General features: G+C 62.9%; 56 protein-coding genes (2 of these 56 only partly in view). 34 read left to right on the plus strand and 22 right to left on the minus strand.

Annotated features, from left to right (window positions below; all coding sequences use genetic code 11):
* From AC1DDS_RS13635 to AC1DDS_RS13645, 3 genes are all read right to left on the minus strand, one after another.
* Positions 1 to 474 carry the 5' portion of a phosphodiester glycosidase family protein gene (locus AC1DDS_RS13635; RefSeq protein WP_477479394.1) on the minus strand. It extends 276 nt beyond the left edge of the window, so only the first 474 of its 750 coding nucleotides appear in the window; it begins with the start codon at positions 472 to 474; the stop codon falls past the left edge of the window.
* A 49-nt stretch (positions 475 to 523) separates the two neighbouring features.
* Positions 524 to 1216, minus strand: coding sequence for a ferredoxin (locus AC1DDS_RS13640; protein WP_477479395.1), 693 nt, complete (start codon positions 1214 to 1216; stop codon positions 524 to 526).
* 107 nt (positions 1217 to 1323) lie between these two features.
* Positions 1324 to 2898: a trimethylamine methyltransferase family protein gene (locus AC1DDS_RS13645; RefSeq protein WP_477479396.1), complete on the minus strand. Its 1575-nt coding sequence runs from the start codon at positions 2896 to 2898 to the stop codon at positions 1324 to 1326.
* A gap of 279 nt (positions 2899 to 3177) precedes the next feature.
* Here AC1DDS_RS13645 and AC1DDS_RS13650 point away from each other — a divergent pair, with 279 nt between their 5' ends.
* On the plus strand, positions 3178 to 3876 hold the full coding sequence (locus AC1DDS_RS13650) for a corrinoid protein (protein WP_310415849.1): 699 nt from the start codon (positions 3178 to 3180) through the stop codon (positions 3874 to 3876).
* 132 nt (positions 3877 to 4008) lie between these two features.
* Here AC1DDS_RS13650 and AC1DDS_RS13655 read toward each other — a convergent pair whose 3' ends face one another.
* On the minus strand, positions 4009 to 4167 hold the full coding sequence (locus AC1DDS_RS13655) for an entericidin domain-containing protein (protein WP_310415853.1): 159 nt from the start codon (positions 4165 to 4167) through the stop codon (positions 4009 to 4011).
* Positions 4168 to 4182: 15 nt separating this feature from the next.
* Between AC1DDS_RS13655 and AC1DDS_RS13660 the strand changes: the two genes are divergently transcribed.
* The 7 genes from AC1DDS_RS13660 to AC1DDS_RS13690 all read left to right on the plus strand — a co-directional run bounded on the left by AC1DDS_RS13660 (position 4183) and on the right by AC1DDS_RS13690 (position 10527).
* Complete coding sequence (locus AC1DDS_RS13660; RefSeq protein WP_477479397.1) at positions 4183 to 4821, plus strand: DUF1638 domain-containing protein; 639 nt, start codon at positions 4183 to 4185, stop codon at positions 4819 to 4821.
* 97 nt (positions 4822 to 4918) lie between these two features.
* Positions 4919 to 5779: a formyl transferase gene (locus tag AC1DDS_RS13665; protein ID WP_477479398.1), complete on the plus strand. Its 861-nt coding sequence runs from the start codon at positions 4919 to 4921 to the stop codon at positions 5777 to 5779.
* A 111-nt stretch (positions 5780 to 5890) separates the two neighbouring features.
* Positions 5891 to 6193, plus strand: coding sequence for a virulence factor (locus AC1DDS_RS13670; protein ID WP_374839660.1), 303 nt, complete (start codon positions 5891 to 5893; stop codon positions 6191 to 6193).
* Positions 6186 to 6767, plus strand: a complete 582-nt coding sequence (locus AC1DDS_RS13675) for a methylenetetrahydrofolate reductase C-terminal domain-containing protein (RefSeq protein WP_477479399.1) — start codon at positions 6186 to 6188, stop codon at positions 6765 to 6767. The genes AC1DDS_RS13670 and AC1DDS_RS13675 overlap by 8 nt, the downstream gene beginning before the upstream one ends.
* A 3-nt stretch (positions 6768 to 6770) precedes the next feature.
* Positions 6771 to 7865, plus strand: coding sequence for a methylenetetrahydrofolate reductase (locus AC1DDS_RS13680; RefSeq protein WP_477479400.1), 1095 nt, complete (start codon positions 6771 to 6773; stop codon positions 7863 to 7865).
* A gap of 78 nt (positions 7866 to 7943) precedes the next feature.
* Positions 7944 to 8900, plus strand: coding sequence for a methyltetrahydrofolate cobalamin methyltransferase (locus tag AC1DDS_RS13685; RefSeq protein ID WP_477479401.1), 957 nt, complete (start codon positions 7944 to 7946; stop codon positions 8898 to 8900).
* Between the two features lie 343 nt (positions 8901 to 9243).
* On the plus strand, positions 9244 to 10527 hold the full coding sequence (locus tag AC1DDS_RS13690; RefSeq protein ID WP_477479402.1) for a cystathionine gamma-synthase family protein: 1284 nt from the start codon (positions 9244 to 9246) through the stop codon (positions 10525 to 10527).
* A 112-nt stretch (positions 10528 to 10639) separates the two neighbouring features.
* Here AC1DDS_RS13690 and phnE read toward each other — a convergent pair whose 3' ends face one another.
* From phnE to AC1DDS_RS13705, 3 genes are all read right to left on the minus strand, one after another.
* Positions 10640 to 11434 (minus strand): phosphonate ABC transporter, permease protein PhnE, encoded by a 795-nt coding sequence (phnE, locus tag AC1DDS_RS13695; RefSeq protein ID WP_477479403.1) that lies wholly within the window; start codon positions 11432 to 11434, stop codon positions 10640 to 10642.
* Positions 11427 to 12176 carry a phosphonate ABC transporter ATP-binding protein gene (locus AC1DDS_RS13700; protein ID WP_477479404.1) on the minus strand — a complete coding sequence of 250 codons (750 nt, stop codon included), beginning with the start codon at positions 12174 to 12176 and terminating at the stop codon, positions 11427 to 11429. The genes phnE and AC1DDS_RS13700 overlap by 8 nt, the downstream gene beginning before the upstream one ends.
* A 92-nt stretch (positions 12177 to 12268) precedes the next feature.
* Positions 12269 to 13126: a PhnD/SsuA/transferrin family substrate-binding protein gene (locus tag AC1DDS_RS13705; RefSeq protein WP_477479405.1), complete on the minus strand. Its 858-nt coding sequence runs from the start codon at positions 13124 to 13126 to the stop codon at positions 12269 to 12271.
* Positions 13127 to 13238: 112 nt separating this feature from the next.
* Here AC1DDS_RS13705 and AC1DDS_RS13710 point away from each other — a divergent pair, with 112 nt between their 5' ends.
* The 3 genes from AC1DDS_RS13710 to AC1DDS_RS13720 all read left to right on the plus strand — a co-directional run bounded on the left by AC1DDS_RS13710 (position 13239) and on the right by AC1DDS_RS13720 (position 17523).
* Positions 13239 to 14420 (plus strand): alpha-D-ribose 1-methylphosphonate 5-triphosphate diphosphatase, encoded by a 1182-nt coding sequence (locus tag AC1DDS_RS13710; RefSeq protein WP_477479406.1) that lies wholly within the window; start codon positions 13239 to 13241, stop codon positions 14418 to 14420.
* Positions 14417 to 15202, plus strand: a complete 786-nt coding sequence (phnF, locus tag AC1DDS_RS13715) for a phosphonate metabolism transcriptional regulator PhnF (RefSeq protein ID WP_477479407.1) — start codon at positions 14417 to 14419, stop codon at positions 15200 to 15202. The genes AC1DDS_RS13710 and phnF overlap by 4 nt, the downstream gene beginning before the upstream one ends.
* 242 nt (positions 15203 to 15444) lie before the next feature.
* A complete protein-coding gene (locus tag AC1DDS_RS13720) occupies positions 15445 to 17523 on the plus strand; it encodes an ASKHA domain-containing protein (RefSeq protein ID WP_477479408.1) in 2079 nt (692 codons plus the stop codon).
* 169 nt (positions 17524 to 17692) lie between these two features.
* Here AC1DDS_RS13720 and AC1DDS_RS13725 read toward each other — a convergent pair whose 3' ends face one another.
* Positions 17693 to 18610: a LysR family transcriptional regulator gene (locus AC1DDS_RS13725; protein ID WP_310415892.1), complete on the minus strand. Its 918-nt coding sequence runs from the start codon at positions 18608 to 18610 to the stop codon at positions 17693 to 17695.
* 116 nt (positions 18611 to 18726) lie between these two features.
* Between AC1DDS_RS13725 and AC1DDS_RS13730 the strand changes: the two genes are divergently transcribed.
* The 3 genes from AC1DDS_RS13730 (at position 18727) to AC1DDS_RS13740 (ending at position 20923) form a co-directional block, all read left to right on the plus strand.
* Positions 18727 to 18936 (plus strand): hypothetical protein, encoded by a 210-nt coding sequence (locus AC1DDS_RS13730; RefSeq protein ID WP_477479409.1) that lies wholly within the window; start codon positions 18727 to 18729, stop codon positions 18934 to 18936.
* Positions 18937 to 18986: 50 nt separating this feature from the next.
* The gene (locus AC1DDS_RS13735) at positions 18987 to 19271 is read left to right on the plus strand and encodes a hypothetical protein (RefSeq protein ID WP_477479410.1); all 285 of its coding nucleotides are present in this window, start codon (positions 18987 to 18989) and stop codon (positions 19269 to 19271) included.
* Positions 19272 to 19909: 638 nt separating this feature from the next.
* Entirely contained in the window at positions 19910 to 20923 is a 1014-nt protein-coding gene (locus AC1DDS_RS13740; protein WP_310415901.1) for a GlxA family transcriptional regulator, read from the plus strand.
* 79 nt (positions 20924 to 21002) lie between these two features.
* Here the strand turns inward: AC1DDS_RS13740 and AC1DDS_RS13745 are convergent, their stop codons facing one another.
* The 4 genes from AC1DDS_RS13745 to AC1DDS_RS13760 all read right to left on the minus strand — a co-directional run bounded on the left by AC1DDS_RS13745 (position 21003) and on the right by AC1DDS_RS13760 (position 25742).
* Positions 21003 to 21842, minus strand: a complete 840-nt coding sequence (locus AC1DDS_RS13745) for a response regulator (protein ID WP_477479411.1) — start codon at positions 21840 to 21842, stop codon at positions 21003 to 21005.
* A gap of 294 nt (positions 21843 to 22136) precedes the next feature.
* Positions 22137 to 22397, minus strand: a complete 261-nt coding sequence (locus AC1DDS_RS13750; protein WP_477479412.1) for a hypothetical protein — start codon at positions 22395 to 22397, stop codon at positions 22137 to 22139.
* Positions 22398 to 22522: 125 nt separating this feature from the next.
* A complete protein-coding gene (locus AC1DDS_RS13755) occupies positions 22523 to 25027 on the minus strand; it encodes a mechanosensitive ion channel domain-containing protein (protein ID WP_477479413.1) in 2505 nt (834 codons plus the stop codon).
* 154 nt (positions 25028 to 25181) lie between these two features.
* Positions 25182 to 25742, minus strand: coding sequence for a DUF924 family protein (locus tag AC1DDS_RS13760; RefSeq protein ID WP_477479414.1), 561 nt, complete (start codon positions 25740 to 25742; stop codon positions 25182 to 25184).
* A gap of 162 nt (positions 25743 to 25904) precedes the next feature.
* On the opposite strand from AC1DDS_RS13760, the gene AC1DDS_RS13765 reads away from it, so the two are divergent.
* Positions 25905 to 26399, plus strand: coding sequence for a hypothetical protein (locus AC1DDS_RS13765; RefSeq protein WP_477479415.1), 495 nt, complete (start codon positions 25905 to 25907; stop codon positions 26397 to 26399).
* Between the two features lie 205 nt (positions 26400 to 26604).
* The gene (locus AC1DDS_RS13770) at positions 26605 to 27033 is read left to right on the plus strand and encodes an OsmC family protein (protein ID WP_477479416.1); all 429 of its coding nucleotides are present in this window, start codon (positions 26605 to 26607) and stop codon (positions 27031 to 27033) included.
* 69 nt (positions 27034 to 27102) lie between these two features.
* On the opposite strand, the gene AC1DDS_RS13775 is transcribed toward AC1DDS_RS13770, so the two are convergent.
* The gene (locus AC1DDS_RS13775) at positions 27103 to 27630 is read right to left on the minus strand and encodes a carboxymuconolactone decarboxylase family protein (protein WP_477479417.1); all 528 of its coding nucleotides are present in this window, start codon (positions 27628 to 27630) and stop codon (positions 27103 to 27105) included.
* Between the two features lie 310 nt (positions 27631 to 27940).
* Here AC1DDS_RS13775 and ccoN point away from each other — a divergent pair, with 310 nt between their 5' ends.
* From ccoN to ccoS, 7 genes are all read left to right on the plus strand, one after another.
* Entirely contained in the window at positions 27941 to 29599 is a 1659-nt protein-coding gene (ccoN, locus tag AC1DDS_RS13780) for a cytochrome-c oxidase, cbb3-type subunit I (protein WP_310415928.1), read from the plus strand.
* Between the two features lie 3 nt (positions 29600 to 29602).
* Positions 29603 to 30334 carry a cytochrome-c oxidase, cbb3-type subunit II gene (gene ccoO, locus AC1DDS_RS13785; RefSeq protein ID WP_477479418.1) on the plus strand — a complete coding sequence of 244 codons (732 nt, stop codon included), beginning with the start codon at positions 29603 to 29605 and terminating at the stop codon, positions 30332 to 30334.
* Between the two features lie 6 nt (positions 30335 to 30340).
* Positions 30341 to 30514, plus strand: a complete 174-nt coding sequence (locus AC1DDS_RS13790; protein WP_477479419.1) for a cbb3-type cytochrome oxidase subunit 3 — start codon at positions 30341 to 30343, stop codon at positions 30512 to 30514.
* Positions 30505 to 31407 (plus strand): cytochrome-c oxidase, cbb3-type subunit III, encoded by a 903-nt coding sequence (ccoP, locus tag AC1DDS_RS13795; RefSeq protein ID WP_477479420.1) that lies wholly within the window; start codon positions 30505 to 30507, stop codon positions 31405 to 31407. The genes AC1DDS_RS13790 and ccoP overlap by 10 nt, the downstream gene beginning before the upstream one ends.
* On the plus strand, positions 31404 to 31592 hold the full coding sequence (locus AC1DDS_RS13800; protein ID WP_477479421.1) for a hypothetical protein: 189 nt from the start codon (positions 31404 to 31406) through the stop codon (positions 31590 to 31592). Before ccoP ends, AC1DDS_RS13800 begins: the two co-directional genes overlap by 4 nt.
* 40 nt (positions 31593 to 31632) lie before the next feature.
* Positions 31633 to 32421 (plus strand): DUF2189 domain-containing protein, encoded by a 789-nt coding sequence (locus AC1DDS_RS13805; RefSeq protein WP_477479422.1) that lies wholly within the window; start codon positions 31633 to 31635, stop codon positions 32419 to 32421.
* A gap of 78 nt (positions 32422 to 32499) precedes the next feature.
* The gene (ccoS, locus tag AC1DDS_RS13810) at positions 32500 to 32754 is read left to right on the plus strand and encodes a cbb3-type cytochrome oxidase assembly protein CcoS (RefSeq protein WP_477479423.1); all 255 of its coding nucleotides are present in this window, start codon (positions 32500 to 32502) and stop codon (positions 32752 to 32754) included.
* 28 nt (positions 32755 to 32782) lie between these two features.
* Here ccoS and AC1DDS_RS13815 read toward each other — a convergent pair whose 3' ends face one another.
* The 4 genes from AC1DDS_RS13815 to AC1DDS_RS13830 all read right to left on the minus strand — a co-directional run bounded on the left by AC1DDS_RS13815 (position 32783) and on the right by AC1DDS_RS13830 (position 37144).
* Complete coding sequence (locus AC1DDS_RS13815; RefSeq protein ID WP_310415948.1) at positions 32783 to 33439, minus strand: methionine ABC transporter permease; 657 nt, start codon at positions 33437 to 33439, stop codon at positions 32783 to 32785.
* Positions 33420 to 34499, minus strand: a complete 1080-nt coding sequence (locus tag AC1DDS_RS13820) for a methionine ABC transporter ATP-binding protein (protein ID WP_477479424.1) — start codon at positions 34497 to 34499, stop codon at positions 33420 to 33422. Before AC1DDS_RS13820 ends, AC1DDS_RS13815 begins: the two co-directional genes overlap by 20 nt.
* Before the next feature lie 94 nt (positions 34500 to 34593).
* Positions 34594 to 35442 (minus strand): MetQ/NlpA family lipoprotein, encoded by an 849-nt coding sequence (locus AC1DDS_RS13825; RefSeq protein ID WP_477479425.1) that lies wholly within the window; start codon positions 35440 to 35442, stop codon positions 34594 to 34596.
* Positions 35443 to 35704: 262 nt separating this feature from the next.
* Positions 35705 to 37144: an NAD-dependent succinate-semialdehyde dehydrogenase gene (locus tag AC1DDS_RS13830; protein WP_477479426.1), complete on the minus strand. Its 1440-nt coding sequence runs from the start codon at positions 37142 to 37144 to the stop codon at positions 35705 to 35707.
* Between the two features lie 327 nt (positions 37145 to 37471).
* Between AC1DDS_RS13830 and AC1DDS_RS13835 the strand changes: the two genes are divergently transcribed.
* The gene (locus tag AC1DDS_RS13835) at positions 37472 to 39268 is read left to right on the plus strand and encodes an ABC transporter ATP-binding protein/permease (protein WP_477479427.1); all 1797 of its coding nucleotides are present in this window, start codon (positions 37472 to 37474) and stop codon (positions 39266 to 39268) included.
* Between the two features lie 40 nt (positions 39269 to 39308).
* Here AC1DDS_RS13835 and AC1DDS_RS13840 read toward each other — a convergent pair whose 3' ends face one another.
* Positions 39309 to 39770, minus strand: a complete 462-nt coding sequence (locus tag AC1DDS_RS13840; protein WP_477479428.1) for an Lrp/AsnC family transcriptional regulator — start codon at positions 39768 to 39770, stop codon at positions 39309 to 39311.
* A gap of 124 nt (positions 39771 to 39894) precedes the next feature.
* Between AC1DDS_RS13840 and alr the strand changes: the two genes are divergently transcribed.
* Positions 39895 to 41013, plus strand: coding sequence for an alanine racemase (gene alr, locus AC1DDS_RS13845; RefSeq protein WP_477479429.1), 1119 nt, complete (start codon positions 39895 to 39897; stop codon positions 41011 to 41013).
* A 37-nt stretch (positions 41014 to 41050) separates the two neighbouring features.
* Positions 41051 to 42301 carry a D-amino acid dehydrogenase gene (locus AC1DDS_RS13850; protein WP_477479430.1) on the plus strand — a complete coding sequence of 417 codons (1251 nt, stop codon included), beginning with the start codon at positions 41051 to 41053 and terminating at the stop codon, positions 42299 to 42301.
* A 79-nt stretch (positions 42302 to 42380) separates the two neighbouring features.
* Here the strand turns inward: AC1DDS_RS13850 and AC1DDS_RS13855 are convergent, their stop codons facing one another.
* Positions 42381 to 45572 (minus strand): efflux RND transporter permease subunit, encoded by a 3192-nt coding sequence (locus tag AC1DDS_RS13855; protein WP_477479431.1) that lies wholly within the window; start codon positions 45570 to 45572, stop codon positions 42381 to 42383.
* 3 nt (positions 45573 to 45575) lie between these two features.
* On the minus strand, positions 45576 to 46676 hold the full coding sequence (locus AC1DDS_RS13860; RefSeq protein ID WP_477479432.1) for an efflux RND transporter periplasmic adaptor subunit: 1101 nt from the start codon (positions 46674 to 46676) through the stop codon (positions 45576 to 45578).
* Between the two features lie 214 nt (positions 46677 to 46890).
* On the opposite strand from AC1DDS_RS13860, the gene AC1DDS_RS13865 reads away from it, so the two are divergent.
* From AC1DDS_RS13865 to AC1DDS_RS13880, 4 genes are all read left to right on the plus strand, one after another.
* Positions 46891 to 47247 (plus strand): YbaN family protein, encoded by a 357-nt coding sequence (locus tag AC1DDS_RS13865; RefSeq protein ID WP_477479660.1) that lies wholly within the window; start codon positions 46891 to 46893, stop codon positions 47245 to 47247.
* 126 nt (positions 47248 to 47373) lie between these two features.
* Positions 47374 to 48561, plus strand: coding sequence for an L-2-hydroxyglutarate oxidase (lhgO, locus tag AC1DDS_RS13870; RefSeq protein WP_477479433.1), 1188 nt, complete (start codon positions 47374 to 47376; stop codon positions 48559 to 48561).
* 43 nt (positions 48562 to 48604) lie between these two features.
* A complete protein-coding gene (locus AC1DDS_RS13875; RefSeq protein WP_477479434.1) occupies positions 48605 to 49735 on the plus strand; it encodes a calcium:cation antiporter in 1131 nt (376 codons plus the stop codon).
* Positions 49736 to 49778: 43 nt separating this feature from the next.
* Positions 49779 to 50354, plus strand: coding sequence for a DedA family protein (locus AC1DDS_RS13880; protein WP_477479435.1), 576 nt, complete (start codon positions 49779 to 49781; stop codon positions 50352 to 50354).
* A 17-nt stretch (positions 50355 to 50371) separates the two neighbouring features.
* On the opposite strand, the gene AC1DDS_RS13885 is transcribed toward AC1DDS_RS13880, so the two are convergent.
* Positions 50372 to 51370 carry an ABC transporter permease gene (locus AC1DDS_RS13885; RefSeq protein ID WP_477479436.1) on the minus strand — a complete coding sequence of 333 codons (999 nt, stop codon included), beginning with the start codon at positions 51368 to 51370 and terminating at the stop codon, positions 50372 to 50374.
* A 40-nt stretch (positions 51371 to 51410) separates the two neighbouring features.
* Positions 51411 to 52151 carry an ATP-binding cassette domain-containing protein gene (locus tag AC1DDS_RS13890; RefSeq protein WP_310415988.1) on the minus strand — a complete coding sequence of 247 codons (741 nt, stop codon included), beginning with the start codon at positions 52149 to 52151 and terminating at the stop codon, positions 51411 to 51413.
* A gap of 236 nt (positions 52152 to 52387) precedes the next feature.
* On the opposite strand from AC1DDS_RS13890, the gene AC1DDS_RS13895 reads away from it, so the two are divergent.
* The 4 genes from AC1DDS_RS13895 to AC1DDS_RS13910 all read left to right on the plus strand — a co-directional run.
* Positions 52388 to 53368 carry an NAD-dependent epimerase/dehydratase family protein gene (locus tag AC1DDS_RS13895; RefSeq protein ID WP_477479437.1) on the plus strand — a complete coding sequence of 327 codons (981 nt, stop codon included), beginning with the start codon at positions 52388 to 52390 and terminating at the stop codon, positions 53366 to 53368.
* A 47-nt stretch (positions 53369 to 53415) separates the two neighbouring features.
* Positions 53416 to 54408 (plus strand): substrate-binding domain-containing protein, encoded by a 993-nt coding sequence (locus tag AC1DDS_RS13900; RefSeq protein ID WP_477479438.1) that lies wholly within the window; start codon positions 53416 to 53418, stop codon positions 54406 to 54408.
* 129 nt (positions 54409 to 54537) lie between these two features.
* Positions 54538 to 55434: an NAD-dependent epimerase/dehydratase family protein gene (locus tag AC1DDS_RS13905; protein ID WP_477479439.1), complete on the plus strand. Its 897-nt coding sequence runs from the start codon at positions 54538 to 54540 to the stop codon at positions 55432 to 55434.
* A gap of 211 nt (positions 55435 to 55645) precedes the next feature.
* Positions 55646 to 55663: the 5' portion of an HPP family protein gene (locus tag AC1DDS_RS13910; RefSeq protein ID WP_477479440.1), read on the plus strand. It continues 1185 nt past the right edge of the window; 18 of the gene's 1203 nt are visible here — the first part of the coding sequence; its start codon is at positions 55646 to 55648; its stop codon lies off the right edge, out of view.

The following is a 55663-nucleotide window of genomic DNA, read 5'->3' on the forward strand; positions in this document are numbered from 1 at the left end:
GTCGATGACCAGCATCGGACCGGACTGGGTGGCATAGAGCGGCTCCGGCTTCGCCGCGCCATAAGCTTCACTCTCCATCACCCCGGCCGTCCCGCGGCCGACGTAGAACACCCCGTTCGGCTTCAGGAAGAAGTTGCCGGTTCCATCGTCGTGATTGAGCGGTGTGCGCAAACGCCCGTTCTCGACCAGCAATCCGACGGGCGAATAGTCGGGGTGATACATACCGCCGTTCATGCCGAAGACCATGGCCTCGCGGTTGTCGCGGAGGAGGTCGCGGAGCGCGCCGTAAGTGGCAGGCTGCGTCGATCCATCCGGAACGCCGTAGATGCGGATCGTCTCCAAGGCCGGGTCGAAGGTGCAGACGGTGTACGCCTCGGACAGATGGACGACCTCCCGGCAATGATCGCCGGCGCGCGCGGCGCCGACACCAAAAAGCAGCAGCAGAAGCAGGACGGCACACACAGTGCGGATCATCGTCTCCTCGACGCGTTCGGCACGAGAACTTGCGCGGGTACGCGCCATCTCAAAGGGAAAGCGCGTCCATGTGGAAGCGCAACTGATCATCGACATAGCGGTACTCGGCCCCCACCGGACAGGCGGCGCGGGCCAGACAGCCGACCGTCATGCACGTCTGATCGCCTGCGGTCGTTCGCAAATGGGTGCGGCAGGACGCAACGTCAAATCCGGAGACCGCAACCGCCGTTACGGGACAGGTGCTCAAGCACGGTCGGTCCTGACAGTCATCGCATGGGTGAGCGCCCTTTGGCTGATCAATCTGACCCAGCGCGTGTGCAAACCCGAGGGCGCCGCGATAGCCGTGCCAGAGGCCGAATTGCGGATGGATCAGGATGCCGAGTGGCGACGGACGGAGCCCCTCCGCCCGCATCGCCCATTGCTGGAAGGGCTGCCAGGGCGGGTCCGAGGGATACCATGCGGTGGCTCCGAGCGCTGCAGCCACGGGACCGATGACCGCCTTTGACCATGCATCCAGCGGGTCGCTGCCGCCGCGATCCGATTGCCCCGCCTGCCATTCACGGAAGGCCGGCCAGAGCGAGCTGCCCATATGGCTGATCAGAACCACGCTCCCGGCGCGCGCTCCATTCTCCAGCGCCGGCGGGGCTTCGTCGCCGGAGAGGTCGACGATACCACGCAAAAAAAGACCGTGCGGCTCGAAAGCCGCACGGATCATCTCGGTTGTCGGAAGCGATGCCGTCATTTCGGCTTCGGTCCCTGCAATTCGTAGTGCGGCCGCCAGACTTCCTTCTGGATCATGTCTGCCACGTTTGCCGCTCCGCCTTGCTCCCTGGCGCGTTCGGGAGCCTTTCAAGTGAAGGCGTCGGGCATCGAGTCCTTGCGCTTGGCCATGTATTCGAGCAGCGCTTCGTCGATCGCCGGATCGAGGTAGGGCGCCTCGTAGTGCTCCAGCCATGAGCGGCAAAGTGCGTTGGCGCGCTCCTCGATCCGCTTCTGGCCCTCGATTTCCCACTGCTCGAACGAATTGTTGTCGGCGAGCGGCGAGCGGTAGAAGGCGGTCTGGAAGTTGGCCTGCGTATGCGCGCAGCCCAGGTAGTGGCTGCCGGGACCGACTTCGCGGATAGCGTCCAGCGCCTGCGCGTTTTCCGAAAGATCGACGCCCTCGGCCATCTTCTGCATCATGCCGAGCTGGTCCTGGTCGATCATGAACTTCTCGTAGGACGAGATCAGGCCGCCTTCGAGCCAGCCGGCCGCGTGCAGCACGAAGTTCGTGCCGGCGAGCAGCGTCATGTTCAGCGTGTTGGCCGATTCATGGGCGGCCTGGGCGTCCGGAACCTTGGAGCCGCAAAGCGAGCCGCCGGTACGGAACGGCAGGCCGAGACGGCGCGCGAGCTGGGCGGCACCGTAGGAAACCAGCGACGGCTCCGGCGTGCCGAAGGTGGGCGCCCCCGACTGCATCGAGATCGAAGCGGCAAACGTGCCGAACAGCACCGGCGAACCGGGCCGGATCAGCTGGGTGAAGGCGGCACCGGCCAGCACTTCCGCAAGGATCTGCGTCAGCGTGCCGGCCACGGTTACGGGGCTCATCGCGCCGGACAGGATGAACGGCGAAACGACGGAGGCCTGGTTGTGGCGGGCATAGACCTTCAGCGCTCCGACCATGGTTTCGTCGAACACCATCGGCGAGTTGGCGTTGATCAGGTTCAGCGTCACACAATTCTTCTCGACGAACTCGTCGCCGAAGACGATCTTCGCCATGGCGATCGTGTCCTCGGCGCGCTCGGGCGCGGTGACCGAGCCCATGAACGGCTTGTCGGAATACTTGATGTGGCTGTAGACCATGTCCAGGTGACGCTTGTTCACCGGGATGTCGACCGGCTCGCAGACCGTGCCGCCCGACGAATGCATCGACGGCGCCATGTAGGCGAGTTTCACGAAGTTGCGGAAGTCCTCGATCGTCGCATAGCGGCGGTTGCCGTCGAGGTCGCGCACGAAGGGCGGGCCGTAGACCGGTGCGAACACCGTGGCCTTGCCGCCGATCTCGCAATTGCGGGCGGGATTGCGGGCATGCCATGTGAAGGTCTTCGGCGCGGTCTTGAGCAACTCGCGGCAGAGGCCCTTTGGAAAGTGCACCCGCTCGCCCTTGATCTCGCAACCGGCTTCCTTCCACAATGCCAACGCCTCGGCGTCGTCGCGGAACTCGATGCCGACCTCTTCGAGCACGGTGTCGGCATTGCGCTCGATGAGCTGCAGCGCCTCCTCGTCAAGCACCTCGTATTCGCGGATCTTGCGCGTGATATAGGGCAGTGACGGGCCGGGACCGCCGCCGGAACGTGAAGCACGGCGTGCGGCTGCACCCCGTCCCTCGCCGCGTGCGCGGCGACCGCCACCTTCGCCTTCCGGCTGCTCTGTCGTCAAACTCATGTCCGTCTATCCTCAGTTATGCCGCGCACTCCGGCGCCTGTCACCCATATGCTACCAAGCACCCGACTCGGGACGGGTCTCAATGCGCCAACGAGTGGCGCACGCGGGACACCGGACGCATGCCCGGCTCCCGCTGAGAAAGCGGCGTCACGCAATGATGCCTTGGTCGCTTTTCGCTCTATGCGACGTCGCTTTCAAAATCGGATCGCGCCGGCAACGCAGATAACACTGGAGGACGACCGGCCCAAGTCCGCCGCGCGAATGGAGAGGAAACACGACATGGCAGACGACGAAATCATTCTCTCGGAGCTCTCCGACGAAGAACTCGTGCAGCAGATGCATGACGATCTTTACGACGGCCTCAAGGAGGAGATCGAGGAAGGGACCAACATCCTCCTCGAGCGTGGCTGGATACCTTACGACGTCCTGACGCAGGCGCTCGTCGAAGGCATGCGCATCGTCGGCGTCGATTTCCGCGACGGTATCCTGTTCGTCCCGGAAGTGCTGCTGTCGGCGAACGCAATGAAGGCCGGCATGGCGATCCTGCGCCCGCTGCTCGCCGCCACCGGTGCGCCGAAGCAGGGCAAGATGGTCATCGGCACCGTCAAGGGCGACATCCACGACATCGGCAAGAACCTCGTCGGCATGATGATGGAAGGTGCCGGCTTCGACGTCATCGATCTCGGCATCAACAACCCGGTCGAGAACTACCTTGAGGCCATCGAGCGCGAGCAGCCGGACATCCTCGGCATGTCCGCCCTTCTGACCACGACGATGCCCTACATGAAGGTCGTCATCGACACCATGAAGGAAAAGGGCATGCGCGACGACTACGTCGTGCTGGTCGGCGGCGCGCCGCTGAACGAGGAGTTCGGCAAGGCCGTCGGTGCCGACGCCTACTGCCGCGACGCGGCGGTCGCCGTCGAGACCGCCAAGGAGTTCATGAAGCGCAAGCACAACATGCTGGCTGGCGCCTGACGAATGTAGATTGCGCGCCGCACCCAGAAGGAGCGGCGCGCAATTCGATTTCATCCGTTAGCCCGCAACCGGGACCAACGGATGCCGGATCCATCGCCCTTGCGGGCGCGCCGTCAGGCCCCTATCCTGGGCCTATTGAGCCGCATGGGCGACCCGTTTGCCGGCATTTTCGGTCGCGTTGACGGTGTTGGCGGTGTCCTGGCCCATGCCGCGAATGGTGTTGGCACAGGCGCTCAGCGTAAGAAGCGTGGCGAGGACGACGCAGATCTTCGTCATGGTTTTCGCAGTCATGGTCGGAGCCCTTCTATGGATGCTGTTGAAACCGAAGTGTGCAGCGAGAATTCTACGCATCAACGCGCGAAAAAGGAAAAGGTTCGCGTCATCGCATGCGGAGCCATCGCGCGCGAGATCATCGCCATCAATAAAGCCAACGGGCTCGACCACATTGAACTCCAGTGTCTTCCGGCGATCTGGCATGCCTATCCCGAGAAGATCGCGCCCGGCGTCAAAAACGCGATCGCCGAGGCCCGCGCCGAGGGAATCGAGCGGATCTTCGTCGGCTATGCGGATTGCGGCACCGGGGGCCAGCTCGACGCGTTGTGCGAGCGCGAGGGTGTCGAGCGCATAGAAGGCCCGCACTGCTATTCGTTCTTTGCCGGCAACGCCGCGTTTGCGGAAAACGACGACGACGTGACGTCGTTCTTCCTCACCGACTTCCTTGCCCGCCAGTTCGAGGCTTTCGTGATCGAGCCGCTCGGCCTCGACCGGCATCCGCAACTGAAGCCCATGTACTTCGGCAACTACCGAAAGCTCGTCTATCTCTCCCAACTGGAAGACGAGAACCTGCAGCGGAAAGCGAAAGAGGCCGCCGACTATCTTGGCCTCGAATACGAGTATCGCTTCACCGGCTATGGCGACCTTACTTCCGCCCTGACCCGACTCTAGAGCGCCATCAGAAAATCGTAACCATTTTGCGCCTTTCTTCGCAGGAAACCTGTCAAGGAGCACTTCTTGCCGGGAGACAGGCGCAGCACCGGGGCACATGGCGGAAATGACGGTCGACACGCAACAATTTGTGGCCAGCACCAATCTTGCACTCGGCGATCCCTCCCCTTTGCCCGAGACTCCAGCCAACTCGGGAGCGCGCGTCGTCGTCCTGACCCAGGGCGGGCCCAATCCGGAAATCCTCATCAATACCCTCAAGCGCCACTTCCCGAATCTCGTAGTGATCGAGGAAGAGCCGGAATCGAAAAAACAGATGCTGCGCCAGAAGGCGCGCCGGTTCGGCTGGCCGCAGGCGATCGGCCAGATGGCCACGATGGCGGCGTCGAAATTCGGCAAGCCCTTCACGCGGAAGAGAGCAGAGGAAATCATCCGCCAGTTTCATGTCGACCCGCAGCCGGATCCGTCGCTGAAGAGATTGAAGGTCGGCTGCGTGAACGGGCCGGATTTCCAGCGGCTGATCGATGAACTGAAACCGGCCGTCCTCTTCCTCGTCAGCTGCCGGCTGCTGAAGCAGTCGACCCTCGAGGCGATCCCCTGCCCCGTGCTGAATTTCCACGCCGGCATCAACCCCGCCTATCGCGGCCAGCAGGGCGGCTACTGGTCGCGGGTGATGCGGGACGAGGCGAACTTCGGCGCCACCGTCCATCTGGTGGATGCAGGCGTCGATACCGGCGGGGTCCTCTATCAGGCGCGCGTGACCCCCTCCACGAAGGACACGATGCACACCTATCCGCTGTTGTTGACGGCGGCCGGAACCAGCATCGCCGTGCGCGCTGTGGGCGCGGCGCTGTCGGGCGACCTGCGCCCGCAGGAATCGACGGCCATGACGTCCCGGCAGTGGTATCATCCCACCATTTGGACATGGGTGTGGAACGGGATCAGACGAGGCATCTGGTAGATTTCTCCACCGGTCAATTTCGACGTCGCTTTTGAGCGAGACCCGGTCGTGGCGAGTGCAGCCCGTGTACCCGGTCTGGAAGCATTGTCGGGACCGAGGAGAACATTCCAAATGGCAGATCGCATCATCGTCTACTGGCGCGACATTCCCGCCCAGGTCATCATCAAGAAGGGTCGCACGACCGCCAAGCGCGAACTTTCGCTGCGCTTCACCGAGGCGATCGACATGTGCGCCATGCGCACCGGCGCCGCCGAAACCGACGACTACCTCGCCGAATGGCGCAAGGCCGATCCGGTGCCCGTTTCCGACGATCTCGAGGCGGAGGCCGACAGCGCGGCTGCCGAGCTCGAGGCCGCCTACGACCGCGAGCGCCTCGTCGCTCTCGTGAAGGCGGGGGGACGCGAAAATGGCTGAGCAACGGCAGATGCCGGGAAATGCCGCCGCGGCGACCAAGGCCAAGACCGGCGCCTTCACGCCCGCCGGTGTTTCGCCAAGCCGGCGTTCCCGCAGCAAATACACGGTTCGACTGTGGTCGGTCCGCCATTCGCGTTTTTTCGAGTGGTTCTACAGCCGCTTCGCCGAGGCCTTCCTTCTCCTGCACCCGGTGTGGAAGTTCTTCGGCTACGAGCGTGTCGAGCGGCCGATCACCTTCGTGGAACGTCACGTCAAGGGCTTCCTGTTCGACTGTCGCATGTGCGGCCAGTGCGCGCTGTCGTCCACCGGCATGTCGTGTCCGATGAACTGCCCCAAGCAACTGCGCAACGGCCCCTGCGGCGGCGTGCGGGCGAACGGCAATTGCGAAGTCGAGCCGGACATGCCCTGCGTCTGGGTACAGGCGTGGAAGGGCTCGCAGAACATGGTCAAAGGAAATGCCATCATGGACGTCCAGAAGCCGGTGAACCAGTCGTTGCGCGAAACTTCATCCTGGCTGCGCGTGACGGCGGAAGCCGCCGCGGCCGGTGAAGCCGCAGCCGGAAAGGACGCCTGAACCATGGCCCAGAGAGACGAGAACCCGCTCGGCGCGCACCTGCCGCTCGATCCCCTGCACGGCCACTCTTCGCTCGGCCGACTGGAACGCGTGCTGCGGCGCGGCGAATTCGCCGTTACCGCCGAGTTGAACCCGCCAGACAGCGCCAACCCGGAAGACGTCTACGAACGCGCGGCGATCTTCGACGGCTGGGTCGACGGCATCAATGCGGTCGATGCCTCCGGCGCCAACTGCCACATGTCGTCGGTCGGCATCTGCGCGCTTCTGACCCGCATGGGCTACGCGCCGATCATGCAGATCGCCTGCCGCGACAAGAACCGCATCGCCATCCAGGGTGACGTGCTGGGCGCCGCCGCGATGGGCGTGGCCAACATCATGTGCCTGACCGGCGACGGTGTGCAGGCCGGCGACCAGCCCGGCGCCAAGCCGGTCTTCGACCTCGACTGCATGTCGCTGCTCGAAACGGTGCGCATCATGCGCGACAACTCGAAATTCCTGTCCGGGCGCAAGCTCACCTCGCCTCCCAAGGTCTTTCTCGGCGCTGCGATCAATCCCTTCGCCCCGCCCTACGACTTCCGCCCCTATCGCCTCGCCAAGAAGATCGAGGCGGGCGCCCAGTTCGTCCAGAGCCAGTACTGCTTCGACGTGCCGATGTTCAAGGAATACATGAAGAAGGTGCGCGACCTCGGCCTGCATGAAAAATGCTTCATTCTCGTCGGTGTCGGCCCGATGGCGTCTGCGAAGACCGCCAAGTGGATTCGCTCCAACGTGCCGGGCATCCACATTCCCGACTCCGTAATTGCCCGCCTTGAAGGCGCGCAGGACCAGAAGAAGGAAGGCAAGCAGCTCTGCATCGACATCATCAACGAGGTGAAGGAAATCGAAGGCGTCTCCGGCGTCCACGTCATGGCCTATCGCCAGGAGGAGTATGTCGCCGAGATCGTCCATGAATCCGGTGTTCTCAAGGGGCGCAAGCCCTGGAAGCGCGAGCCGAACCCCGTCGACCAGATGGTTGCCGAGCGCATCGAGGCGGTGCGCGAGGGCAAGGAACAGAACCAGCAGGAAATGGCGGAAATCGCCGCCACGCACACCCATTGACGCGCTCGCAATCGAAACGCGCCGTCCCATAAACCATTTTCCGCGCGATAGCTTGCGCGCCCGAGCAGAGGACAATTCATGACCCGCACCATCGTCGCTTCCGCCACCCGCGAGATCGTCATCGGCTTCGACCAGCCTTTCTGCGTGATCGGCGAGCGCATCAACCCGACCGGCCGCAAGAAGCTCGCAGCCGAGATGATCGAAGGCAATTTTGATACGGTGATCAAGGACGCGCTCGAGCAGGTCGCCGCCGGCGCCACCATGCTCGACATCAACGCCGGGGTCACCTCGGTCAACCCGAACGAGACCGAACCGGGCCTGCTCGTCAAGACGCTGGAGATCGTCCAGGGCCTCGTCGATATCCCCCTGGCGATCGACAGCTCCGTGACGGCCGCCATCGAGGCCGGCCTGAAGGTCGCCAAGGGCCGCCCGCTCGTCAACTCCGTCACCGGCGAGGAAGAGAAGCTCGAGGCGATCCTGCCGCTGGTCAAGAAGTACGACGTGCCGGTCGTCGCCATCTCCAACGACGAGACCGGCATCTCGATGGATCCGGACGTCCGCTTCGCCGTCGCCAAGAAGATCGTCGAGCGCGCAATGGACCACGGCATCAAGCCTCACGACGTTGTCGTCGATCCGCTCGTCATGCCGATCGGCGCGCTCGGCGACGCCGGCCGCCAGGTTTTTGCGCTGCTGCGCCGGCTGCGTGAGGAGCTGAAGGTCAACACGACCTGCGGCCTTTCCAACATCTCCTTCGGCCTGCCGCACCGCCACGGCATCAATGCCGGCTTCATCCCGATGGTCATCGGCGCCGGCATGACGAGCGCGATCATGAACCCCTGCCGTCCGCAGGAAATGGAAGCCGTGCGCGCCGCCAACGTCCTCAACGGCACCGATGCGAACTGCACCAACTGGATCATGACCTACCGCGACCACAAGCCGGCCGCCGAGGGTGGCGCAGCAGCGTCTGCCGCACCAGCCCCCGCGGCAGGCCGACGTGGTGGTCGCGCAGCCCGCGCCGGCGCAAGGGCAGAGTAGCCCCAAGGTCCTCGCCGCGATGAAGCAACTGGCCGCTCCCCTCGCCGCATGATTCTGCGGTCATAACAAGTGAAAGCGGCAGTATCGGCCCTTGCCGGTTTGATGCCCCGCCACCAATCCGGTCGCCCGTGCCGCCCTCGGCATTGGCGGCCGTTTGCGTCTCTTGGCGGTCAACAAGGAAGGGCGACGCGTGAGCCCGCTTACCTCCTGAGGCAACGATCGCGTGGCGCAGCCGAAAGTTGCATGGCCCATGTTTGCGGTGCATGATTTCGCTCGCAATTTTCTGTGTCCCCTGAGAAGCTGAGGCCATGCGCTGTCGCGTCGACGCCGAAAGGAGACTCCCATGACTGCTCCTCGCCCGCCCAAGACCCGTATCGGAAACCACGAACTCCATCCAGAAACGCAAATGCTCAACTACGGTTACGATCCGGAGTTGTCGGAGGGCGCGGTCAAGCCGCCGGTATTTCTGACCTCAACCTTCGTGTTCCGTTCTGCCGAAGAAGGGCGTGACTTTTTCGACTACACCGCCGGACGCCGCGAGCCGCCGGCTGGAACCGCGAGCGGTCTTGTTTATTCCCGCTTCAATCACCCCAACAGCGAGATCGTCGAGGATCGTCTTGCCCTGTACGAGCGGACGGAAAGTTGCGCCCTCTTCTCCTCCGGCATGTCGGCCATAGCCACGACGCTGCTGGCCTTCGTCCGCCCCGGCGATGTGGTGCTGCACTCCCAACCGCTTTACGGCGGCACCGAGACCCTGCTGGCCCGGACCATGCTCAATCTGGGCGTCAACGCCGTCGGTTTCGCCGACGGCACGGACGAGTCGGCGCTGCGAACAGCCGCCGATGACGCGATAAGCAAAGGCCGCGTGTCCGTTATCCTGATCGAGACGCCCGCCAATCCCACCAACAGCCTGGTGGATGTCGCGATGGTCAGCCGTCTCGCGGACGCCATCGGCAAGAGCCAGGGGCATCGACCAATCGTCGCCTGCGACAACACACTGCTCGGGCCCGTGTTTCAGCGCCCGATCGAACATGGTGCAGATATCTCCCTCTATTCGCTGACCAAGTATGTCGGCGGTCATTCCGACCTTATCGCCGGCGCAGCACTCGGCGCGAGGACAGTGATGAAACCGGTCAAGGCGCTACGCGGTGCGATCGGCACCCAACTCGATCCGCATTCCTGCTGGATGCTTGGCCGTTCGCTCGAAACCCTGTCGATCCGCATGGAGAAGGCGGACGCCAATGCCCGGTTGGTCGCCGACTATCTGCGCGATCACCCCAAGGTCGAAACGATCCACTATCTTCCGTATCAAGATCCTGACGGCCCGGTCGGCAGGCTTTTCCAACGCCAATGCACCGGAGCAGGCTCGACCTTCTCCTTCGACATCCGGGGCGGGCAGCCGGCGTCCTACCGCTTCCTGAATGCCCTGCAGATTTTCAAGCTTGCCGTCAGCCTGGGTGGGACGGAATCGCTTGCCAGCCACCCGGCGACCATGACGCATTCAGGCGTACCGGTGGAGGTGCGCCAACGCATCGGCGTGCTGGTTTCAACGATCCGCCTGTCGATCGGCATCGAGCATCCGGACGACCTGATCGCTGATCTTGCCCAGGCACTTGACCTGGCTTGAAGTCGCCTGGTCTTGGCCGGCGATGACGCCGCCGTTGACAACTCGCTCACCGAGACCTGGAACTCGTTGCGGTTGACCGGTTGGGCCTATATTGCGCCGCTGTACTATTCGGCTAACGCACCCGAGCCCGGAGGCGATCGGTAACGAATTCCATGACCAGCACGATGGCGAAGATCACCAGAATGATGGTGGAAGCGTTCTTGTACTGGAAAAGATCGAAGGCGACCTTCAACTCCTGACCGATGCCGCCGGCGCCGACCAGTCCGAGCACCACCGAAGCACGGACCGCCTTCTCCAGCGCGAACAACGTCGTATTGATGAGCGAGGGCATCGCATCCGGCAGCACCGCCCCGCACAGCACCGAGAGCCGACTTGCGCCGATCGCGAACAGCGCCTCCTGCGGCTTCTCGTCGGCATCCTCCATGGCTTCGGCGAAGAAGCGGCCGCAGAAGCCGATCGTGTCCACCATGATCGTCATCGTCCCTGCCACCGCCCCCAGCCCGACGGAGGCAACGAAGATCAGCGCCCACACCAGGTCCGGCACGGTGCGGAACAGCGAGACGAGCATCTTGAAGAAATGCCGGAAGACGCCCACCGGCGAGATCGCCTTGGACGAAAGCCAGGCGATCGGAAGGCTGATCGCGACCCCGATGACCGTCCCGACCAGCGCAATCTGGAAGGTCTCGATCATCCGCCAGAACACGCGCTGCAGGAAGGCGCTCTCGAGATTGGGCGGCAACATGCGCCCGACCAGTTCCGCCATCCGGGGGCCGCCCTGGGCCAGTTGCGCCGGCGACGGCGCCACCTGCTGCAGGGACGCAACAAGCAGTGCGCCGGCTGCGACCAGAAGTGCAAAGGACAGCGGCGATAGGCGCGTCAAGCGCGCCGGCAGTGCGCTCTCAGCCATGGAAGACCTCCTGGAGAGCTGCGCGCGTCACGTTCGCGGTCGGCTGGTCGAAGAGGATGGAGCCGGATTTCAGGGCGATGATGCGGTCGGAAAATTCGAGCGCATGGTCCATGTCGTGCGTCGTGTAGATCAATGTGGTGCCACTCTCTTGCGACAGCTGTGAAAAGAGCGCCATGACATCGCGGCCGGAGGCCGGATCGAGACTTGCCGCCGGCTCGTCGGCGATCAGGAGCTTCGGTTTTCGGACCAGCGCCCGAGCAATTGCGACACGTTGTGCCTGGCCGCCGGACAATTCATCCGCCCGTGCCGCAGCCTTGTGGCAGAGGCCGACCTGGCTCAGGGCTTCGTGCGCGTCACTGCGCCATTGCTGCCGGGCAATCGATTGGTGCCAGGCGTGCCAGGCACCCGCCAGGCCGAGCTTGCCCTGCACGACGTTGGTCAGGACCGACTGCCGGGCGACCAGGCCATGATGCTGGAACACCACGCCGATGCGCTGCCGCAACCTTCGCAACTGGCGCGGCGAGGATGTGACTCCGATGCTCTCGCCGAGAGTGCGGACCTCGCCGCCATTGAGCGGCAGGAGCCCGATCAGGCATTTGAGAAGCGTCGATTTTCCAGCGCCGTTGGAGCCGATCAGCGCAACCCGCTGGGTGGCGGACACCATCAGTTCGATTCCGGAAAAGACCGTCTTCCCGTCCGCATATTTCTTCGTAACGCCGCGGGCGCAAATGATCTCGCTCATTGTAGGTATCCTGGTCGCTGGAAGATTGCTTGTTGCGACGAAGGCAGCCGGCTGATCCGGCTGCCTCCAAGGTCGGAGATGGAGCGATATGCTCAGTTGACGAAGTCGGTGAAGGTTTCGACGCCGATGGTGCGGTACATCGAGCGGACATAGTCGTAGTCGCTGTCCTTGACGTCGGTCAGGAAGAAGCCGCCCTTGAACTTCTTGTTGTCCTCACCGGTCAGAACGGCCTGCATCAGTTCGTTGCCCTTGGCTGCGAAGGCATCGCGCACGGCATTGAAGACCTCATCCGAGATGTCCTTGCGCGCGACCAGGATGTCGTTCGGCAGGTCGCGGCCACGGGCAATCACGGCAAAGGCCTTGTCGGGAAATGCTTCGCGCACGGAAGCGAGATGGCCGAAGTTGAGGCCGATGGCGGCAATGTCGCCGCGGGTCAGGGCCTCGGCGGCGACGTTGCGGGAGATGATGACCGGCTCGTAATCCGTTCCATATTTCAGGCCGAAGTCTGCGAGCGCCTGGGCCGGGCCGAGATGCTGCGAGGTGGAGCCGACGGAGCCGAAGGCGACCTTCTTGCCCTTCAGGTCCTCGATCGAGCGGATCGGACCATCGGCCAGAACCGCGATCTGGGCGAAGTAGTCCGGGCGCTGCCAGGCCACGACGATCTTGGACTGGCTGAGTTCCTTCATGACGACGTACTCGGCAGGACCGGTCAGAACCAGATCGACCTGGCCCGAATTCAACGCCTCGACGGCCGTGGTGCGGGATGCGACGGGATAAAGCTCGATCTCGAGACCGGTGGCTTCTTCCAGCGCAACCTCGAAGGCGCCGAACTCCTGCTGCAACGCTTCAAGACCCTCGATGTCGGTGACTGCGAATTTAACGGGATCGGCAAGGACCGGCATTGCGGTTGCAAGCGTAAGCGCAAGGGCGGCTGCGAATTTGCGGATCATGATTTTTCCTCTGCTGTGTAGACAGGATGCGTTCGACGCGATACCTGTATAGACAGCAGATGACGCCTGCATGACACCTTGCCGTGAGATGAATTACCCATAAGGATCGCAGATGCACTGGACCATCAGGGGCGGCCGCGCGCTCGCCGGAGACCGCTTGTCGTCCGCCGACATTCACGTCGCAGAGGGGCAGATCGTCTCGACCCCCGATAGCGCCACACAGGTCATCGAAGCGGAGGGCTTTCTGGTGCTTCCCGGTATTGTCGACATCCATGGCGACGGCTTTGAACGCCAGATCATGCCGAGGCCCGGCGTGCGCTTCGATACGGCGCTTGCGCTTCGCGACACCGACCGGCAGCTCGTGGCGAACGGCATCACCACCGCCTTTCACGGCGTCACCATCTCGTGGGAACCGGGTCTGCGTTCGGTGGAGGCGGCAGCGGACCTGATCGCGGAACTGATGCGAATGCGCCCTTCGCTGCGATGCGACACCCGCCTGCATCTGCGCTGGGAAACCTTTGCACTGGACCAGTTGCCGCTGGTCATGCAGTGGCTGTCGCTCGACCCCAGGCCGATCATCGCGCTCAACGACCACACGACCGGCACGGTCATGAAGGGCACGATCGCCCGCAAGATCGGCCAGATGGCATCGCGCTCGGGGCTGAGCCAGGAGGCCTACACGGCGCTGCTCGACAGCGTCTGGTCACGGCGCGCCGAGGTGCCGGCCGCCATCGACCAACTCGCGGGGGCGGCCAGGTCTTCGGGCAACATTCTGCTCGCGCACGACGAGGCCTCGCCGGAGGAACGGTTGAAATTCCGGCAGCTGGGCGTCATGACCTCCGAGTTTCCGCTCAATCGCGAGACCGCTGAAGCGGCGCGCGCGGCGGGGGAACACATCGTCCTTGGCGCCCCAAACGTCGTGCGCGGCGGCAGCCATAACGGCGCACTCGACGCAACGGATGCCGTCCGCGCCGGGTTCTGCAGCGTGCTTGCCAGCGACTATCACTATCCGTCGCCCCTCCACGCCGCCTTCAAACTGGCCCGGCCCGACTTCGGCGATCTGGCTGAAACCTGGGCCCTGGTGTCGACCAATGCCGCCAAGGCAGCCGGCCTGGAAGACCGGGGTACCTTGCGACCGGGCATGCGGGCGGACATGATCCTGGTCGATGCCAGCGACCCAACGCATCCGCACGTGGTCGCGACAATGGTTGGCGGCGACCTGGTCTATTCCGCCGGCGGCCACGGACTGTCCGCCCCCTCCATGACACGAATGGCGGAAGGCGCCCGGGCATGAAGACAAGCACCGGCTCGGCTCCCGGACTCGACAAGGGCACCGATCTCCTGACCGGCTTCGAGGACGTCGTCGTCCGGCCGCGCAACGACATGCCGATCTGGCAGCAGATCTACGACCACATCCTCGGGCTGATCGAAAACAATTTCCTGACGCCGGGCAGCCAGTTGCCCGGCGAAAATCATATGGCCGAGAAACTCGGCGTGACCCGCATCACGCTCCGGCGCGCGTTGCAGCAATTGCAGCGCGAAGGCCATCTGACCGCCCGCAAGGGCGTCGGCATTTTCGTGCGCAGCCTTCCCTCCGTCTTCACGGTTCGGGACGACCGCCCGTTCCTGGAGAACTTCAATGCAGGCGGCAAGAAGGTCGTAACTCAAACGCTGGTCCTGTGCCGCGAGACCGTAGCCACCGCTGCGGCAAGGAAGCTGGCGCTCGGCGATGACGAGGAAGTCATTCGGCTGTGTCGGATACGGAGCGCCGATGGCCACCCCCTCTACGTCAACACCAAGATCTTTCCGGCCAGCCGCTTTCCGGACTTCGAAGCCGTCTATCTGCGGCAGCAATCGGTCACCGATGTCTTCCGAGCCTACGGCATCACCAAGTATCACCGGCACGAAACCCGTGTCAGCGGCGGCTTTGCCTCGCCGGATGAAGCCGACATGCTGAAGCTGACGCCGGGAACGCCGGTTTTCCGGGTCAACGCCATCAATCACGACGAACAGTCCCGACCGATCGAGTGGACGCTCGGATGCTGGCCGCTGACCTCCGTGGAATTCGTGTTCTGACCGTGTCAGCGCCGGGCCAGAAAGGTAATCTCCTCGGCCGCCGCAAGCGCATGCGCGGCAACGCCCGGCCTCCTTCGCAGATCCTTTCGCCTTTAATCGCTTTCGCCGGCGGAAATGATGCTGGCAGATCTTTCCATGTCGGGATTTGACAACTATCAGGCAGCGTTCCGGTGCAGTCTGGTAGCGTTTATTCAGGCTTCGGTCCCCGGACGGAAGCGGCCCTGGCGAAAGACGGAAGCAGCATGCGCATCGATGGCACATCCGAAAACGAGACCAATATGACCGAAGCCGCGCAGAAGGACCCTCTCGTGCTGTTCATGCCGTCGGGCAAGCGCGGCCGCTTCCCCGTGGGCACCCCAATCCTCGACGCCGCGCGCAAGCTGGGCGTCTACGTCGAAAGCGTCTGCGGCGGGCGGGCCACGTGCGGCCGTTGCCAGATCGAGGTACAGGAAGGCAATTTCGCCAAGCACAAGATCGTCTCCTCGCTGGACCACATCTCGGAGAAGGGACCGAAGGAGGAGCGCTACGAGAAGGTCCGCGGCCTTCCGGACGGCCGACGGCTCTCGTGCTCGGCCCTGATCCTCGGCGATCTCGTCGTCGACGTTCCGCAGGATACCGTCATCAATGCGCAGGTCGTCCGCAAGGCCGCAACCGACCGCGTCATCGAGCGTAACGCCGCCGTCCAGCTTTGCTATGTCGAGGTGGAAGAGCCCGACATGCACAAACCTCTTGGTGATCTCGACCGCCTCAAGCAGATCCTGGAAAAGGACTGGGGCTGGAAAGACCCGCTGATCGCCCCGCATCTCATCCCGCAACTCCAGTCGATCCTGCGCAAGGGCAACTGGGGCGTCACCGCCGCGATCCACCGCGACATGGACTCGTCCCGCCCCTTCATCGTCGGCCTCTGGCCGGGCCTGAAGAACGAGGCCTACGGCATTGCCTGCGACATCGGCTCGACCACGATCGCCATGCATCTCGTCTCGCTGCTGTCCGGCCGCATCGCCGCCTCGTCGGGCACCTCGAACCCGCAGATCCGCTTCGGCGAGGACCTGATGAGCCGCGTCTCCTACGTCATGATGAACCCGGACGGCCGGGAAGCGATGACCAAGGCGGTGCGCGAGGCCGTCAACAACCTGATCGGCAAGGTCTGCGACGAAGGTCAGGTCGACCGCCACGACATCCTCGATGCGGTTTTCGTTGCCAACCCGATCATGCACCACCTGTTCCTCGGCATCGACCCGACGGAACTTGGCCAGGCACCGTTCGCGCTTGCCGTCTCTGGGGCACTGCAATACTGGGCGCATGACATCGACATCGACGTCAACCGCGGCGGACGCGTCTACATGCTGCCCTGCATCGCAGGCCATGTCGGCGCCGATGCGGCGGGCGCCACGCTCGCCGAAGCCCCCTACAAGCAGGACAAGATGATGCTGCTCGTCGATGTCGGCACCAACGCGGAGATCGTGCTCGGCAACAAGGACCGCGTCGTCGCCGCCTCCTCGCCCACCGGCCCGGCCTTCGAGGGCGCGGAGATTTCCTCCGGCCAGCGCGCCGCACCCGGTGCGATCGAACGCGTGCGGATCGATCCCGTCACCCTCGAACCGCGCTTCCGCGTCATCGGCGTCGACAAGTGGTCGGACGAGGACGACTTTGCCGAGGCCGCAGCTTCTGTCGGCGTTACCGGCATCTGTGGATCGGCCATCATCGAAGTGGTGGCGGAAATGTACCTTTCCGGCATTATCTCGGAAGACGGCGTCGTCGACGGTTCGATGGCGGCGCGGAGTCCGCGCATCATTCAGAACGGCCGCACCTTCTCCTATCTCCTGCACGATGGCGAGCCGCGCATCACCGTCACCCAGGGCGACATTCGCGCCATCCAGCTTGCCAAGGCCGCGCTCTATGCCGGCATCAAGCTCTTGATGGAGAAGCAGGGCATCGACCACGTCGACATGATCCGCTTTGCCGGCGCCTTCGGCACATTCATCGATCCGAAGTACGCCATGGTGCTCGGCCTGATCCCGGATTGCGACCTCGCAGAGGTGAAGGCGGTCGGCAACGCCGCCGGTACCGGTGCGTTGATGGCGCTGCTCAACCGCGACCACCGCCGCGAGATCGAACAGACGGTCAACCGGATCGAGAAGATCGAGACGGCGCTCGAGAGCAATTTCCAGCAGCTCTTCGTCAACGCGATGGCAATGCCGAACAAGGTCGATGCCTTCCCCAACCTCTCCACTGTGGTCACGCTGCCGGAACGCAAGGTTATGGCGGACGGCGACGGTGGGGAAGGCGGCGGCCGGCGGCGGCGGCGTAGCCGCGAGTAGCGGCGCATCGGTGCCGCACGGCTCCATCCGCGATGGACGCGTCGTCATTGAGGACGACCGCTGCGAGGAACTCGACGGCTGAAGCATGACAAACGACGGTCGTGCCGCGACGGCGGCGCGACCTTTCAGCCCGCGCCGCGGCACCACGAAGGCATGACGTGGGGTCGCTTCAGCACGCCAGCGGCAGAATTTCCTTGGGACTGCGCTCGAAGCGCGCGAAGGCCGCGCGGATATAGTCGGCCACGGCAAGCGCCGGCGCTGCCGCGTCGTCCCCCACCACCATACCGATGTGGTAGTAGCCGAGTTCCGGCAGTCCATCCTTCACACCGAGCGCCACCATGTCGTCCTGCACGAGGAAGCGCGCCAGCGGGGCGACCGCAAGGTCGGCTCGGATAGCCGCGCGCTGCCCCATGTGATGGGCGCAGAAGTAGGCCACACGGAAATCCCGTCCCGATTTACTGAGCTCCTCGAGCGCGCGCGCACGCCAGATGCATCCCTCCTCCCAGACGGAAACAGGAAGCGGATTCTTGAGATGAGCGTTGCCGCATTTCTTGCCGGCCCAGACAAGTTGTTCTTTCATCAGGATCTCGCCGGGAACTGGCGCAACAGTTTCGGATGCATTGAAGATCGCCAGATCCAGCCGACGGTCCGCCACCGCGCGGCGCAGGTTCCCGCTTGATTCGATCGAGACGTTGACGGCGATCGACGGGAAGGTTTCCGCAAAGCGGCGAAGAACCTCCGGCAGGATCAATTCGCCGACGTCATCAGGAGCGCCAAGGCGCACCACGCCATTCATCTCCGGCATCATGAACCGCGAAACCGCTTCGTTGCTGAGCGCTATCAACCGCCGCGCATAGGAGAGCAGAACCTCGCCGTGATGGGTGAGCACCACCGAGCGGGCGTCGCGCCGAAACAGCATGCAGCCCAGCATCTCCTCCAGCTTCTTGATCTGCATCGACACCGCGGACGGCGTACGGTGCACGGTTTCAGCCGCCGTCGTGAAGTTTCCGGTCTCGGCGATCGCGACGAAGGTCCTGAGAATGTCGAGCTCCAGGAGCGGGAGCGTCTGGCGCAGCATCAGGTTCATGGCTTCCTCCGCTATCAGATTATCTGATCCAATGCCTCATTTCATTTCGTTTGATTGAATACTCATATGGCGCGATAGTCAATCCATCGGAACCTGATCGGTAAAGGATATGAGCCATGACCGCAGGCAAATCACATGCAAACGTTGTTCCGTTCGCCCTTCGCGCCGTCGGCAAGGGTTTTGCCCTCACGATCCGGCAATATCTCGACGCACGCGCCACCCGGCGTCGTCGGCGCCAAGGGGAAAACGAAATCGCGAATCTCTCACCGGAGCTGAAACGCGATATCGGCTGGTCGGAAGGCCGGTATTTGCATGACAGAAACTGATGCATGAGATCAATTATATGCGATGGATTGATGAGTAAGGTCGCGGCAATATGATCGACAAGGGTCGCGACCTCTCGAATCCTCCCAAGATCGAAAGGAACCTGAACATGACCAGCCTTTCATACACTCATAGTGCAAGCGGCGGACGCCATTTTCGCAGCAGCAGCGCGAGCTCCACGTGGCGAGGCCTTGCTAGCCGGCTGGCCAATGCATGGCGCCACCACCGCGATGAACTCGAACTCGAAAGCCTGCCCTTCGACATTCGCAAGGACATCGGTTTTCCGTCTGCCGACGAAGAAACGGAGATGACGTCACACGCCGGCAAGTCCCAATGACGGCACGCCGCCCGCAAACTCCCAAGACGACGGCGTCCAATCGCCAGGCCTGAGTCCCCATCGGACCGGCCTGGCGATTTGTCTTTCCCGCGCAAAACTCCAGACCCTTAAGTCCCCTTCCCGCCCCAGTCTCGTCATCCAATCAGGATCGACACCTGATTCGCGGCGATCCAAAAGGGCCGATAACCCGGGTCGCCGCAACACCTGCGGCGGATCGAAATGATCCAGCCCACAATCGCCCCTCCTCCGCATTTCCAGTCCAGCAGCCCTTCGAACCCGCATTCGCTGGGACGGCAAAGGACGCACGCGCCTTCGCCGCGTCAGGCGGGACAGGACCCGGCACCTCAAGACAGGGGCAGACAATCGGCGGCTCGCCCATGCCCTTTGCAAACGTCAATTGTCGCGGATCGGGTGATTTTTTGCTTTTATACAAGCGAGCAACAAGCACAAGCTGTGTCGCATTTGCCATACAGCCGTAAGCATAGGCGCACAGGGCACCATTTTCACGAACGGCTTGAGCATTAAAGTGAATACGCGACCTTCACAGTCGCATCGTTCCATGCAAATGTCGCAAACAGACCGCCAGGCGCGACACCTTCAAGAGACGCTTGGTCAACGATATAAGAGTGGAACTTCCGATGACCAAAACAGCTGCCAAGAAGCGTTCGCTGGTGTTCTTCCTCGTGCCCAATTTCACGTTGCTGCCCCTTTCGGCAGCGATCGAGACATTACGCATCGCCAACCGGATGCTGGGCTATGAGGCCTACACGTGGCGGCTCTCTTCGGTCGACGGCACGCAGGTTCTGTCTTCGAGCGGCATCGGCATCGAGGTCAATTCATCGCTCGCGGACGAACGCAAATTTCTCGGTGGCGAAAGCCGCCCGTCGATGGTCCTGGTCTGTTCGGGCATCGACATCGAGGAATTCCATAACAAGTCCGTCAACGCCTGGCTGCGGGAGGCCTACAATCGCGGCGTCTCCGTCGGCTCGCTCTGCACCGGCGCCCATGTCCTGGCGCAGGCCGGTCTCCTGTCCGGCAAGCGTTGCGCCATCCATTGGGAAAACCTGCCGGGGTTTGCCGAGGCTTATCCCCAGGCCGAGGTCTATGCCGACCTCTATGAAATCGACAGCAACATCTATACCTGCGCCGGCGGCACCGCCTCACTGGACATGATGCTGAACCTGATCGACCAGGATTTTGGCGAAAACCTGGTGAACCGTGTTTGCGAGCAGGCCCTCACCGACCGGGTGCGCGGCCCCCACGACCGCCAGCGCCTGCCGCTGCGCGCCCGTCTCGGCGTCCAGAATTCCAAGGTCCTGTCGATTATCGAACTGATGGAGAACAACCTCTCGGAGCCGCTATCTCTCTTGGAGATCGCCGATAGCGCCGACCTGTCCCGTCGCCAGATCGAGCGGCTGTTCCGCCAGGAGATGGGCCGATCCCCGGCCCGCTACTATCTCGAGATCAGGCTCGACCGGGCGCGCCACCTGCTGGTGCAGTCCTCCATGCCGGTCGTTGAAGTGGCCGTGGCTTGCGGCTTCGTTTCAGCCTCGCACTTCTCCAAGTGTTATCGCGAACTCTACAATCGTTCGCCGCAGCAGGAACGCGCCGACCGCAAATTGACGCTTGCGACCGCCGCGGCGGGGCGCTGAGCCTGGTTCGCCGCTCCGCGTGCCGTGGCCCACAACCACTGCGCACGAGCGGCGAAATGCACGCAGTGCTGAACCCCGGTTACGGCTTCGCCTCGCCTGCCCGGTGCGCATGCGCCAGCTTGATCTGCATCAGCGTGTCCAGGTTCTGGTTGACCCGGCAATAGAACTCCTCGTCGATGAAGGGACGCAGCATGAAGTCGTTGCCGCCGGCCTTCAGGAAGCGGGCGGACAGCAATCGATCGGTGGACGAGGAAACGCCGATGATGCGCAACTGGTGTGAGCCGATCGACGTCCGGATGCGCCGCGTCAGTTCGAAGCCGTCGATGTCGGGCATGTTGTAGTCCGTGACCATCAAGCCGATATCCGGATTGGCCTTCAGGATCGAAAGCGCGGCCGCCCCGCTGTCGGCGGTGCTGACGCGGAAATTATAGCGCTTCAGCCGCGTGGTCAGGAGCGCACGCGCCGTAGGGCTGTCGTCGACGATCAGGACATGATGCCGATGGTTCGTCAGGAACCGGCAGACGGATTCCGCAAGCATGTCGACCGCGAACACGCTGTCCTTGATGATGTAGTCGACGATTTCCTTGGAGAGCAATTCGTCGCGCATCTGCTGATGGAACGTTCCGGTGAAGACGATCGTCGGGACGCTGAAATCGACCAGATAGTTCAGCGCTTCGCCGTTTTCGGCGCCCGGTAGATTGATGTTCGATATGGCAAGGGTGACCGGATCGGACGACTGATCATAGGCCTCCTCAAGTTCCTGGAAACTCCGGCAGACTTCGACCTTGATCCCGAACAACTCCTTCAGACGCGTGCTGATCATCGAGGTGAAGACATTGGAATCTTCGGCCAGCAAGATGCGGTGATGAGCCAGCGACGCGCCGGAATATTGCATGCCGGAGATACCGATGAATGACATGTCTTGCCTTTTGACGTGAGGGGTTTCGCGTGCTGCGGGTCGGACGACGAAATGACAGCACCGGACCTGCGCATGGTCCCGTCCGAAGGGGTCTTCCACGCTTCGGATAATAGTCAAAGAGGTAAGACTAACCCTTTGCGAAAGCGTTAAAATATGGCTCCGCAATCAATGGAAAGGCAATCCAAGGGGAGCGCGATGAACCGTCGGAAGGCGTTTCGGTCCATGCGCGTGACCTTGAGACGGCGAAAGCGGCGCAAGGCCGCTGGATGCACCGCTCTCGAAGGTGGGAAGTGATTACTTGATGACAGCCGAACCACGGCTGATTTCGACGTTCTCATCGCCGTTGAGACCCACGCGATCGCCGTTGGGAAGGGTGACGAAGCAGCCGGAAGGGCAGACGATTTCGGTTTCGCCCGAGGCAAGGGCCAGTTCCGAGCGGCTGCCGTTTTCAACGATCGTCAGAACTACCGCGTCGCCATCCTTGTTGGTGATCGATGCCGCAAAAGCCGGCGCAGAGATCGCGCCCGAGACAAGCAGCACTGCAAGCATTCGCATCATTTCCGCCCGGCGCTAAACGCCGCCCCTGTTTCAAACCCCGTGAGACCCTAGCCTCACTTTGAAGGATTTGCATGTGTTTTATGACGCGATCGCTGAATGTGGCGTGAATGCGGCATTCATCTTCAGCCGGTTTCGTCGGCGCCCTCCTCGACAACCTTCGGCTTGACCTTCTTTTGCGGCTGCGCCGCGACGGGCACGCCTGCCTTCGCGCTGTCGATCATGGCGGCGACGAGTTCTGCGCTCTGCGCATCGATGGTGACCGGCACGGTTGCGGCCGCCGGAGCCGAGAGCGCGATTTCCTCCTCACGAAGGCGCTCGAGCAATGCGGTCCGCAGTTCCGTCTTCACGGAGCCGGCATTCGACACGTCGGCGACGAACGCGCGCAACTCGAAATCGAGCGTGGAACTGCTGAAATTGACGAACACCACCGATGGCTCGGGATTACGCAACACCGGCTGTGTCGCGGCGACCTCGAGCAGGAGGTCGGTAATCCGGCGCGGATCGTTACCGGAAAAGACACTGACCGGAATTTCGATGCGTCCGAGCTTGTTGCGGTGCGTCCAGTTGCCAACCGTGCCGTTGATCAGCACCGAGTTCGGCACGATGATCGTCTGCCGCTGGAAGGTCTCGATTTCGGTGGCGCGAACGGAAATGCGCTTGACGTAGCCTTCCGTCGTCCCGGCGACCACCCAGTCGCCAACCTTGAACGGACGCTCGGCCAGCAGAATGAGCCCGGAAACGAAGTTCGACACGATATTCTGGAGGCCGAAACCGATACCGAGCGAGAGCGCACCGGCAACGAGCGCAAGGCTGGAGAGGTCGATACCGGCGGCCGAGATGCCGATCAGGCCCGCAAGCCCGACACCGGCATACCCGATCGCGGTCCTGACTGAGTTGCGCACGCCGGGGTCGACGTGGCTGCGCACCATCACCGTTCCGTCGAGCCAGCGCTGGAACCAGCGCGTCACCACCAGGCCAAGTGCGAACAGCACCAGTCCCGCCAGGATGCCGACGATCGAGATGGAGATGCTGCCGATATTGATCTCGGTGAAAATCCGGTAGGCCCAGCTTTCGATGTCGCCTATCTGGAAACCCCACTGCAGCAGGATGCCCGGCACGCCGAGGAAAAGGACGATCATGTAGATGCCGAGGCTGGCAGCCAGTCCCGTCTGGTCCATCGCAACATCGTTTAGCTGGTAGCGTTCCGCCAGTCTCTGGCCGAGGTAGGTCCTGGCGAACGCGCCCTGCACGCCGATCGCCCGACCGGAGAGAATGCCGATGTACATCGTCACCAGGATTGCACCGGTCACGACTATCTGGGCCGCCACGAACCGGGCGAGCCCCACATAACCCAAGAGCGCCATGCCGATCAGGCCGAACCCGGTGGTCAGCAGCAGCGTCGACAGCGCCCGTGGCCAGGGACGTCCCTCGCCGCTGGGATCCTCGCCCTCCCTCAGCATCGGGCGGATGAACGAGATCCAGATAAGGATGAACCCGATGACGATGGAGGCGATCATGCTCTTGGCCACCGTCAACACGACGGCCGACCCGAGCGCGACACTGACAGCGCCCAGGAAATAGTCGAGCGCATTGGCGAACGCCATCGCGAAGATCGACCGCTCGAGTTTTCTGGCGCCCTCGTCAGACACGCTGACAAGCCGCCACTGCGGGCGCTTGGGGGCAAGCACCGCCCGGCTGAGCGCCGATACGAAATAGAGACCGACGCAGACGGCAAACAGCGACGACACCATCGGCGCAATGTCCGGTCGCAGAACATTGAAGCTGTAGAGTAGCGAATAGCAGGCGAAGGCGAAGGCGCCAACCGCGAGCGTCGGGATGGTGATCGACCAGAAGGCGATCATCAGCCGGGTGATGTAGTGCGGTTTCTCGATGGTCTTGTTGCGCTGGATCAGCGGGCCGGCAAGACGGTGTCCGCCGGAGTAGAGCACTAGGCCGATGACCAGCGACAGCGACACGGCGGCAAGCAGCGATTCCCGTTTGAACGACCAGACGAAACGCAGCCAGCCACCAACGGTCCTCTGCAGATCCGCCCCTTCCTGGCCGCCGGCGGCGAGCGCATCCTCCAACACGGCCGGGCTGATGTTCGTGCGCTCAAGTAGCGTCTCGGTGAACAGCGTCCGGCGCATTTCCGTGACCTGGTTGGCAAGCTGTGTCGCCTCGATCGACAAGGCCTCGGCATTGCCCGTGACGGAATTGATCGCTGCTCTTTCCTCGGTAAGCTTGGCGCGCTCCTCCTTGATCGGATCCGCTTCAGCCGGCTGCCCCTCAGCGGGCACCGGGCCCAGTTCGTCCAGCCTTGCCTTGATTTCGTTGAAGCGCTGGCGCGTGGAAACGGAGGCATCGAGGGCGGAGCGGCCAAGCTGTTCCACCTTGAGCTTCAGTTCGGCGAGCTTCGGCTCGTCCTCACGGGCGGCATCGATCTGCTTGCGCAGGTCGTTGAGTTGCCGGCGGGCCTTGTCCAGTTTGTCGTTCGCATCGGCAATCGGGCTTGCCGGCGCGGCAACGGTCTGTCCGTCCGGCGCCGGCTCCTGGGCGATAGCCAAAGCAGGCTGGAGCAGCGGCAGAACGGCCAGAAGCGCAAGAACGGCGCGTTTGAGAGTCGTCACGGACAATCCTATTATGTTTCAACGCACACCGATGATTGGCAGAATCGCGTGCAAAATCAACGTCTGGCCGGCATGGCAGCCGGCAGAATCGCGGCAAACCCGGATTTGGTGCGCAAACTATTGCGCCACCCGGGCGAAGTGAAGGCAACTTGCGTCAGAAGCCTGAACCGGGAAGGGCGAGATAATCCAGCTCCGCCGGCGTCGATTGCCGCCCGAGCACGGCGTTACGATGAGGAAACCGGCCGAAATCGCGGATAACGGCGTGGTGGCGGAGCGCATAGTCGAGATAGGTCTTGTCGCCGAGCGCCCTGAACAGCGCAACCGACCGGTCCTGCTCGGCGATCTCCTCGGAGTGTTCGAACGGCAGGTAGAAAAAATGCCGGCGATCATAGGAGACCTTGACGTCGGCGCCCTGCTCCAGCGCCAACTTCGCCTCGCGCAGGGCGATCCAGTCGCTCGCGAAGGCCATCGGTGTGCTGCGATACATATTGCGGGGGAACTGGTCGAGGACAATCACCGTAGCAAGCCGCGCCTCCGGCGTCTCCCGCCAAGCATCCGGGACGTGTCGAGCAAGTGCGAGGTGAGTGGCTGCATAACGGGTGCGGATATGGGCATCGAGCTGGGGCGGCGGAGTGAACCAGTGTTCCGGGGCGAGAAGCTCGCACCAGAACTCGACAACCTCCAAGGGCTCCGCCACCTTGTCATCCGCGCGCATCGATCTTCTCCATTGACCATCAGGGTAAGGCACCGCGCCAGCGGTCTTGGTCCATTCCTACCGCAGCCCGCAACCAAGCATTGCCATCACCCGCAAATTTACAAATGTCAAATTTGCCCCTCTAATGCACCGATCAGGACATCGACCACCGGGGAAATGAACATGATATTCGGCATGGCACCCTTTACCCTGTTCCACGTTGTTCTCAGCCTCATCGGAATCGTGGCAGGGCTTGTTGCATTGCGCGGCTGGCTCTCGTCCGAGCTCCGTCCCGCGTGGACTGCGTCCTTCCTGGCCGCGACGCTGGCCACAACCATGACCGGCTTCCTGTTTCCGATCACCGCCTTCACCCCGGCGATCGGGGTCGGCATCATCACCACCGCCTTCTTGCTCGCGGCCATCGCCGCGCTCTATCTCTTCCGCCTGTCAGGAAAATGGCGGGCAATCTTCCTGATCTGTTCCACGGTGTCGCTCTACTTCAACGTCTTTGTTCTGGTCGTCCAGGCCTTCCAGAAGGTAGAACTGCTCAACGCGCTTGCGCCGAACGGGACCGAGCCGCCGTTTGCCGTCACCCAGGGCATCGTCGTTCTGGCGTTTGCGATTGCCGGCTATCGCTCCGTCCGGAGGTTTCGTCCGGTCGCCGTGAAATCAGCGTGAGGCACCTGCCCGCTGATCCAGCCGTCCGGCAGTTCGAGCGATTTTTCGTTGGCGATAATACGACAGATCGGCAGTCGGCGGGATGTATTTGTGTCTCGGGCTTTGACATCGACTTCGACGATCAAGCGGCAAGAGTGGCTTGCCTCTTGCCAGCGGCTGCGCATCTTCCTATCAGGAATGGAAGCAGCGACGGACAGGCAAGACCATGAGTGAAGCGAAGATCAAAACCAGGCCGACGGGAGCCACCGCAACGCTCGGTCGCACCGGATTCCCGCATGTCATCTCCGCCACCGGCGGGACGCTCGACATCGTCACGGGCGCCTCGCAGCCAGGCTTCAACCCGTTGGACCTGCTCTATGCCTCGCTGTCCGCCTGCCTGACCATGAGCGCACGCATCGCGGCAAGCCAGTTGGGCGTCCTGGAGAGATTGACGGAGGTCTCGGCCGTCGTCACCGGTGAGAAAGCCGCCGAGGGCCTGTCGCGCGTGCAGACGTTCAACATCGCCTTCACGATCCGCGGCGACATAGACGCGCAAACCCGCGCGGCGATCGCCCGAGCCGCCGAGGACGAGATCTGCACGGTCAGCAACACCATACGCGGCAACCCGGATTTCGCAACGACCATTTCCGGCTAGGTGCGAGCCAAGAGGCGGTTTACGGAGCCACTGTTCGGTTGCGCGGCCGGTCATGCCCGATCGCCGTGCTCAGTCTTTTTCGGCAAACGGCTCAAGTTCCGGATCGAACTCGACTTCGACGACATTGTTGAAGATGGCGGTTGCAAGCATGATGCCGGCGAAGGCAACGAGGTCGACGAGCGTCTTCGTGTCGTGGCGTTGCTTCAGAGCAACCCAGATTTCAGGTGGTATCGCATTGGAATCGGCAACGATTGCCTTACCGAAGCGGTCGAGCAAAGCTTCCCCGTCCGAAAGCTCCAGGGCATCGGGATCGAAGCCTGCGTTGATCAAGGCGCGGCGGAAAAATGTAACGGCGATCTTCGACTTCGCCGCCTTCGATATCGCATGCGAGAAAATCCAGATCTCGCGGTCGCTGATTGCGGGATCGAGTTCGGCCCGGAGCGTAAACCACTCGGCATAGATGCGGTGCGCGGTCGGCGAATGCAGCAGCGTCCGCTTCATGTTGGTCATCCGGCCACGCAGGGCAAACTCCCGGTCATGCTCGGCGCGAACGGCATCGCTGGCAACGGTATAGTCGATCTGCGGTAACTGACTCATCTTGCGCCTTTGCTCCCGGGGCGGTCCGCCGCGATGCGGCGAATCCGGCTATTGCGACACCTTGATACCACGCATTTGCCGACGTCCCGAATATCGAATGCGACGGTGCCACGCGGCATTCGCCGCATTCACGGAACGCAAAACCTGATTGCCGCTCGGCAGAAAAAGTGTAACCTTCGGCGCGTTAGCACGCTGTCGGTTCCGGCGTGCCTGGCAACACGGATGAGTACTGACGCGATTGTTCGATAGGACTGATTGCATTCGGTGATCCCGTCGCATGCGGATCGCCCTTTATGGGGGGATATCAGGCATGGTTGCACAACTGACCGCCCTGGAGCGTACTTACGCTGCGATCCTGCTTGTCCTGATTATTTGCGTCGGCGTGGCAATGGCCGTCGTGGGGCGAGGCGATCTGCTCGCTGTTCACGGCTGGATCGTTTCGATCTTTGCGATGACCGTGATGGCCTTCCTCCTTCGCAACATCGACGCGGCCGATCCCTGGGAAGAGCGTTTTCGCGAGTACTATGACGATCCGACGAAGGTCGGCATCGTTCTGTCGCTGATCTGGGGCGTCATCGCCATGGCCGTCGGCGTCTGGGTCTCGGCCCTGCTGGCCTGGCCGGACCTGACTTTCGATGCCGCTTGGGCAAGCTTCGGGCGGCTGCGTCCGGTGCACACCAGCGGCGTCATCTTCGGCTTCGGCGGCAATGCGCTCATCGCTACCTCCTTCCATGTCCTGCAACGGACGACGCGGGCCCGCCTGCCCGACCAGTTGAGCCCCTGGTTCGTGCTGCTCGGCTACAACCTGTTCTGCGTGCTGGCCGCGACCGGCTACCTGATGGGGCTGACCCAGTCGAAGGAATACGCCGAACCGGAGTGGTATGCCGATCTGTGGCTGGTGATCGTCTGGGTGGTCTATTTCTCGATCTACCTGCGCACGCTGGCGCGTCGGCGGGAGCCGCATATCTACGTCGCCAACTGGTACTACATGGCCTTCATCCTTCTGGTTGCCGTGCTGCACATCGTCAACAATCTGGCGGTTCCGGTCTCGATGAGCCACGCCAAGAGCTACTCGCTCTTCTCCGGCGTGCAGGACGCGATGACGCAGTGGTGGTACGGCCACAACGCCGTCGCCTTCTTCCTCACCGCCGGCTTCCTCGGCATGCTCTACTATTACCTGCCCAAGCGCGCCGGCCGGCCGATCTATTCGTACCGGATGTCGATCATCAGCTTCTGGGGCATCACCTTCATCTACATGTGGGCCGGTGCGCACCACCTGCACTATACCGCCCTGCCCCACTGGGTGCAGACGCTCGGCATGGTCTTCTCGCTGGTGCTGCTCGTGCCGTCCTGGGCATCGGCGGGCAACGCGCTCCTCACCCTGAACGGCGCCTGGCACAAGGTGCGCGACGACGCGGTGCTGCGCTTCATGATGCTGGCGGCGATCTTCTACGGCATCTCCACCTTCGAAGGCTCGTTCATGGCGATCCGCGCCGTCAATTCGCTTTCGCACTATACGGACTGGACCGTCGGTCACGTCCATGCCGGTGCACTCGGCTGGGTGGCCATGATCACCTTCGGTTCGCTGTACGCGCTCGTTCCCTGGATGTGGAAGCGCCCCGCCCTCTATTCGGCGAGGCTCGTGGAGGTCCACTTCTGGCTCGCGCTCGCCGGCACCGTCGTCTACGTCTTTTCGATGTGGAACTCCGGCATCACGCAAGGGCTGATGTGGCGCACCTATGACGAGAACGGCACGCTGGCCTACTCCTTCGTCGATTCGCTGGTGGCGATGCATCCCTACTACATCGCTCGCACCTTCGGCGGACTGCTGTTCCTGACCGGCACGGTCGTGGCCTGCTACAACATCTGGATGACGATCAGATGGCCATGGCCGGTCGAAGCGGGAGCGGCGGTTGACCTGCCGATCGAACCGCCAGCGCCAAAGGCCTGGGCGCAGGCCGGGGAGTAGCCGATGTTCAACTTCCACTACCGGCTCGAACGCAATGCCATCGGCCTCACGATCGCGATCATCATCGCCGGCGGCATCGGTGGCCTGGTGGAGATCGCGCCCCTTTTCACCATCGACGAAACGGTGGAGAATGCGCCCGACATGCGTGTCTACACCCCGCTGGAGATCGCAGGCCGGAACATCTACATCCGCGAGGGTTGCTACGCCTGCCATTCGCAGATGATCCGCACGCTGCGCGACGAAGTGGACCGCTACGGACCCTATTCGCTCGCGGTCGAATCCAAGTACGATCATCCGATGCTGTGGGGTTCGAAGCGCACCGGACCGGACATCGCCCGCATTGGCGGGAAATACTCGAACGAATGGCAGGTAGCCCACCTCTACAATCCGCGCGACCTGGTGCCGGAATCGAAGATGCCCGCCTATCGCTGGCTGATGCGCAACTCGCTCAAGATCGACGATCTCGGCGAGCATCTGGCCGCACTTCGTACGGTCGGCGTGCCCTACACCGACGAGATGATCGCCAACGCTACCGCGGACGCCTATGGCCAGGCCAATCCGGACAGCGGCCAGGCCGCCGGCGTGACCGAGCGCTATGGTGACAAGACCAATGTCAGCCTGTTCGACGGCAAGGCCGATACGCTGACCGAAATGGACGCGATCGTCGCCTACCTGCAGATCCTCGGGCGGCTCACGGATGCGGCCAAGCACTCAGAGCAGGCCAATGTGGAGTAGCGCGCCATGAGCTTCGACCACGACACCGTCACCGCTTTTGCCAAGTCGTTCGGGCTGTTCTACCTGATCGCCATGTTCATCGGCGTGGTCATCTATGCCTACTGGCCGAAGAACCGGAAGCGGTTCGATCATGCGGCCAACTCCATCGTTACGGATGACGAGGACCGGCCATGGCGGTAGGGGAACGCGACCCGATCACCGGCCACATGACGACCGGTCACGAGTGGAACGGCATCAAGGAACTGCACACGCCGGTGCCGAAGCCGGTCTGGTTCTTCCTGATCGTCTTCACCCTCTTCGGCGTGGTCTGGACCCTGTTCATGCCGAGCTGGCCCTACGGCACCGGCTACTTCAAGGGATGGCTCGGAATCGACCAGAAGCAGACCGTGGCCAAGCAACTGGAGGAAGGCAGGGCCGACCGTGCCGCCTGGACCGCACGTATCGAAAAGGAAGACTTCGCCGCGATCAAGGCCGATACCGACCTGATGGGCGTCGTGCGCGAAACCGGACACGCATTGTTCGGCGACAATTGCGCCGCCTGTCACGGCACGGGTGGAGAAGGCAACATGGGCTATCCCAACATTGTGGCAGCCCCGATGCTGTGGGGTGACGCGCCGGAGACCATTGCCGAGACGATCACCGTTGGCATCAACGGCGCCGATCCGAATACGCGGGTATCGGAAATGCTGGCTTTCGGCCGCAACCAGATGCTCGACCGCCCGGCCATCCAGCAGGTGATCACCTACGTCCGCTCGCTCTCCGGATTGGAGGAGCGGTCGGAGGCGAACGCCGCCGCGATCGATGCCGGCCAGGAGATCTTCGCCGCCAACTGTGTCAGCTGTCACGGCGACGACGCCAAGGGTAAGATGGACATGGGCGCTCCGAACCTGACCGATCATTTCTGGATCTATGGCTCGAGCCGCGACGCGATCTATCAGACGGTCTTCCATGGCCGGCAAGGCCACATGCCGAGCTGGGGCCTCAGGCTGTCGCCGCTCGATATCAAGATACTCGCCCTCTACCTGACCGACCTCAGGGAGCAACAGCATGCGGCTGTCGGGAACGGAACATGAGCGGGCTTGGGATCCGGCCGCGGACGCTGGTGCTTCTGGCCGCCGGCGCCGGTGTGATCCTTCTGGCGCTTGCCAACACCCATCTGGTCTATGTGGCGATCGAGTCCCAGCCCGACTGCGTTGCGCACCTGAAGACCGAATCGGCGACCCCGGGTGTCTACCGCGCGGCCGGGTCAGCCTGCTGAGAAGCACGAACGTTCCAATGGGTTACGGGAGAAACTTCAGATGAAGATGCCTGAAACCGTCCCCCCGCTGCCGAAGGCGGTCGATCGCAACCGGAACCTCCCCGCAGGACGGGCCTTGACGTGGCTGGCACAAGGTTGGCGCGATCTCTGGACCGTGCCGCTGCCGAGCCTGTTTTATGGCTTTGGCGTCGCCGTCGTCTCGATCCTCATCGTCGGCGGCCTCTATTCAATCGGCTACGACTATGCGCTTTTCCCGGCGCTGGCCGGCTTTCTCGTGGTCGGCCCAGCGCTGGCGGCGGGCCTCTATGAAAAGAGCCGCCGACTGGAAGAAGGTCTGCCTGTTTCGCTCGCCGCCATGATTCGCCCGAAGCCAGGGACGGGCCAGCACGTGCTCTTTGTCGGCGCAGTTCTCTGCGGGCTGATGCTGCTGTGGATGCGCGCAGCCGTCATCCTCTACGCGCTATTCGCCGGCTGGCAGCCGTTCGAGGGCCTCAACCATATCATCCCCATACTGTTCAGCACGCCGGCGGGCTGGGCACTGCTTTGCGTCGGCACGGTCGTGGGCGCCCTCTTCGCCGCCTTCGCCTTCGCCATCAGCGTGTTCGGCGTGCCTATGGTCGTGGACAAGGATGTCGATGCCTTCACCGCTATGGGAACCAGCATTTCGCTTGCCTGGAACAACATGCCGGTCATGCTTGCGTGGGGCTTCATCGTCCTGGTCCTGACCGTCGCAAGCCTTCTGACCGGCATGCTTGGCTTCATCATCACCTTTCCGCTTCTCGGCCACGCCACCTGGCATGCCTATCAGGCGATCAAGGATAAGGATTGAGACGACGCCTAGGCCGAAGATGGAACCCTCGAGCCGCATGGCGGTTATTCCATCGATCGGAACCCGCGAGGCAACGACATGAATGTTCTCACCTATCTAATCCCGATTTCGCTTGTTCTCGGCACGGGCGCGCTCGTGCTGTTCTTGTGGTCCTTGTGGAGCGGGCAGTACGAGGACATGGATGGCGCGGCCGAGCGCATTCTCTACGACGAGGACGTTCCGCTGCCGCCGGCCAAACCCTCAACCAACGGCGGCGAGGAAACGGCGGCAGGCGCAGAACGACCGCCGGCTGAGCCGATCAGGGCCACCGCTCGCTACGCCCGGAGCCCCTGATCCGACAACCACGATCATCCCTTCACGATCATCCCTTGTGATCCAGTCGCGCGACCAGCCGATCGCCTGCCCACTGGATGGCGCAGACAAGCAGGATCAGGACGGCAACCACGGCAACCATCACGGTCGTCTCGAAGCGTTGGTAGCCATAGCGGATGGCGAGGTCGCCGAGACCGCCGGCGCCGATCGCGCCCGCCATCGCCGACGCGCCGATCAACGTGATCAGCGTTACGGTGAACCCCGCGACAAGGCTCGGCATCGCCTCGGGCACGAGCACCTCGCGCACGATCGTCCAGCGGTTGCCGCCCATGGCGCGAACGGCCTCGATCAAGCCACGATCGACCTCGCGCAAGGAGACTTCCGCCATGCGCGCATAGTAGGGCGTGGCCGCGATCGCAAGCGGCACGATCGCCGCCCACATGCCGATCGAGGTGCCGACGATGAAGCGGGTCACCGGGATCAGTGCGACCAGCAGGATGATGAACGGCACGGAGCGAAATCCGTTGACGATCGCGCCGAGCATTCGATTGATCCAGAGGTTTTCCGCAATCCCACCCTTGGCGGTTGCCACCAGCACGAGCCCGAGCGGCAGACCCGCCACGAGCGAAATCAACCCCGATGCCGCCGTCATGACGACCGTCTCCCAGAACGAGCGGATGAAAAGCTCAATCATGACCGGGGACATGGCCCAGAACCTCCACTTTGGCGCCGTGGCGCTCCAGATACGTGATCGCCCGTGCGGGCCCGTCGGCCCGCGCAGGAACGCCAAGGAAGAAGCGGGCGACCGACTGCTCCTGGATATGATCGATGCCGCCATGGATCAGGCGGAAGCCGCCCGGCAGTTCGTCCGAGAGCCCGGCCAGCAGATAGCCGGCATTCGGACCGGAGAGATCGACGCCAAGGATCGCTTCACCGTTCTCCTCACTGACGAGCCGCGCCGCAACATGCTGCGGCAGCTTCGGCCGGACACCGGCAAGCAGGTTTCGTGTCGTCTCGGTATGCGGGTTGGCGAAAACGGACCAGACGGACCCTTCTTCGACAATACGTCCCGCATCGATGACAGCGACCCTGTCGGCGATCGTGCGGATCACCTCCATCTCGTGGGTGATCAGCAGGATGGTGAGTCCGAGCTTGACGTTAATGTCCTTCAAAAGATCGAGAATGGACGCCGTCGTCTCCGGATCGAGCGCCGAAGTCGCCTCGTCCGAAAGCAGCAGCGCCGGTTTGGCGGCAAGCGCGCGGGCAATGCCGACGCGCTGCTTCTGTCCGCCGGAGAGCGCGGACGGATAGCTTTTCGCCTTGCCGGAAAGCCCGACGAGTTCGAGCAGTTCGGCGGCCCGCGCCAGCCGCTTCTCTTTCGTCCAGCCCTCGATCTTCAGCGGCAGTGCCACGTTTTCCTCAACCGTCTTGGCCGACAGCAGGTTGAAATGCTGGAAGATCATGCCGATCCGGCGGCGAACGGGCTGCAGTTCCTCTTCGCTCAGGCCGGTGATCTCGCGGCCTTCGATCTGGATCGAACCACTGTCGGGCCGCTCCAGGCCGTTGAGGCATCGGATGAGGGTGGACTTGCCGGCGCCGCTGCGGCCGATCAGCCCTAGGATCTCACCTTTGCGCACCGTCAGAGACACGCCGTCGATCGCCGGTGTCTGGCCGAAATGACGGTGGACACCGGAAAGCCGGACAACGGCGTCGCGTCCGGTTCCGGCATCCGCCGGCTGGCCGGCGAATGAATGATGGGAAGTCATGGGTGTTCCTTTCCGCCATCCCGCAATGGCGAGGCGGCTCGCGACGCCGATGGGTCGCGAGCCGCCTGATGTTCAGGTCCGAAGGCGGGTCAGGTCAATAGGCGACGGTGCCGGTTCCCTTGTAGACGCGATCGAATTCGGCCTTCACCGTATCGTTCTGGTAGGAAGAAACGAGCGTCTTGACCCAGGCCGTATCCTTGTCCGCCTCACGTACGGCGATGAAGTTGCGGTACGGGTTGTCCTCGATCTTTTCCTGCGCGATGCGGTTCTCGATCGTCAGCCCGCTCTTCAGTGCCCAGTCGGTGTTGACGACGGCGGCGTCCAGATCTTCGACGGACCGGCCGACGATACCGGCGTCAAGTTCCTTGATCTCGGCTTTCTTCGGGTTTTCCGCGATGTCGGCGATGGTCGCGAGAATGCCGGTCCCCTCCTTGAGCTTGATCACGCCCTCGTCCTGCAGCACCAGCAGCGCCCGGCCTTCATTGGACGGATCGTTCGGCACACCGATCACAGCGCCCTCGGGCAACTCGGCAACGCTCGTGAACTTCTTCGAGTAGATGCCGATCGGCCATACGGCCGTGTAGCCGGCGATTGCGATCTTGTAGCCGTGGGCCTGGATCTGGTTTTCGAGGTAAGGCCCGTGCTGGAACGCATTCGCGTCGATCTCGCCGCGCTCGAGTGCTTCGTTCGGCTGCGTGTAGTCGTTGAACGTGACGACTTCTACGGTCAGCCCCTTCTTTTCGGCCTCCGCGGTTACAACGCGCCAGATGTCCTCGTCCTCGCCGGCCATGATGCCGACCTTGACCGTCGTCTTGTCCTCGGCCTGGGCCGGAGCCGGCATTGTCGAAGCAAAGGTGGCTACAGTTGCCGCCAGAAGCGCGGCCAGCCCTGCCCGGCGGGTGATGCGGACGCTGTCGAGAAGTTGGAGAACGGTCTTGGTCATGGATGTACCTGCTTTCACGTTTGTGCCGGTCTTGGGAGGACCATCGGTTGTCACGGTCGGAAAATCGCAAATACCCATTCTTGAAGCAAAGAATGGGTATTTGTTGGGCGTGACGCCTGCGAAAAATCCGTTCCGGGAAACTGTCTGCGGTGGAAATTTCCACCAACTCTATAGACTTTAGCCGTTCCGGCGCATTGCGCGCCGAAACCACTGATTGAATTGAACCGCCCTTCTCCTGTTCAGGTCAGGCGGCGTCGAACGGTCAGACGACCGAGACGAACTTCGTCACGAGATAGGCCTCGATCGCCTCCGATCCACCCTCGTTGCCGTATCCGGAATCCTTGATGCCGCCGAAGGGGACTTCCGGTAGCGCAAGGCCGTTGTGGTTGATCGTCGTCATGCCGGCCTCGACGCGCGTCGCAAGCGCATGCGCGCTTTCAATCGACGAGGTGAAGGCATAGGAGGCCAGGCCGAACGGCAGGCGGTTTGCTTCCTCGATCGCCGCATCAAGGCTTGCGACCGGATTGATGATGGCAAGCGGGCCGAACGGCTCCTCGTTCATCACCCGGGCATCGGTCGGCACGTTGGCGAGAACCGTTGCCTCGAAGAAGTTGCCCTTGTTGCCGATCCGCCGTCCACCGGTCACGAGCCGTCCACCGCGTTCGACCGCGTCGTTGATCAGCGCCTCGAGGGCTGGGATGCGGCGCTCGTTTGCGAGCGGCCCCATCGTCACGCCGTCCTCCAGCCCGTTGCCGGTCTTGACCGCGCGCGCAGCCTCGACGAAGCCGTCAAGGAAGCGATCGAACACCTTTTCCTGGACAAGGAAACGCGTCGGCGAGACGCAGACCTGGCCGGCATTGCGGAACTTCGAGAAGGCCAGAACCTTCACCGCCTTTTCGACGTCGGCGTCCTCCAGCACGATCGCCGGGGCGTGGCCGCCGAGCTCCATCGTCGCCCGTTTCATGTGCAGACCGGCGAGTGCCGCCAGTTGCTTGCCGATCGGGGTCGAGCCGGTGAACGAGATTTTGCGGATGACCGGATGCGCGATGAGATATTCAGAGATCTCGGAAGGAACGCCGAAGACGAGCCCGACGACGCCGGCGGGAACCCCGGCATCGACGAAGACGCGGATCAGTTCGGCGGGCGAAGCCGGCGTTTCTTCCGGTGCCTTGACGATGATCGAGCAACCTGCGGCAAGGGCGCCGGACAGCTTGCGGACAATCTGATTGATCGGGAAGTTCCAGGGCGTGAAGGCGACTGCCGGACCGACGGGCAGCTTGATCGCGGTCTGCGAGACGTTCGGACTGCGACCGGGGATCACCTGGCCGTAGGTGCGGCGACCCTCTTCGGCGAACCATTCGATCAGGTCGCTAGCGGCGGCGATTTCGCCCATCGCCTCAGCGAGCGGCTTGCCCTGCTCGCGGGTCATCAAGACGGCAATGCCTTCCCGGCGCTCGCGCAGGATGTCGGCGGCGCGGCGCATGATCTTCGAGCGCTCGTAGGCAGAAACCGCGCTCCAGACCTTGAAGCCGGCGTCGGCCGCGGCCACTGCGGCGTCGAGATCCGCGCGCGTTGCCTTCGACACCTTGCCGATCTGCTCGCCGGTCGCCGGATCGAGCACCGGAATCGTCGCGCCGTCCGAGGAGCCGCGCCATTCGCCGTTGATCAAAAGCGTAGTGTCTCGATATGCATGCGTCGTCATCATATTCTCCGAGCTTCGGCAGGGCGCCGCTGGGGCGCCGGGATTTGCGTGCGCCCTGCTTGTATCGAATTGCGCTCCGGAAGCAACCTGCCCGATCATCGCACCTATTGATACGATGCCGCCGGTCGGCCTGTTTCAGTAAGGCCCGTGGACGTCGGCATAAAATTGATTGTTTGAGCGTCAAAGTGATGTGGTGCCCTCGGCGGCAGGCGCTAATCTTTCGACGCTACACCCGCTTTGCCGCTCGCGCTGTGATGCTCCAGTAATCGAAGGCAGGCGCTCCGCTCTCCGAGGAGCGGGCGCTCCTTGCGACAGAAGGATCGGACGATGCCCAATGCAAATGGGAAAAATACCAGACCCGCCAACCCTCCGGGATTGGACGACCCCGGTCTATGGGCGCAATTGATGACGATGCGGCAGATCTACCTTGCATCACCGGTTTTCAGAACGCTCTTTTGCCTCGCAGTTGGTAGTTTCTTCGTTGTCGTCGCCACCGCGTTGGGCCAGATCGTACTGAACCGGTGGTACAAACCCTTCTACGACGCGATCGAGCGGCGCGACACCGGAGCCTTCTTTCACCAGTTGACGATATTTGCCGGGATAGCCGGCGTCCTTCTGCTGTTCAACGTCTCGCAACAGTGGCTGAACCAGATGTTTCGACTCAAGCTGCGCGAGGGCTTGACCAGAGACCTCATTGCCGAGTGGATGCGCCCCCGACGCGCCTTCCGGCTGGCCAATGCCGGCGCGATCGGCGTCAACCCGGACCAGCGCATGCAAGAGGATGCCGGGCACCTGGCCGACCTGACGACCGATCTCGCTTTCGGTCTCCTGCAGTCAACGATCCTGCTGTTTTCCTTCGTCGGCGTCCTTTGGGCGCTCTCTGACGGTTTCATATTTCACGTCGGCGGACGGAGCATAGACATCCCCGGCTATATGGTCTGGGCGGCGATCATCTATGCCGGTTCCGCCTCCTGCCTCAGTTGGTTGGTTGGACGCCCGCTGATCAACCTCAACGGCGAGCGTTACAATCGCGAGGCGGCGCTGCGCTTCACCATGATGCGCGTCAACGAACATATCGATTCCATCACGCTCGCAGGAGGCGAGCCGAGCGAAAGACAAAGGCTGGAGAACGATCTCGGGTCCGTGCTGATGGCGATGCGCAACATCTTCCGCGCGCAGATCAATCTGGCCTGGGTGGTCGACAGCTACGGCTGGGTAACAGTGGTCGCGCCGATCCTGGTGGCGGCACCCGTCTACTTCGCCGGACAGATCAGCTTCGGCGGGCTGATGATGGCAGTCGGCGCCTTCAACCAGGTTCACACCTCGCTGCGCTGGTTCATCGCCAATATCGGCGCCATCACCGACTGGCGCGCGACGCTGCAGCGGATCACTGCATTCCGCAGTGCCCTGATCGGCACCGACGCCTTGAACGATGCCGAAGGACGCATCGAATTCGCGATGAACGACAGCAACCGCCTGACGATCGACGGTCTCGAAGTTGTCTCACCGAGCGGCCATACCCGGCTAGAGGAGCCCCGGGTCGAGATCATGCCGGGCGAACGGATCGTCATCTCGGGTGATCCAGGGACCGGCAAGACCCTTCTCTTCCGCGCATTGGCCGGGCTCTGGCCGTGGGGCAGCGGACGCGTGGGCCTGCCGAAGGACGAGCCGGTCACCTTCTTGCCGCGCACGCCCTATCTGCCGCCCGGCAAACTTCGTGATGTTCTCTCCTATCCGCAGGCCGACATTTTCGACGACGCGCAGCTGACCGACGCGCTGTCGAGGGTCGACCTCCAGCGCCTAGTGTCACAACTCGACACGGAAGCGCGCTGGGACCGTGAACTGAGCGACGAGGACGAGCGCTTGCTCGCTTTCGCACGCCTGTCCCTGCACAGGCCACGCTGGGTGTTCATCGATGAGGTTTTGGAATCGATGGAACCTCCAGCACAAAGGCGGGCTCTATCGATCCTCCAGAAGGATTTGCACGGTACGACAATCGTCAGCATCGGACGGCCGCTTCCCGATCACAGCCTCTTTACCCGTGGCCTCCAACTGGTGCGGTTCGCCAAGCCATCAAAGCATCATCCTGCCCGCTCGGACAGGAAGCTGGAGGAAAAGGCCTAGGAGCAAGGCTTCGAACTCGCGCGACGGCAGCTTGACCAGCTCAGCGCGGCTGGACCCGGGTTGCCAGTATGTTGCGGATCGAGAAGCTCGAGTGGATACGCAAGACTCCCGGCAGCTTCGCCAGGATTTCCTTGTGGATTCGCTCGAAGTCACCGGCGTTTTCCACCTCGACCCGCAGCAGATAATCCGACCCGCCGGTCATCAGATAGCATTCCTGGATTTCCGGATGCCGCTTAACCGCGGACTCGAAGCGATTCAGGTGCTCTTCCGTCTGACGTTCGAGCGTGATGTTGATGATGACCGCAATCGGGTTCTCGCCTTCCGAGTTGCCGACGAGCGCCGTATAGCCGCGAATAACGCCCGATTGTTCGAGCAGGCTGATCCGCCGCAGGCAGGCCGACGGCGACAGGCCAACCTCCTCCGACAGCTTCGCGTTCGTGATGCGCGCATTCAACCGCAGCTGGCGGATGATATTGCGATCGATCGAGTCCAAACCCCTCATGCAGAATCGTCCATCTTTTCGCATAAAATTCTGCTTATTATTACGAAATGCAATAACAGAGCAATAATTCGAAGGAAAGCGCTCGATCGTTTCACTAGCCTGTTCCGATATCGGGAGTTGGGCAGTGAATACACAACCGCGTGAAATCATCAACCAGGATGGCGCTTCGGGATATCTTGCGATCGACCTGAAGGCCTTGCGGCAGAACTATCGTCAGTTGGTCGAGCGTGCAGCGCCGGCGCCCGTCGCAGCCGTGGTCAAGGCGAACGCCTACGGCCTGGACGCTGCCCGTGTCGCGCCGGTCTTCTACGATGCCGGCTGCCGAGATTTCTTCGTCGCCCACATCGGCGAGGCGCTTCGGCTCAAGCCGGCCATCCATGGCGATGCCCGGATCTTTGTCCTGAACGGCCTGCAGCCCGGCGCCGAAGAAACGTGCGCCCACGACGGCATCATCCCGGTCCTCAATTCGCTGGAGCAGGTTGAGAACTGGTCGCGGGTCGCAAAAGCACGCCGTGCTCGTCTTCCCGCCGTCCTGCAGATCGACAGCGGCATGTCGCGGCTCGGCCTGCCGCCGGAAGAGGTCACAGCGCTTGCCGCCGATCGCCGCCTGCTCGATGGCATCGACCTCCTCTTTCTCATGAGCCATCTCGCAAGTGGCGACGAGTCGGAAAATATCCAGAACGACGACCAGCTTGCGGCCTTGCAAGCGGCCTCGGCCCTGTTCCCCACGCTCCCGCTCAGCTTTGCGAATTCCGGCGGTATCTTCCTCGGCGGCGATTTCCACGGCGCGTTGGCGCGCCCGGGGATTGCGCTGTACGGCGGCGCGCCGACCGATGCCATGGCAAACCCGATGCGTCCGGTCGTGCGGCTCGATGTCCGCGTGATCCAGACGCGAACGGTTCCGGCCGGCACGCGTGTCGGCTATGGCGGCGCGCATGTCACCACCGGGGAAACCCGTCTGGCGACCATTGCGGCCGGCTATGCGGACGGCCTGCCGCGCAGCCTGAGCCACAGGGGGGCGGCCTATTACGGCGGGGTGCGCCTGCCGATCGTCGGGCGCGTGTCGATGGACAGCATCACGATCGATATCAGCGCCCTGCCGCCCGGCACGCTGAAGCTCGGCAGCCTGGTCGAACTGATCGGCCCGAACCAGACGCTGGAAACCCTCGCCGCCGATGCGGGCACCATCTCCTACGAAATCCTGACGGGTCTCGGCGATCGCTACCACCGCGAATACCGATGACCTTTCGCGCGCACAGATAAAGTTCAATGGGGCAATCATGAAAATCACCGTACTGGGCGCCGGCGTCATCGGCGTCACCACAGCCTACTATCTCGCCAAGGCAGGCCATGAAGTGACCGTGCTCGACCGGCAGGCGGGTTCCGCGCTGGAGACAAGCTTTGCCAATGCCGGCGAAATCTCGCCCGGCTACGCCTCGCCGTGGGCTGCGCCCGGGATCCCGCAGAAGGCGGTCAAGTGGCTGTTCATGAAACATGCGCCGCTGATCATCCGGCCGATGGCCGATGCTGCCACCTGGCGCTGGATGATGTCGATGCTGGCAAACTGCACGAGCGCCCGCTACGCCACGAACAAGGGACGTATGGTCCGCCTCGCCGAATACAGCCGCGACTGCCTGATCGCGCTTCGCGAGGAGATCGGCATTTCCTACGACCATCGCACCCAGGGCACCCTTCAGCTCTTCCGGACCCAGAAGCAACTGGACGGTATCGGCAAGGACGTGGAAGTGCTGCGCGCCGACGGCGTCCCCTTCGAGGTTCTCGATCCCGCCGGCTGCATCGCCGCCGAACCGGCGCTTGCCCGCGTGAAGCAGAAGTTCGTCGGCGGCCTGCGCCTGCCGAACGACGAGACCGGCGACTGCTTCAAGTTCACCACCATCCTGCAGGAGCAGGCCGAGGCGCTCGGGGTCACCTTCCGCTTCGGCGTCGACATTCGCCGGCTGAAGCATCTCGGTGACCGCATCGTTGCCGTCGAGACCGCCGACGGCCTCGTGGAATCCGACCTTTTCGTCACCGCCCTCGGCAGCTACACGCCGGCGCTGATCAAGCCGCTCGGCCTCAACGCGCCGATCTACCCCGTGAAGGGCTATTCGATCACGGTTCCGATCGTTGACGAAAGCCGTGCTCCGGTTTCGACGATCATGGACGAGACCTACAAGATCGCCATCACGCGCCTTGGCGACCGGATCCGCGTCGGCGGCATGGCCGAGATCGCCGGCTTCAGCCACGACCTGCCGGCGGCGCGCCGCGCCACGCTCGAGCAGTCGGTGGAAGACCTCTTCGGCGGCGCGGGCGATCAGTCGCAGGCGACGTTCTGGTCGGGGCTGCGGCCGATGACGCCCGACGGCACGCCGGTCATCGGCGGCACGCGGTTCAAGAACCTGTTCATCAATTCAGGCCACGGCACGCTCGGCTGGACGATGGCCTGCGGCTCCGGCCGCGTGCTTGCCGACATCATCAGCGGCCGCCAGCCGGAGATCCAGTCGGCGGACCTCGCGCTCAGCCGGTATTGAGAGCAAAGCGGCGGGGGATCGTGGGATCCCCTGCCCCCACCAGCCCCAGCAATCGATCCTCACCGTTGAGTCCTGATCGCTACTGCGCGGCCTGGTCCTGACTTGCGGCCGCGGCGGCCTTCTGTTGCTCAGCATCGCCAACCGGAGCATGTCCAATTCCTGCTAGGCTGTGCGCCCTCTCGCGCAGCCATTGGAATACGACATAGAGAGCAGGAATCAGGAAGATTCCGACCAGCGACGCGACAAGCATTCCGCCGGCGACGCCGGTGCCCACCGCCCGGCGGCTGAGCATCCCCGCGCCCGTCGCCGTCACCAGCGGAATCAGCCCGACGATGAAGGCGAAGCTCGTCATCATCACCGCACGGAAGCGGGTACGCGCGCCGTCGATCGCCGCGTCGATGATGCTTTCGCCTCTCTCGCGGCGGAACTTGGCAAACTCGACGATCAGGATCGCGTTCTTCGAGGCAAGCGCAATCAGCACCACCAAGCCGATCTGGGCGTAGATGTCGAACGACAGTCCGGCGACGAGAATGGAGACAAGCGCACCGGCGATGCCGACCGTCACCGACAGCAGGACGGGAACCGGGATCGTCCAGCTTTCGTAGAGCGCAACCAGGAACAGGTAAGCGAACAGGATGGCGAGCGCGAGAATGACGGTGGTCTTGCCCGCCGCCTCCAGTTCCTGCAGAGCGGTTCCCGTCCATTCGTAGCTGTAGCCGGGCGGCAGCGTCGCCGCCGAAATGGCCTCCATCGCCGCGAGCGCCGCCCCGGAGGAGACGCCCGGCGCCGGCTGCCCGTTCAGGGTGATCGACCGGTAATTGTTATAGCGTACAATCGATTGCGGACCGACGATGTAGCTCACTCGCGCGACCGACGCGACCGGAACCATCTGGCCGTTGGCGTTGCGTACATGCAGCCTTGAGATGTCGGCAACCGAGCGCCGGTCGGCCTGCGCGGCCTGCATGGTCACCCGCCAGCTTCGGCCGAACATATTGAAGTCATTGATGTAGTAGGAGCCGAGCGTGCCTTGCAGCGTTGCAAAGAGATCGCTGACGGAAACCCCCAGCGCCTGCAGCCGGTCGCGATCGAGGTCGAGATAGAGCTGCGGAGAGGTTGCCGAGTAGGTGGTGAAGGTCGGCCCGAGCAAGGGGTTCTGGTTTGCGGCAATGATCAGCCCGCGCGCCGTGGCCGCCAGGTCAGCCGGGGACCGCCCCTGCAGGTCGAGCAACTGATACTCGAAACCGGAACCGGTACCGAGGCCCATGATCGGCGGCAGGTTGAAGGCGAAGATCTGCGCCTCGCGGATTGCCGCTCCCTTGGCCATAGTGGTGGCAACTGCCGCATCGACGGAAGCAGCCGCACTCGTGCGCTCCGCGAACGGCTTCATCGTCACGACGGCGAAGCCGCTGTTCGATTTGGAGAGGCCATCGAGAAAACTGTAGCCTGTCACGCTGATCGCGTCCGCCACGCCATCGATCTCCCGCAGCATAGCTTCCACGCGCTTGACCACCGCATCGGTACGATTGAACGAGGCTCCGTCGGGCAAGCGGATTTCGACGAGGTACATGCCCTGGTCCTCGCTGGGCAGGAAGCCCGTCGGAACGATGCGGAATAGCCAGCCGGCAGCGCCGCCGGCCACCGCCAGCAGCAGCAGCCCTATGACCGCCCTTCTGGCGATGTGCCCCGCCACATAGACATAGCCATCGCGCCCCCGGTCGATGCCGCGCGAGATCCAGCCGAGGACGCCGCGCTTCGGCCCGTGGTGCGGTTTCAACAGGATCGCGCAAAGGGCCGGGCTCAGCGTCAGCGCATTGATGGCCGAGAGGACCATCGAAACGGAGACTGCAACGGCGAACTGCTGGAACAACTGCCCGCTGAGCCCCGGAATGAACGCCACCGGCACGAACACCGAAAGCAGGACGAGGGTGATGGCAACGATAGCTCCGGTGATCTCGCCCATGGCAAGCCGCGCGGCCTGCCCCGCCGGCATGCCGGGATTTTCCTCCATCACCCGCTCGACGTTCTCCACGACCACGATCGCGTCGTCGACGACAATGCCGATGGCAAGCACCAGAGCGAGAAGCGATATCGTATTGAGCGAGAAACCAAGCGCCAGAATGACCGCGAACGTACCGATCAACGCGACGGGAACGGCGACGAGCGGGATCAACGCCGCCCGCCAGTTGCCGAGAAACAGGAAGACGACGATGATGACGAGGATGAAAGCCTCGATCAGCGTATGCTGGACATTCTCCACGCTCGCCCGAACGAACTGAGCGGTATCGTAGGAAACCTGGTAAGTCAACCCAGCGGGAAAGTTCCTGGAGAGCCGCTCCATTGCCTCGTTGACGCCGCGAGCGGCGGCAAGCGCGTTGGCGCCCGGCGCCTGGTAAGTGCCGATCATCGCGACCGGCTTGCCGTTGAAACGGGCGATCGAATCCGAACTCGCCGCTCCCAGTTCCACCCTTGCAATGTCTCGAACCCGCAAGAACGAGCCATCCGGCTCGGCCCGCAAGACGATATTTTCGAACTGCGCCGGATCGGTGAGGCGCCCCTGGGTCTGTATGTTGAGCTGGAACAGCGGATCATCGGTCATCGGCTGCGCGCCGATACGACCGATTGCAGCCTGGACGTTCTGGGCCCGCAGGGCATTGGCCACGTCCGTTGGCGTCAGCTTCAGGCTGGTCATCCGGTCAACGTCCAGGATGATGCGCATCGAATAGTCCTGGGCGCCGAACAGAGCCGCGTCGCCAACGCCCGGCACCCGCTTGATGGTGTCGAGCACGTTGATGGTCGCATAGTTCGACAGGAACAGGTTGTCGAATTGACTGTCCTTGCCGTAGATCGCAATCACCTGCATCAGGGCGGACGACTTCTTGCGGACGCTCACGCCGGTTTGCTTGACTTCCGCCGGTAGCCCCGCCTCGGCGAGCGACACGCGGTTTTGCACGTTCACGGTGGCGATGTCCGGGTCGGTACCGACGGCAAAGGTGACGGCGAGGTTGTATGACCCGTCAGCGCCGCTGGTCGATTTCATGTAGAGCATGTCATCGACGCCGACGATCTTGCTCTCGATCGGCTGGGCGACCGTCGCTTCGACCACGTCGGCCCCGGCACCGGCATAGCTTGCGGTGACGCTGACCTGGGGCGGGACAATGTCGGGAAACTGCGAAACCGGCAACTGGGTCAGCGCAATGAGACCGGCCAGGGTGAGAACGATGGAGATGACAGCAGCAAACCGCGGCCGGTCGATGAAAATCTCTGAAATCATCGTTCAACCACCCGTCGCTGGCGCCGCATCGACCACCATGCCTGGCCGCACCTTGCCGACGCCATCGGTGATGACGTTTTCGCCCTCCTTCAGCCCGGATGCGACAACCGACTCGCCCCGTGTGGAACGAGAGATATCGACCCGGCGCAGCTCGACCTTGGAATCCGGGCCGACGACCATCACGAACGGCCCCTGCTGGTCACGCTGCACCGCCTCCTGCGGGACTGCCAGCACCTCCTGCTTGTCGGATTGCTCAAGCATGACGCGCACCAATGTGCCGTCGAGCAACAGACCGTCGGGATTTGGGAATTCGGCCCGAACCGTGACCGTGTCCGTCCCCTGGGACACATTGCTCGACACGAAATTGATCGTCCCCTTCGGCGGGTACACCGTTCCGTTCGGGAGAATGATCTGCACATTGGCGCCAGCCGAAACCTTGCCCTGTCGAACCTGCTCGCGGTAGGTCAGGAACATCGCTGTCGCGACAGAGAACTCGGCATACATCGGGTCGAGCCGCGTCAGGGTCGTCAGCGCCCCCGCCTCGGGTCCGACCAGGGCGCCGACATTCACCGCGGTGAGCCCGACGATCCCGTCGAAGGGAGCCGTTATCCTCGTATAGGAGAGGTTCAGTTCGGCTTGCGCCTTGGTTCCGTTCAGCCGCACGAGATCGGCCTCGGCCTTCTGCACCTGCGCCTTGGCGATATCGACCTGCGACTGGGGCGCCGTGTTGCTCGCCAGCAGACGGACTGAACGATCCCGTTCGATCACCGCCAGGTTGAGCTGAGCTTCCGCCGCCTGGATGGAACCTTCGATTTCCCGCACGGCGGCCGCATAGGTACCGTCCTCGACCTTATAAAGGAGGGTGCCGGCCGTTACTTTCTGACCTTCTGAGAAATTGATGCTTTCGAGAAAACCCGAGACGCGGGCGCGGATATCGACCTTCTGGATCGCCACGAGCCGCCCGGTGAAATCCGCACTCTCACGAAGGTCCATCACCTTGGCTGGCACGACGACGACCGCCGGAGCCTGTTGGGCTTCAGCAGGGTTGCCTGGCAGAACCGCAGGCAGCAAAAACAGGATGACGTGAAGTCCCGGAACCCGCATGCGACCTCCTCCTGAGGATACGGCTCGGTTCTGTTTTCATGCAGGAGACACAGTAGTCGTGAAAAACTCTATTGCAAAGCGGGGTTAGTTCGAATTTCCCGCGCGCTCCAACGGGCGACATTTTGTTTCGGCTTGCGCAACTGTCGGCCACCGCGCAAGCATGCTAACAGTGGGGCTCCGTCCTGAACGCCAGGTGTCACCGATGAAGCTGCCGCTGCAGATCCTCTGTCTTTGCCTTGGCTGGCTGATGGTCGCGCTTGCCATAGCCGGCGTATTTCTGCCGCTTCTCCCGACAACGCCTTTCCTGCTGCTGGCGGCCGGCCTGTTTGCCCGCTCGTCGCCTCGCTTCGAGCAATGGCTCCTCAATCATCCCGTCTTCGGCGAAACATTGCGCCGCTGGCGCGAAAAAGGAGCGATTTCGTCGCGAGCCAAGATCACGTCGGTTGCTCTGATGGTCGCAAGTTACGCCCTGTTCGTGTTTTTCAAGGCCCCGCAAGCGATGACCGCCGTCATTGTCGGGACAGTCATGGCCTTTCCGCTGTGGTTCATCCTCAGCCGCCCGAATGGTTAGGGTCGGCAAGAGAAAGGAGCCGGCGACCGTTCGGCGGTTGCACATGGGCTCCCGTAAACGCTCAATTCCGCTATGATCGAAAAACAGACCTGTCTTCTCTCACGCCGCTGAAGGATCAACCGCACAATGCTCTATGACTATTGCGTAATCGGCGGCGGCATCGTCGGGCTGGCGACCGCGATGCGGCTGCTGCAGTCACGCCCCGGTTGCAGCCTCCTTCTGCTGGAGAAGGAGGATGGCCTCGGCCTGCACCAGACGGGACACAACAGCGGCGTCATCCATGCCGGCATCTACTATCCGCCAGGTAGCCTGAAGGCGGAGCTTTGCCGCAAGGGCGCGCAGGCGACGAAAGAGTTCTGCGCCGAGAACGGAATCGCCTTCGACACCTGCGGCAAGCTTCTGGTCGCGACCACGGCGCTGGAGATGAAGCGGATGGACGCGCTTTTGGAGCGTTCGCGGCACAACGCCGTCGACGTCCACCGCGTCGGCGCAGACGAGCTTCGCGAACGCGAGCCGAACATCACCGGACTAGGCGCCCTGTTCGTTCCATCGACGGGCATCGTCGACTATGGCGAAGTCTGCCGCGCGATGGGGCGCCTAATTCAGTCCGCCGGGGGTGAGATCCGTCTCGGCACCGAGGTGCGTGCGATCAAGGAGGCACCGAACGACGTGACGATCTCCGCAGCCGGCGAGAGCTGGCGCGCGCGGAAACTGATTGTCTGCGCGGGCCTGCAGTCCGACCGGCTGGCGATGATGGCCGGCTTGGCGGTCGACCACCGCATCGTTCCGTTCCGCGGCGAATATTACAAGCTGCCGGCCAGCAAGAACCGGGTCGTGAACCACCTGATCTATCCCATTCCCGATCCCGACCTGCCCTTCCTCGGCATCCATCTGACGCGCATGATCGACGGCAGCGTGACGGTCGGGCCGAATGCCGTCATCGGGTTCGCGCGCGAGGGCTACCCGCGCCTGTCGGTCGCGCCAAGGGATGTCCTCGACTATGCCTTCTTTCCGGGCTTCTGGCGGACGGTCCTGCGCAACCGCAGCTCGGCCGTGACCGAGTTGCGAAACTCGTTATGGAAGCGCGGCTATCTCAAGGAATGCCGCAAGTACTGTCCCGGACTGGAACTGTCCGACCTCCTTCCGCATGAAGCCGGCATTCGGGCGCAGGCGGTCAAGCGCGACGGCACGCTGGTGCACGATTTTCTCTTCGCCGGCACCGACCGGATGCTGCATGTCTGCAATGCCCCCTCTCCCGCCGCAACCTCGGCCATCCCGATCGCAGACATGATCCTGGAGCGAATTTTAGGGTAAGGTGATCACTCCGCTGGCAATTGCGGCGTGGGATCGTGAACTCATGAACATGGAAGTGCAGTCGAGACCTCGCGACTTCCTGCATCTGGCCCGGCAGGAGCGGTTCCTGCCGCTCAGTGTCCTGACCGCGGTGCTGTTCTTTGCCTATGGCGACCGGCTTTCGACCTTGCTTGTCCATCCCATGGGCCTCGGTCTCCTGTTCTTCTGGCTGTTCTTCGTCATTCTGAATTCTGCCCTGTCGGTCGCCCGTCATGCCGAGCAACTGGCCGAGCGTTTGGGAGAACCCTACGGCACGCTGATCCTGACGTTGACGATCACCACGATCGAAGTCGTTGCCATCTCGGCGGTGATGTTCCACGGCGAGAACAACCCCACGCTCGTGCGCGACACGCTGTTTGCCGTCGTCATGATCATTCTCAACGGGATGGTCGGTCTGTCGCTCCTGCTCGGCGCATGGCGGCGTCCCGAGCAGCGATACAATCTGCAAGGGGCCAACGCCTATCTCGGCCTGATCGTGCCACTGGCGACCCTGAGCCTGATCCTGCCGGAATTCACGACCGACGCGTCGGCTCAGGGGCTTTCATTGACGCACCAGCGCGTTCTCATCCTGACGTCGGCGGGACTGTATGCCACTTTCCTGCTGCTCCAGACCGGTCGCCACAGGCTCTACTTCAAGCAGCGCGGGGCCGCTGACGAAACGCCGTCGCAAGCGCCTACCGAAGGATCGCTGGCGCGCCACACCGCCCTCCTCTTCGCCTACATGATTCCGATCGTCTACCTGGTGGAGCACTTCGCCAAGCCGATCGACTACGTCATTGAAACCCTGCGCGCCCCCGCGGCCCTGGGTGGCCTCGTGATGGCCGTGCTTGTCGCGACACCGGAGGCAATCAGCGCAGTCCGCGCAGCGCGCGCCGACCAGCTCCAGCGCGCGATCAACATCTTCCTGGGCTCGGTGCTGTCGACGATCGGCCTGACCGTCCCGGCAATGCTGGCGATCAGCCACTTCAGCGGCCACGGCATCATCCTCGGCCTGGGCCGGACGGACACGATCATGCTCGTCCTCACCCTCGCACTCAGCATGATCACTTTTGCCAGCGGCAGGACCAACCTGATGCAGGGTGCCGTCCATTTGGTGCTGTTTGGCACCTACCTGATACTCATCGTGGAAGGATAACCTTCGCGCAGCGGCCGATATAGCGCTGCAATGGAGTTGCGGCGTGTCCATCGAACTGCTCATCGCGAAATACGGGCTTCTGGCGATCTTCCTCGGAGCCGGGATCGAAGGTGAAACCGTGGTTTTGCTGGGCGGCATTCTCTCACACCGCCAGTTCCTGCCATTCTGGCCCACCGCGCTTGCGGCGGCGGTCGGATCGTTTGTTGCCGACCAATTGCTCTTCCTTGCCGGACGCCATGCCCGTTCTTATCCGGCGGTCCAGCGCGTTCTTGCAAGTCCAACCATCTCGGCCGTAAGCCGTCTATTGGAGCGTCATCCCACCGGCTTCGTGTTCGCCTTCCGCTTCATCTACGGGTTGCGAACCGTCAGTCCCGTCGCGATCGGCACAACGCAGATACCAGCAGCGAAATTTGTCCTCCTGAATGCTGCGGCAGCGTTGGTCTGGGGGCCCCTGTTCACGGCCCTCGGATATTTTGCTGGACAGACCATCGAGCAGTTGCTCGGCCGGCTTCCGCTGCCGCGGCACCTGATGGTTGCTGCCGTCGCCTTCATCGTCGTGGTGATCGGGCTCGCCGTCGTGTTTCGAAAGCAGTTGATGAAGCTGGCTGCAAAACTCTGAACAACGCGTTGCGAGCACTACTCGCTCTGGCGAAAATGGCGGATGCGGTCGAACAGGACGGCGAGGATCGTCGCGCCGCCGATGAACGTCCCCTGCCAGAAGGCACTGATGCCGAGAAGCCCGAGACTGTTGCGGATGACCTCGATCAGCGCCGCGCCCACCAGCGCCCCGAACGCCGTCCCCGTGCCGCCGGCAAGGTTGGCGCCGCCGATGACGGCCGCCGCGATCACCTGCAACTCCATGCCGGCGCCGATATTGGTCGTCACCGCGCCGAGCCATCCGGTCTGGATGATGCCGGCAATCCCCGCCGACAGCGCCGAGATCATATAGACGGCAACCTTGATCTTGCGGACCGGAACGCCGGTGAGCGTGGCGGCGTGTTCATTGCCGCCGATCGCGAAAAGATAGCGGCCGAAGCGCGTCCAGCGCAGGACGAAGCCGGTGAGAAGCGCCAGCGCGATCATGAACAGCACCGGGTTGGCGATGCCGAAGAGCCAGGCGCCGCCGCCGAGGGCCAGCAGCTTGTCGTGATCGGGACCGAACTGGAAGACCACGGTATTGTTGGACGCCACCATGGCCAGGCTGCGCGCGATCGACAGCATGCCGAGCGTCACCACGAAGGGCGGAAAATTGAGATAGGCGATCAGCACGCCGTTGAACGCCCCGATCACCAGCGCTGTGACCAGCGAGGCGGTGATGCCGACGCCGATGCCGTAGCCGGCATGCATGACGACGGCCAGCACCATGCTGCAAAGGCACAGGACCGAGCCGACCGACAGGTCGATGCCGCCGGTGATGATGACGAGCGTCATCCCGAGCGCGATGATGGCGACGAAGGTGACATTGCGGGTAATGTTGTAGAGGTTCGTCGAGGTCGCGAACGCGTCGGTGGTGAGCGACAGGAAGATGCAGGCCAGGACGACGGCGATCAGCACCCAGAAGGTCTGGTGGCCCAGGATGGAGCCAAGCAAGGATTGCTGCTTCTGCTCGATGCTCTGATCAAGGGTTATTGCCATCCTCGGCCTCGTTCCCATTGCCCGCCAGCGGGCGTTCCAATCATACCATTTCTATGGCGCCGGTGATCAGCCCGGTGACTTCCTCGGGCGAACTGAATGTAATCGGCTTGTCGGCCACCTTGCGGCCGCGCCGCATGACGATCACCCGATCGGCGACGGCAAAGACGTCCGGCATGCGGTGGCTGATCAGGACCACCGCGATGCCGCGGTCGCGCAGGTGCCGGATATGGTTCAGAACCTCCGCCACCTGCCGCACCGAGATGGCGGCCGTCGGCTCGTCCATCAGCACGATCTTGGCCTCCGACAGCATGGTGCGCGCGATCGCCACCGCCTGCCGCTGGCCGCCGGACATCTGCCGAACGACGTCACGCGGGCGGGTTTCGGATTTCAGGTCCTTGAACAATGCGCCGGCGCGCCGATACATCGTCCGGTAGTCGAGAACGCTGAGCGGGCCGACGCCGCGGCGCAGTTCGCGCCCGAGATAGACGTTCGCCGCCGCCGACAGGTTGTCGCACAACGCCAGGTCCTGGTGGACGATTTCGATGCCGTGCCGGCGCGCGTCCAGCGGGCGGTGAAGAACGATCTCGCGGCCATCGAGGCGCATCGTCCCGCCGCTCGGCCGGAAGTTGCCGGCGATCATCTTTACCAGCGTCGACTTGCCGGCACCGTTGTCCCCCATCAGGCCGACCACCTGCCCCGCCTCTAGCGACAGCGATACGTCATTGACCGCCTGGATGGCGCCGAAGTGTTTGGAGATGTCGGTGAGCTCGAGTACGGCCACCTGCGTCTAGCCTCCCGGAAAACCCTCATCTCGCCGCCTGCCCGTAGCCCGGATAGGCCACGCGATTTCGCTTGCTGTTTCCTGCAGCAGCGATCGGTATATTTAGGCAAACGCTTATAAATGCGTCAATGATACGAGCGGACAAACCGCCCGTACCTATTAAATATTATTATCATATGACAAATAGAAGTTGACGGCCGAAACGAGCAGTTATTAGCTGTAGCCGGAGGCATAGCATGCGGATCCTTGTCACCGGTGCAACGGGCAAGGTGGGGCGGCGCTTTATTGCGAGCCTGCTCGCCGAACCGCGTTTTTCTGAAGCGCGCATCCGCGCGCTGTGTCACAACCGTTTGCTTGGAGAGACCGATCGCATCAGCGTCCTGCGAGGCTCGATCGCTGACCGCGAGATCGCCGTCGGCGCAGTTGCGGACGTCACCCATGTCGTCCATCTCGCGACCTGCAAGGAAACGCCAGAGGACGTCATGGACGTGACCGTCAAGGGACTGTTCTGGCTTCTTGAGGCTTTTCGATCCAGCCCGACCGCGCGTCAGTTCATCCTGATCGGCGGCGACGCGGCGGTCGGACATTTCCACCATCGTCATGACAGCCCCATTACCGAAGCAATGCCGCACCGGGCCTATCCCGGCTCCTACGCGCTGTCCAAGGTGCTTGAGGAGGTGATGCTGGAACAGTTTGTCATCCAATACGGCATCAACGGCTGCTGCCTGCGTGCGCCGTGGATCATGGAGAAGGACGACTTCAAGCATTCGCTGTCCTTCGCCGACGACGTGTTCGGTGGGCCGGACTGGAAAACCATGGTTCCGACCGCGGACGCCGAGCGCTACGCGCGCGATGGGACGGTTCCGCTGCTGCGCGATGCCGATGGCCGGCCGCTGAAGCGCAATTTCGTCCACGTCGACGACCTCGTCGCCGCGATACTGCTGGCGATCGACAATCCACAGGCAGAGGGCCAGCTCTTCAACGTCTGCATGGACCGGCCGGTCGACTATGGCGAGGTGGCCGCCTATCTCGCGCGCACCCGCGGCCTTGCCCATGTCGACATACCGAGCCGCTATCACTCCAACTGGATGGACAACAGCAAGGCGAAATACCGGCTCGCCTGGCGCCCGCGCTACGATCTCGAAATGCTCATTGACTCGGCCTGGCAATACGAGCGCTCGCAAGATGACCCTCGCATCGTCTGGTACCCGGGTTGATCGTGTGGCGGGCGCGCTTGCCCCGCCTGTTTCAATGGGAGGAACCTATGAGGAAGGCATTATTGCTTGCAGTCGCGGCGCTGGCAGTCGTTGCCGGCCAGGCCGGGGCCCAGGAAAAGAAGCAGCTCGTGATCGTCGTCAAGGGGCTCGACAACCCGTTCTTCGAGGCGATCAACCAGGGCTGCCAGAAATGGAACAAGGAGAATGCCAGCAACGAATACGAGTGCTTCTATACCGGTCCGGCATCGACGTCCGATGAAGCCGGCGAGGCACAGATCGTCCAGGACATGCTCGGCAAGGCGAGCACGGCCGCCATCGCAATTTCGCCTTCCAACGCCAAGCTGATCGCCCAGACGCTCAAGACCGCCAACCCGTCCGTTCCCGTCATGACGCTTGACGCCGACCTGGCGGCGGAAGATTCGGCGCTCCGCAAGACCTACCTCGGCACGGACAACTACCTGATGGGCGCCCGCATCGCCGAATACATCAAGAAAGCCAAACCCGAAGGCGGCAAGATCTGCACGATCGAGGGCAACCCCGGCGCCGACAACATCCTGCGCCGCGCCCAGGGCATGCGCGACGTGCTGACAGGGCAGAAGGGACTGACGGAACTGAAGGGTGAAGGCGGCTGGACGGAAGTGGCCGGCTGCCCGGTCTTCACCAATGACGACGGCGCCAAGGGCGTGCAGGCGATGACGGACATCCTCGCCGCCAACCCGGATCTCGTCGCCTTCGGCATCATGGGCGGCTGGCCGCTGTTCGGTGCCCCGCAGCCCTATCGCGACCTGTTCAAGCCGATGGCCGACAAGATCGCCAAGAACGAGTTCGTCATCGGCGCCGCCGACACGATCGGCGACGAGGTGGCGATCGCCAAGGAAGGCCTCGTCACCGCCCTCGTCGGTCAGCGGCCGTTCGAGATGGGCTACAAGGCACCGACGGTGATGCTCGACCTGATCGCCGGCAAGCCGGTCGACGATCCGGTTTTCACCGGGCTTGACGAATGCACCAAGGACACGGTGGATACCTGCATCCAGAAGTAAGCCTGCTTTGGGGCGTCGCATTGCGGCGCCCCGCACTTTGCGTGTTGCCACCCGGGCATTCTGTTCTCCTCTGGAGAACGGGCCACGCGATGGTCGGTCGGTTGCGGCGGCAGAGTTTGGGAGAAACAGATGGCAAAGCGGATCATGTTCACCGGCGGCAGTGGCAAGGCGGGACGCCACGTCGTCCAGTATCTCCTCGACCAGGGCTATCAGGTCCTCAATCTCGACACCCGGCCGCTCGACAATCCCAAGGTGCGCACCCTGATCACCGACATCACCGACAGTGGACAGGTCTTCAACGCCCTTTCCAGCTATATGGGACTGCACGAGTTCGATCCGTCGCTGCGCCCGCAGCCCGTTGACGCCCTCGTCCACTTCGCCGCCATCCCGCGCATCATGATCACGCCAGACAACGAGCTGTTCCGCATCAATGCACTCGGCACCTACAACGTCATCGAGGCGGCGGTGAAGCTCGGCATCAGGAAGATCGTCATCGCCTCGAGCGAGACGACCTATGGCCTCGTCTTCGCCAACGAGCCGTGCAACCCGACCTATTTTCCGCTCGACGAGGAATACGATGTCGACCCGATGGACAGCTATGCGCTCTCCAAGGTCGTCAACGAGAAGACGGCACGCGCCTTTGCGCTGCGCAGCGGCTTCGACGTCTACGCGCTGCGTATCGGCAACGTGATCGAGCCGCACGAGTACGAGCTGTTCCCGAAATGGTTCGCCGATCCGGGCTTCCGCAAGCGGATCGCCTGGAGCTACATCGACGCGCGCGATCTCGGGCAGATCACTGCTCTGGCAATCGAAAAGGACGGGCTCGGCTTCCAGATCTTCAATGCCGCCAATGACGACACCTCGTCGGATCTCCCGACCAAGGACCTGATCGACCGTTTCTATCCGGGCGTGCCGTTGAAGCGGGAGCTCGGCGAGTTCGAGACGCTGCTCTCCAATCGCAAGGCGAGGGATTTACTCGGCTTCCGACCAAGGCACAGCTGGCGACATCATGTGAAACAAAATTGACGAAAGCCGCTAGGCACCCTGCCCCGCGCCTTCGCCGTTGGCGGGCTCAAGCGTCCGCGGACGCTTGAGCCTGTCGCGCTGGGCAAATTGTCCGGCGCACATTTTTCAGCATACTCCCCTTTTTTAGGCCAACTTTGCGTGCGCGCTTCAAAGCTGCCGTGCTATCGAGACGCGCACCATTTCCAGGCATCGCGCGTCCGCACGAGTTTTCATGTCGAAAGCCATCACT

It is taken from the genome of Mycoplana sp. 10N416, from assembly GCF_056394765.1.

What these genes read in the sequence shown, in the direction of transcription:
- AC1DDS_RS13640 (WP_477479395.1), bottom strand. Translation starts at nt 1,216, where the DNA reads ATGACGGCATCGCTTCCGACAACCGAGATGATCCGTGCGGCTTTCGAG.
- AC1DDS_RS13645 (WP_477479396.1), bottom strand. Translation starts at nt 2,898, where the DNA reads ATGAGTTTGACGACAGAGCAGCCGGAAGGCGAAGGTGGCGGTCGCCGC.
- AC1DDS_RS13650 (WP_310415849.1), top strand. Translation starts at nt 3,178, where the DNA reads ATGGCAGACGACGAAATCATTCTCTCGGAGCTCTCCGACGAAGAACTC.
- AC1DDS_RS13655 (WP_310415853.1), bottom strand. Translation starts at nt 4,167, where the DNA reads ATGACTGCGAAAACCATGACGAAGATCTGCGTCGTCCTCGCCACGCTT.
- AC1DDS_RS13660 (WP_477479397.1), top strand. Translation starts at nt 4,183, where the DNA reads ATGGATGCTGTTGAAACCGAAGTGTGCAGCGAGAATTCTACGCATCAA.
- AC1DDS_RS13665 (WP_477479398.1), top strand. Translation starts at nt 4,919, where the DNA reads ATGGCGGAAATGACGGTCGACACGCAACAATTTGTGGCCAGCACCAAT.
- AC1DDS_RS13670 (WP_374839660.1), top strand. Translation starts at nt 5,891, where the DNA reads ATGGCAGATCGCATCATCGTCTACTGGCGCGACATTCCCGCCCAGGTC.
- AC1DDS_RS13675 (WP_477479399.1), top strand. Translation starts at nt 6,186, where the DNA reads ATGGCTGAGCAACGGCAGATGCCGGGAAATGCCGCCGCGGCGACCAAG.
- AC1DDS_RS13680 (WP_477479400.1), top strand. Translation starts at nt 6,771, where the DNA reads ATGGCCCAGAGAGACGAGAACCCGCTCGGCGCGCACCTGCCGCTCGAT.
- AC1DDS_RS13685 (WP_477479401.1), top strand. Translation starts at nt 7,944, where the DNA reads ATGACCCGCACCATCGTCGCTTCCGCCACCCGCGAGATCGTCATCGGC.
- AC1DDS_RS13690 (WP_477479402.1), top strand. Translation starts at nt 9,244, where the DNA reads ATGACTGCTCCTCGCCCGCCCAAGACCCGTATCGGAAACCACGAACTC.
- phnE (WP_477479403.1), bottom strand. Translation starts at nt 11,434, where the DNA reads ATGGCTGAGAGCGCACTGCCGGCGCGCTTGACGCGCCTATCGCCGCTG.
- AC1DDS_RS13700 (WP_477479404.1), bottom strand. Translation starts at nt 12,176, where the DNA reads ATGAGCGAGATCATTTGCGCCCGCGGCGTTACGAAGAAATATGCGGAC.
- AC1DDS_RS13705 (WP_477479405.1), bottom strand. Translation starts at nt 13,126, where the DNA reads ATGATCCGCAAATTCGCAGCCGCCCTTGCGCTTACGCTTGCAACCGCA.
- AC1DDS_RS13710 (WP_477479406.1), top strand. Translation starts at nt 13,239, where the DNA reads ATGCACTGGACCATCAGGGGCGGCCGCGCGCTCGCCGGAGACCGCTTG.
- phnF (WP_477479407.1), top strand. Translation starts at nt 14,417, where the DNA reads ATGAAGACAAGCACCGGCTCGGCTCCCGGACTCGACAAGGGCACCGAT.
- AC1DDS_RS13720 (WP_477479408.1), top strand. Translation starts at nt 15,445, where the DNA reads ATGCGCATCGATGGCACATCCGAAAACGAGACCAATATGACCGAAGCC.
- AC1DDS_RS13725 (WP_310415892.1), bottom strand. Translation starts at nt 18,610, where the DNA reads ATGAACCTGATGCTGCGCCAGACGCTCCCGCTCCTGGAGCTCGACATT.
- AC1DDS_RS13730 (WP_477479409.1), top strand. Translation starts at nt 18,727, where the DNA reads ATGACCGCAGGCAAATCACATGCAAACGTTGTTCCGTTCGCCCTTCGC.
- AC1DDS_RS13735 (WP_477479410.1), top strand. Translation starts at nt 18,987, where the DNA reads ATGATCGACAAGGGTCGCGACCTCTCGAATCCTCCCAAGATCGAAAGG.
- AC1DDS_RS13740 (WP_310415901.1), top strand. Translation starts at nt 19,910, where the DNA reads ATGACCAAAACAGCTGCCAAGAAGCGTTCGCTGGTGTTCTTCCTCGTG.
- AC1DDS_RS13745 (WP_477479411.1), bottom strand. Translation starts at nt 21,842, where the DNA reads ATGTCATTCATCGGTATCTCCGGCATGCAATATTCCGGCGCGTCGCTG.
- AC1DDS_RS13750 (WP_477479412.1), bottom strand. Translation starts at nt 22,397, where the DNA reads ATGCGAATGCTTGCAGTGCTGCTTGTCTCGGGCGCGATCTCTGCGCCG.
- AC1DDS_RS13760 (WP_477479414.1), bottom strand. Translation starts at nt 25,742, where the DNA reads ATGCGCGCGGATGACAAGGTGGCGGAGCCCTTGGAGGTTGTCGAGTTC.
- AC1DDS_RS13765 (WP_477479415.1), top strand. Translation starts at nt 25,905, where the DNA reads ATGATATTCGGCATGGCACCCTTTACCCTGTTCCACGTTGTTCTCAGC.
- AC1DDS_RS13770 (WP_477479416.1), top strand. Translation starts at nt 26,605, where the DNA reads ATGAGTGAAGCGAAGATCAAAACCAGGCCGACGGGAGCCACCGCAACG.
- AC1DDS_RS13775 (WP_477479417.1), bottom strand. Translation starts at nt 27,630, where the DNA reads ATGAGTCAGTTACCGCAGATCGACTATACCGTTGCCAGCGATGCCGTT.
- ccoN (WP_310415928.1), top strand. Translation starts at nt 27,941, where the DNA reads ATGGTTGCACAACTGACCGCCCTGGAGCGTACTTACGCTGCGATCCTG.
- ccoO (WP_477479418.1), top strand. Translation starts at nt 29,603, where the DNA reads ATGTTCAACTTCCACTACCGGCTCGAACGCAATGCCATCGGCCTCACG.
- AC1DDS_RS13790 (WP_477479419.1), top strand. Translation starts at nt 30,341, where the DNA reads ATGAGCTTCGACCACGACACCGTCACCGCTTTTGCCAAGTCGTTCGGG.
- ccoP (WP_477479420.1), top strand. Translation starts at nt 30,505, where the DNA reads ATGGCGGTAGGGGAACGCGACCCGATCACCGGCCACATGACGACCGGT.
- AC1DDS_RS13800 (WP_477479421.1), top strand. Translation starts at nt 31,404, where the DNA reads ATGAGCGGGCTTGGGATCCGGCCGCGGACGCTGGTGCTTCTGGCCGCC.
- AC1DDS_RS13805 (WP_477479422.1), top strand. Translation starts at nt 31,633, where the DNA reads ATGAAGATGCCTGAAACCGTCCCCCCGCTGCCGAAGGCGGTCGATCGC.
- ccoS (WP_477479423.1), top strand. Translation starts at nt 32,500, where the DNA reads ATGAATGTTCTCACCTATCTAATCCCGATTTCGCTTGTTCTCGGCACG.
- AC1DDS_RS13815 (WP_310415948.1), bottom strand. Translation starts at nt 33,439, where the DNA reads ATGTCCCCGGTCATGATTGAGCTTTTCATCCGCTCGTTCTGGGAGACG.
- AC1DDS_RS13820 (WP_477479424.1), bottom strand. Translation starts at nt 34,499, where the DNA reads ATGACTTCCCATCATTCATTCGCCGGCCAGCCGGCGGATGCCGGAACC.
- AC1DDS_RS13825 (WP_477479425.1), bottom strand. Translation starts at nt 35,442, where the DNA reads ATGACCAAGACCGTTCTCCAACTTCTCGACAGCGTCCGCATCACCCGC.
- AC1DDS_RS13830 (WP_477479426.1), bottom strand. Translation starts at nt 37,144, where the DNA reads ATGACGACGCATGCATATCGAGACACTACGCTTTTGATCAACGGCGAA.
- AC1DDS_RS13835 (WP_477479427.1), top strand. Translation starts at nt 37,472, where the DNA reads ATGCCCAATGCAAATGGGAAAAATACCAGACCCGCCAACCCTCCGGGA.
- AC1DDS_RS13840 (WP_477479428.1), bottom strand. Translation starts at nt 39,770, where the DNA reads ATGAGGGGTTTGGACTCGATCGATCGCAATATCATCCGCCAGCTGCGG.
- AC1DDS_RS13850 (WP_477479430.1), top strand. Translation starts at nt 41,051, where the DNA reads ATGAAAATCACCGTACTGGGCGCCGGCGTCATCGGCGTCACCACAGCC.
- AC1DDS_RS13855 (WP_477479431.1), bottom strand. Translation starts at nt 45,572, where the DNA reads ATGATTTCAGAGATTTTCATCGACCGGCCGCGGTTTGCTGCTGTCATC.
- AC1DDS_RS13860 (WP_477479432.1), bottom strand. Translation starts at nt 46,676, where the DNA reads ATGCGGGTTCCGGGACTTCACGTCATCCTGTTTTTGCTGCCTGCGGTT.
- lhgO (WP_477479433.1), top strand. Translation starts at nt 47,374, where the DNA reads ATGCTCTATGACTATTGCGTAATCGGCGGCGGCATCGTCGGGCTGGCG.
- AC1DDS_RS13875 (WP_477479434.1), top strand. Translation starts at nt 48,605, where the DNA reads ATGAACATGGAAGTGCAGTCGAGACCTCGCGACTTCCTGCATCTGGCC.
- AC1DDS_RS13885 (WP_477479436.1), bottom strand. Translation starts at nt 51,370, where the DNA reads ATGGCAATAACCCTTGATCAGAGCATCGAGCAGAAGCAGCAATCCTTG.
- AC1DDS_RS13895 (WP_477479437.1), top strand. Translation starts at nt 52,388, where the DNA reads ATGCGGATCCTTGTCACCGGTGCAACGGGCAAGGTGGGGCGGCGCTTT.
- AC1DDS_RS13900 (WP_477479438.1), top strand. Translation starts at nt 53,416, where the DNA reads ATGAGGAAGGCATTATTGCTTGCAGTCGCGGCGCTGGCAGTCGTTGCC.
- AC1DDS_RS13905 (WP_477479439.1), top strand. Translation starts at nt 54,538, where the DNA reads ATGGCAAAGCGGATCATGTTCACCGGCGGCAGTGGCAAGGCGGGACGC.